This is a genomic window from Paenibacillus sp. MDV22-iso6 (genome assembly GCF_058408365.1).
Map to the genome: position 1 here is coordinate 57,672 of NZ_JBZVDZ010000015.1, position 57,671 is coordinate 115,342.

54 protein-coding genes and 1 tRNA gene (2 of these 55 cut by a window edge) are annotated in these 57,671 nt (G+C 48.2%); 9 read left to right on the top strand and 46 right to left on the bottom strand.

Annotated elements, in window-relative coordinates:
* The 3 genes from AC4PM4_RS29015 to AC4PM4_RS29025 all read right to left on the bottom strand — a co-directional run.
* On the bottom strand, nt 1-79 hold the beginning of the coding sequence (locus AC4PM4_RS29015; RefSeq protein WP_491615176.1) for a S8 family serine peptidase. 4,448 nt of this gene lie to the left of the window's left edge; the window shows 79 of its 4,527 coding nt (coding positions 1-79); its start codon is at nt 77-79; its stop codon lies beyond the left edge, outside the window.
* A gap of 382 nt (nt 80-461) precedes the next feature.
* Nucleotides 462-1,256, bottom strand: coding sequence for a class I SAM-dependent methyltransferase (locus AC4PM4_RS29020; RefSeq protein WP_240321515.1), 795 nt, complete (start codon nt 1,254-1,256; stop codon nt 462-464).
* A 291-nt stretch (nt 1,257-1,547) separates the two neighbouring features.
* Nucleotides 1,548-1,621, bottom strand: a tRNA-Arg gene (locus tag AC4PM4_RS29025).
* A gap of 282 nt (nt 1,622-1,903) precedes the next feature.
* Between AC4PM4_RS29025 and AC4PM4_RS29030 the strand changes: the two genes are divergently transcribed.
* Nucleotides 1,904-2,197 carry a magnetosome magnetite crystal formation protein family gene (locus AC4PM4_RS29030; protein WP_063566709.1) on the top strand — a complete coding sequence of 98 codons (294 nt, stop codon included), beginning with the start codon at nt 1,904-1,906 and terminating at the stop codon, nt 2,195-2,197.
* Nucleotides 2,198-2,275: 78 nt separating this feature from the next.
* Here the strand turns inward: AC4PM4_RS29030 and AC4PM4_RS29035 are convergent, their stop codons facing one another.
* From AC4PM4_RS29035 to AC4PM4_RS29045, 3 genes are all read right to left on the bottom strand, one after another.
* Nucleotides 2,276-2,404 (bottom strand): hypothetical protein, encoded by a 129-nt coding sequence (locus AC4PM4_RS29035; RefSeq protein ID WP_256336669.1) that lies wholly within the window; start codon nt 2,402-2,404, stop codon nt 2,276-2,278.
* Between the two features lie 91 nt (nt 2,405-2,495).
* Nucleotides 2,496-2,852, bottom strand: coding sequence for a hypothetical protein (locus AC4PM4_RS29040; protein WP_063566708.1), 357 nt, complete (start codon nt 2,850-2,852; stop codon nt 2,496-2,498).
* A 25-nt stretch (nt 2,853-2,877) separates the two neighbouring features.
* A complete protein-coding gene (locus tag AC4PM4_RS29045; protein WP_063566707.1) occupies nt 2,878-3,177 on the bottom strand; it encodes a hypothetical protein in 300 nt (99 codons plus the stop codon).
* A 194-nt stretch (nt 3,178-3,371) separates the two neighbouring features.
* Between AC4PM4_RS29045 and asnB the strand changes: the two genes are divergently transcribed.
* A complete protein-coding gene (gene asnB / locus AC4PM4_RS29050) occupies nt 3,372-5,216 on the top strand; it encodes an asparagine synthase (glutamine-hydrolyzing) (protein WP_064635806.1) in 1,845 nt (614 codons plus the stop codon).
* Nucleotides 5,217-5,296: 80 nt separating this feature from the next.
* On the opposite strand, the gene AC4PM4_RS29055 is transcribed toward asnB, so the two are convergent.
* From AC4PM4_RS29055 to AC4PM4_RS29090, 8 genes are all read right to left on the bottom strand, one after another.
* Entirely contained in the window at nt 5,297-6,160 is an 864-nt protein-coding gene (locus tag AC4PM4_RS29055; protein ID WP_491615178.1) for an STM4011 family radical SAM protein, read from the bottom strand.
* Entirely contained in the window at nt 6,157-7,554 is a 1,398-nt protein-coding gene (locus AC4PM4_RS29060; protein ID WP_491615179.1) for an STM4012 family radical SAM protein, read from the bottom strand. Before AC4PM4_RS29060 ends, AC4PM4_RS29055 begins: the two co-directional genes overlap by 4 nt.
* 53 nt (nt 7,555-7,607) lie before the next feature.
* Nucleotides 7,608-8,393: an STM4013/SEN3800 family hydrolase gene (locus AC4PM4_RS29065; RefSeq protein ID WP_072735426.1), complete on the bottom strand. Its 786-nt coding sequence runs from the start codon at nt 8,391-8,393 to the stop codon at nt 7,608-7,610.
* A complete protein-coding gene (locus AC4PM4_RS29070; RefSeq protein ID WP_072735524.1) occupies nt 8,386-9,729 on the bottom strand; it encodes an STM4014 family protein in 1,344 nt (447 codons plus the stop codon). Before AC4PM4_RS29070 ends, AC4PM4_RS29065 begins: the two co-directional genes overlap by 8 nt.
* Before the next feature lie 21 nt (nt 9,730-9,750).
* A complete protein-coding gene (locus AC4PM4_RS29075; RefSeq protein WP_063566702.1) occupies nt 9,751-10,593 on the bottom strand; it encodes an STM4015 family protein in 843 nt (280 codons plus the stop codon).
* A gap of 367 nt (nt 10,594-10,960) precedes the next feature.
* Nucleotides 10,961-11,584 carry an XTP/dITP diphosphatase gene (locus tag AC4PM4_RS29080; RefSeq protein ID WP_491615181.1) on the bottom strand — a complete coding sequence of 208 codons (624 nt, stop codon included), beginning with the start codon at nt 11,582-11,584 and terminating at the stop codon, nt 10,961-10,963.
* A gap of 1 nt (nt 11,585) precedes the next feature.
* On the bottom strand, nt 11,586-12,344 hold the full coding sequence (gene rph, locus AC4PM4_RS29085; protein WP_053783129.1) for a ribonuclease PH: 759 nt from the start codon (nt 12,342-12,344) through the stop codon (nt 11,586-11,588).
* A 145-nt stretch (nt 12,345-12,489) separates the two neighbouring features.
* On the bottom strand, nt 12,490-13,545 hold the full coding sequence (locus AC4PM4_RS29090; protein ID WP_063566699.1) for a GerMN domain-containing protein: 1,056 nt from the start codon (nt 13,543-13,545) through the stop codon (nt 12,490-12,492).
* 214 nt (nt 13,546-13,759) lie between these two features.
* Here AC4PM4_RS29090 and AC4PM4_RS29095 point away from each other — a divergent pair, with 214 nt between their 5' ends.
* The gene (locus AC4PM4_RS29095; RefSeq protein WP_063566698.1) at nt 13,760-14,326 is read left to right on the top strand and encodes a phosphatidylglycerophosphatase A family protein; all 567 of its coding nucleotides are present in this window, start codon (nt 13,760-13,762) and stop codon (nt 14,324-14,326) included.
* A 131-nt stretch (nt 14,327-14,457) separates the two neighbouring features.
* Here the strand turns inward: AC4PM4_RS29095 and AC4PM4_RS29100 are convergent, their stop codons facing one another.
* The 5 genes from AC4PM4_RS29100 to AC4PM4_RS29120 form a co-directional block, all read right to left on the bottom strand.
* Nucleotides 14,458-15,111 carry a ferric reductase-like transmembrane domain-containing protein gene (locus AC4PM4_RS29100; protein ID WP_491615183.1) on the bottom strand — a complete coding sequence of 218 codons (654 nt, stop codon included), beginning with the start codon at nt 15,109-15,111 and terminating at the stop codon, nt 14,458-14,460.
* Nucleotides 15,112-15,144: 33 nt separating this feature from the next.
* Nucleotides 15,145-16,188 (bottom strand): FAD:protein FMN transferase, encoded by a 1,044-nt coding sequence (locus AC4PM4_RS29105; protein ID WP_491615184.1) that lies wholly within the window; start codon nt 16,186-16,188, stop codon nt 15,145-15,147.
* The gene (locus AC4PM4_RS29110; RefSeq protein WP_491615185.1) at nt 16,185-16,580 is read right to left on the bottom strand and encodes a hypothetical protein; all 396 of its coding nucleotides are present in this window, start codon (nt 16,578-16,580) and stop codon (nt 16,185-16,187) included. Before AC4PM4_RS29110 ends, AC4PM4_RS29105 begins: the two co-directional genes overlap by 4 nt.
* Nucleotides 16,581-16,747: 167 nt before the next feature.
* Nucleotides 16,748-17,737 carry an MBL fold metallo-hydrolase gene (locus tag AC4PM4_RS29115; protein ID WP_491615187.1) on the bottom strand — a complete coding sequence of 330 codons (990 nt, stop codon included), beginning with the start codon at nt 17,735-17,737 and terminating at the stop codon, nt 16,748-16,750.
* Nucleotides 17,738-17,755: 18 nt separating this feature from the next.
* On the bottom strand, nt 17,756-18,499 hold the full coding sequence (locus tag AC4PM4_RS29120; RefSeq protein ID WP_063566693.1) for a class I SAM-dependent methyltransferase: 744 nt from the start codon (nt 18,497-18,499) through the stop codon (nt 17,756-17,758).
* 311 nt (nt 18,500-18,810) lie between these two features.
* On the opposite strand from AC4PM4_RS29120, the gene AC4PM4_RS29125 reads away from it, so the two are divergent.
* The gene (locus AC4PM4_RS29125) at nt 18,811-19,686 is read left to right on the top strand and encodes a DUF72 domain-containing protein (protein ID WP_491615189.1); all 876 of its coding nucleotides are present in this window, start codon (nt 18,811-18,813) and stop codon (nt 19,684-19,686) included.
* Nucleotides 19,687-19,812: 126 nt separating this feature from the next.
* Here AC4PM4_RS29125 and AC4PM4_RS29130 read toward each other — a convergent pair whose 3' ends face one another.
* From AC4PM4_RS29130 to AC4PM4_RS29160, 7 genes are all read right to left on the bottom strand, one after another.
* Nucleotides 19,813-22,035 (bottom strand): glycoside hydrolase family 88/105 protein, encoded by a 2,223-nt coding sequence (locus tag AC4PM4_RS29130; RefSeq protein ID WP_491615190.1) that lies wholly within the window; start codon nt 22,033-22,035, stop codon nt 19,813-19,815.
* Between the two features lie 11 nt (nt 22,036-22,046).
* Nucleotides 22,047-22,868: a polysaccharide deacetylase family protein gene (locus AC4PM4_RS29135; protein ID WP_491615192.1), complete on the bottom strand. Its 822-nt coding sequence runs from the start codon at nt 22,866-22,868 to the stop codon at nt 22,047-22,049.
* A 201-nt stretch (nt 22,869-23,069) separates the two neighbouring features.
* Nucleotides 23,070-26,420, bottom strand: a complete 3,351-nt coding sequence (locus AC4PM4_RS29140; protein WP_491615194.1) for a glycosyl hydrolase — start codon at nt 26,418-26,420, stop codon at nt 23,070-23,072.
* Nucleotides 26,421-26,656: 236 nt separating this feature from the next.
* The gene (locus AC4PM4_RS29145) at nt 26,657-28,162 is read right to left on the bottom strand and encodes an extracellular solute-binding protein (RefSeq protein ID WP_072735430.1); all 1,506 of its coding nucleotides are present in this window, start codon (nt 28,160-28,162) and stop codon (nt 26,657-26,659) included.
* Between the two features lie 18 nt (nt 28,163-28,180).
* Nucleotides 28,181-29,068 carry a carbohydrate ABC transporter permease gene (locus AC4PM4_RS29150; RefSeq protein WP_024632531.1) on the bottom strand — a complete coding sequence of 296 codons (888 nt, stop codon included), beginning with the start codon at nt 29,066-29,068 and terminating at the stop codon, nt 28,181-28,183.
* A gap of 39 nt (nt 29,069-29,107) precedes the next feature.
* The gene (locus AC4PM4_RS29155) at nt 29,108-30,037 is read right to left on the bottom strand and encodes an ABC transporter permease (RefSeq protein ID WP_052016746.1); all 930 of its coding nucleotides are present in this window, start codon (nt 30,035-30,037) and stop codon (nt 29,108-29,110) included.
* Nucleotides 30,038-30,368: 331 nt separating this feature from the next.
* Nucleotides 30,369-32,771, bottom strand: coding sequence for an AraC family transcriptional regulator (locus AC4PM4_RS29160; protein WP_488732151.1), 2,403 nt, complete (start codon nt 32,769-32,771; stop codon nt 30,369-30,371).
* Nucleotides 32,772-33,001: 230 nt separating this feature from the next.
* Between AC4PM4_RS29160 and AC4PM4_RS29165 the strand changes: the two genes are divergently transcribed.
* Nucleotides 33,002-34,357, top strand: coding sequence for a dipeptidase (locus AC4PM4_RS29165; protein WP_063566686.1), 1,356 nt, complete (start codon nt 33,002-33,004; stop codon nt 34,355-34,357).
* A gap of 394 nt (nt 34,358-34,751) precedes the next feature.
* Here AC4PM4_RS29165 and AC4PM4_RS29170 read toward each other — a convergent pair whose 3' ends face one another.
* The 4 genes from AC4PM4_RS29170 to AC4PM4_RS29185 form a co-directional block, all read right to left on the bottom strand.
* On the bottom strand, nt 34,752-35,123 hold the full coding sequence (locus AC4PM4_RS29170) for a hypothetical protein (RefSeq protein ID WP_053783145.1): 372 nt from the start codon (nt 35,121-35,123) through the stop codon (nt 34,752-34,754).
* 114 nt (nt 35,124-35,237) lie between these two features.
* A complete protein-coding gene (gene nagA, locus AC4PM4_RS29175; protein WP_244552229.1) occupies nt 35,238-36,452 on the bottom strand; it encodes an N-acetylglucosamine-6-phosphate deacetylase in 1,215 nt (404 codons plus the stop codon).
* Nucleotides 36,449-37,177 (bottom strand): glucosamine-6-phosphate deaminase, encoded by a 729-nt coding sequence (gene nagB / locus AC4PM4_RS29180; protein WP_064635788.1) that lies wholly within the window; start codon nt 37,175-37,177, stop codon nt 36,449-36,451. Before nagB ends, nagA begins: the two co-directional genes overlap by 4 nt.
* A 4-nt stretch (nt 37,178-37,181) precedes the next feature.
* On the bottom strand, nt 37,182-38,045 hold the full coding sequence (locus AC4PM4_RS29185; RefSeq protein WP_063566684.1) for a MurR/RpiR family transcriptional regulator: 864 nt from the start codon (nt 38,043-38,045) through the stop codon (nt 37,182-37,184).
* 244 nt (nt 38,046-38,289) lie between these two features.
* Here AC4PM4_RS29185 and AC4PM4_RS29190 point away from each other — a divergent pair, with 244 nt between their 5' ends.
* On the top strand, nt 38,290-38,643 hold the full coding sequence (locus tag AC4PM4_RS29190; RefSeq protein ID WP_079696622.1) for a hypothetical protein: 354 nt from the start codon (nt 38,290-38,292) through the stop codon (nt 38,641-38,643).
* A gap of 505 nt (nt 38,644-39,148) precedes the next feature.
* On the opposite strand, the gene AC4PM4_RS29195 is transcribed toward AC4PM4_RS29190, so the two are convergent.
* The 6 genes from AC4PM4_RS29195 to AC4PM4_RS29220 form a co-directional block, all read right to left on the bottom strand.
* The gene (locus tag AC4PM4_RS29195) at nt 39,149-39,373 is read right to left on the bottom strand and encodes a helix-turn-helix domain-containing protein (protein ID WP_017692532.1); all 225 of its coding nucleotides are present in this window, start codon (nt 39,371-39,373) and stop codon (nt 39,149-39,151) included.
* Between the two features lie 311 nt (nt 39,374-39,684).
* The gene (locus AC4PM4_RS29200; protein WP_063566682.1) at nt 39,685-40,650 is read right to left on the bottom strand and encodes a YhcN/YlaJ family sporulation lipoprotein; all 966 of its coding nucleotides are present in this window, start codon (nt 40,648-40,650) and stop codon (nt 39,685-39,687) included.
* Nucleotides 40,651-40,876: 226 nt separating this feature from the next.
* Nucleotides 40,877-41,896 (bottom strand): DUF4340 domain-containing protein, encoded by a 1,020-nt coding sequence (locus AC4PM4_RS29205; protein ID WP_491615195.1) that lies wholly within the window; start codon nt 41,894-41,896, stop codon nt 40,877-40,879.
* Complete coding sequence (locus tag AC4PM4_RS29210) at nt 41,893-43,287, bottom strand: GldG family protein (RefSeq protein WP_491615196.1); 1,395 nt, start codon at nt 43,285-43,287, stop codon at nt 41,893-41,895. The genes AC4PM4_RS29205 and AC4PM4_RS29210 overlap by 4 nt, the downstream gene beginning before the upstream one ends.
* A gap of 4 nt (nt 43,288-43,291) precedes the next feature.
* Complete coding sequence (locus AC4PM4_RS29215) at nt 43,292-44,008, bottom strand: ABC transporter permease subunit (protein ID WP_063566679.1); 717 nt, start codon at nt 44,006-44,008, stop codon at nt 43,292-43,294.
* Entirely contained in the window at nt 44,005-45,135 is a 1,131-nt protein-coding gene (locus tag AC4PM4_RS29220) for an ABC transporter ATP-binding protein (RefSeq protein ID WP_179132248.1), read from the bottom strand. The genes AC4PM4_RS29215 and AC4PM4_RS29220 overlap by 4 nt, the downstream gene beginning before the upstream one ends.
* Before the next feature lie 140 nt (nt 45,136-45,275).
* On the opposite strand from AC4PM4_RS29220, the gene AC4PM4_RS29225 reads away from it, so the two are divergent.
* Nucleotides 45,276-46,448 (top strand): glycosyltransferase family 4 protein, encoded by a 1,173-nt coding sequence (locus AC4PM4_RS29225; RefSeq protein WP_491615198.1) that lies wholly within the window; start codon nt 45,276-45,278, stop codon nt 46,446-46,448.
* Between the two features lie 75 nt (nt 46,449-46,523).
* Here the strand turns inward: AC4PM4_RS29225 and AC4PM4_RS29230 are convergent, their stop codons facing one another.
* Together AC4PM4_RS29230 and AC4PM4_RS29235 are read right to left on the bottom strand one after the other, a co-directional pair.
* Nucleotides 46,524-48,011 carry a DHA2 family efflux MFS transporter permease subunit gene (locus AC4PM4_RS29230; RefSeq protein WP_063566677.1) on the bottom strand — a complete coding sequence of 496 codons (1,488 nt, stop codon included), beginning with the start codon at nt 48,009-48,011 and terminating at the stop codon, nt 46,524-46,526.
* A 262-nt stretch (nt 48,012-48,273) separates the two neighbouring features.
* Nucleotides 48,274-48,621, bottom strand: a complete 348-nt coding sequence (locus tag AC4PM4_RS29235) for a hypothetical protein (protein ID WP_491615199.1) — start codon at nt 48,619-48,621, stop codon at nt 48,274-48,276.
* A 187-nt stretch (nt 48,622-48,808) separates the two neighbouring features.
* On the opposite strand from AC4PM4_RS29235, the gene AC4PM4_RS29240 reads away from it, so the two are divergent.
* Nucleotides 48,809-50,047: a glycosyltransferase family 4 protein gene (locus AC4PM4_RS29240; RefSeq protein ID WP_491615200.1), complete on the top strand. Its 1,239-nt coding sequence runs from the start codon at nt 48,809-48,811 to the stop codon at nt 50,045-50,047.
* The gene (locus tag AC4PM4_RS29245; protein ID WP_170867946.1) at nt 50,044-50,217 is read left to right on the top strand and encodes a hypothetical protein; all 174 of its coding nucleotides are present in this window, start codon (nt 50,044-50,046) and stop codon (nt 50,215-50,217) included. Before AC4PM4_RS29240 ends, AC4PM4_RS29245 begins: the two co-directional genes overlap by 4 nt.
* A 135-nt stretch (nt 50,218-50,352) precedes the next feature.
* Here AC4PM4_RS29245 and AC4PM4_RS29250 read toward each other — a convergent pair whose 3' ends face one another.
* From AC4PM4_RS29250 to AC4PM4_RS29285, 8 genes are all read right to left on the bottom strand, one after another.
* Entirely contained in the window at nt 50,353-51,069 is a 717-nt protein-coding gene (locus AC4PM4_RS29250) for a glycosyltransferase (RefSeq protein WP_064635779.1), read from the bottom strand.
* A gap of 231 nt (nt 51,070-51,300) precedes the next feature.
* Nucleotides 51,301-52,017: a glycosyltransferase gene (locus AC4PM4_RS29255; RefSeq protein ID WP_491615202.1), complete on the bottom strand. Its 717-nt coding sequence runs from the start codon at nt 52,015-52,017 to the stop codon at nt 51,301-51,303.
* Nucleotides 52,014-52,955 (bottom strand): NAD-dependent epimerase/dehydratase family protein, encoded by a 942-nt coding sequence (locus tag AC4PM4_RS29260; RefSeq protein WP_090954629.1) that lies wholly within the window; start codon nt 52,953-52,955, stop codon nt 52,014-52,016. The genes AC4PM4_RS29255 and AC4PM4_RS29260 overlap by 4 nt, the downstream gene beginning before the upstream one ends.
* Nucleotides 52,937-53,764, bottom strand: a complete 828-nt coding sequence (locus AC4PM4_RS29265; RefSeq protein ID WP_072735441.1) for a dTDP-4-dehydrorhamnose reductase family protein — start codon at nt 53,762-53,764, stop codon at nt 52,937-52,939. The genes AC4PM4_RS29260 and AC4PM4_RS29265 overlap by 19 nt, the downstream gene beginning before the upstream one ends.
* Nucleotides 53,761-54,747, bottom strand: a complete 987-nt coding sequence (locus AC4PM4_RS29270; RefSeq protein WP_072735442.1) for a polysaccharide biosynthesis protein — start codon at nt 54,745-54,747, stop codon at nt 53,761-53,763. The genes AC4PM4_RS29265 and AC4PM4_RS29270 overlap by 4 nt, the downstream gene beginning before the upstream one ends.
* A complete protein-coding gene (gene wecB / locus AC4PM4_RS29275; protein WP_063566733.1) occupies nt 54,740-55,831 on the bottom strand; it encodes a non-hydrolyzing UDP-N-acetylglucosamine 2-epimerase in 1,092 nt (363 codons plus the stop codon). The genes AC4PM4_RS29270 and wecB overlap by 8 nt, the downstream gene beginning before the upstream one ends.
* A 14-nt stretch (nt 55,832-55,845) precedes the next feature.
* Nucleotides 55,846-57,447 (bottom strand): glycosyltransferase family 4 protein, encoded by a 1,602-nt coding sequence (locus AC4PM4_RS29280; protein WP_491615204.1) that lies wholly within the window; start codon nt 57,445-57,447, stop codon nt 55,846-55,848.
* A gap of 61 nt (nt 57,448-57,508) precedes the next feature.
* Nucleotides 57,509-57,671 carry the final stretch of a CgeB family protein gene (locus AC4PM4_RS29285; protein ID WP_240321512.1) on the bottom strand. 977 nt of this gene lie beyond the right edge of the window, so the window shows 163 of its 1,140 coding nt (coding positions 978-1,140); its start codon lies beyond the right edge, outside the window — the gene reads right to left on this strand; the stop codon is at nt 57,509-57,511.

Consider the following 57,671-nt stretch of genomic DNA (forward strand, 5'->3'; position numbering starts at 1 on the left):
GAGCGGCTCCGGCCGCTGGCATGATGATAGAAAAAGTCATTAGGATACTTAACAATATGGATATCAATCGTTTATTCAAGGCTATGCCCCTCCTTCTCAATATGAAAGTACCTCACCAATCGCTTGGGTCCTGCTATGACAAGTACTGCAATACCTGTGAACAACTCACCGCCCTATCTGCAAGAAGATTGACCCTTGGTAAATTATTCTACTAAAATAACACATTTTCCTTCTAAATAATTACAAATATGATATCAAAATTACTTATATGGTTCTTGAGTAAGAGAAAAGCGTGAAATTGTATTTATTTGTCGATCGAATATTTCAAATTTTAAATAAGGCATAGGAAAAAAGGCCAAGATCCTCTTCATTCTGAAAAGATTCCTAGCCTAATTGTGATCGATGGATTTCATGAAAAACATTCTATTAATTCATTTAACAAAGATACATATTTTGTTTATTTAACTTCCCGGCTTCACTGCTTCAATTCGAAGACGCTTATAATCGGCATAGATTGCATCTTCTTTCCAGAGCTTCGGCACAACGATTTGGTTCGTTTCACTACAGATTTCCTGAATTTGTTCCTGACTCAAACCATCAAAATAGTCCCCTCCAAAATGAGCCAACCAGCCCTCTATACCCTGTTCACCATCCGCCAGTCTAGTAGGACGGTCATAGTGGTAGGCCTGTCGCACCAAAAACCCGCATTGTTCCAAAATGTTGCTATATTGCCCGATCGTCGGGAAATACCAAGGGTTGCGCTCTGATCCAGGAATGCCAGTGTGTCGTTCAAACACTTCCTCTAATGCATCTACAATGATCTGTACATTGCCTTTGCCACCGAACTCCGCTACAAAACGTCCCCCAGGCTTCAAAGACTTCCATATACTATCCACTACAAGTCGCGGACTTCGCATCCAATGTAGAGCTGCATTGGAAAAGACGGCATCATAGAGCTTGTTCGTCGCAAACTGATGTCCGTCCCCCTCCATGAACTCGATATTGGGAAACTTCCCTCTTGCACGACGAATCATGTCGGGTGATGCATCCATGCCGACTACCTCAGCCTGCGCTGCAGTAATTTCGTACGTCAAATCCCCTGTACCGCATCCCAAATCAAGGATATACTCCCCTTTTTGAGGTTGAAGCCATGAGATTAAACTTTTACCATAACCCGATACAAAAGCCAGTTTGTTGTCATACTCATCCGCTTGCCATTGATTAATCGATTGCATGGATACCACCATCGCTTTCATGATTGATATCTTCATTGTGTCACAAGATGGTTTATTAATTAAATATATAAATTCTATACATTTGATAGTTTACACCTATAAACAATTACCAACCTCCTAACCTCGGGGTTCTCATCCCCTGTACGCAAAAAAGCTTCCCGAAGGAAGCCTTTTTCTAACGTCCCAGGAGGGATACTCTCCTTACAGTCGAGACTGCGAAGTAGTGCTCCCGAAGCGGATGCTCCGACGAACCATTGGGGTTCTCATCCCCAGAACGCAAAAAAAGCTTCCCAAAGGAAGCTTTTCTAAATACGTCCCAGGAGGGATTCGAACCCCCGACCGACGGCTTAGAAGGCCGTTGCTCTATCCTGCTGAGCTACTGAGACAAATATGTATAATAAAAATACCGCGCGATTCCTATTATACTCTCATTTCTATATTTTTCAATAGTTTTATAAAAAAATTAATAATTGCATCCTTCCACATGACTTGAACGTATTATTTTCATACTCAACACAGGTACAGAATATGAATGCTTTAAGCAGGCAATATTGAGGATATTAAGCTCAGGCGCATTTATAATGGGCAGACATATTCAGGATGAGACTTGCTGGGTAATCATTTGCATACATACATTCTACTGAACCAAATAAAGGAGAGAAACCGCTATGAGACAACTTTTATCAGCATTATCCTACTTTAGTATCTTCTTCGCCCCGTTCCTGTTTCCCATCATTATTTGGATTGTAGCCAAAGACAACTATATTGAGGGACATGCTAAACGAGCCTTACTCTCACATATATTCCCGTTTCTTGCGGCAATCCCGCTACTTTATTTCTTCGTTACTGCCCACAGTCTAGGTTCCGCTGTCGGATTCGTAATTCTGTTCTTTGTCATTTATGCATTAAGTTTTGTGTACAATATCGTCAAAGGGATTCAAGTACTGCGTGAATATGCCTAACCACAAGCTCCACAACGAAGTTAAAATAAACATTCAAAAACCCGCCCTTCTTTTGAAAGGCGGGTTTCTGCATTCCGGTTACTTGTTTCCCTGACGCCACGGATTTCTCTGGGCAGGACGCTTGCTGTTAATGGCGAGCACTTCCTCGGCAAACTCGGTATGATGCGCATAAAGGTTCCCTTTGTTTTTCTTGAACTTGGAAGCCACTGCTATCACCTCCCCGGAACTTGGATATAGTATGGCTCCGGGTAATTCCGCTTATCCTTTGCAGCTATCGGCATTTGTTGGAACGCCCACCTTAACCTTGCCCCACCAAATAACGCTGAAGCGTCGGTCCCAGTAATCCAAAAGCAAGTAACTCACTCTGAAACCGGGCTTTATCTTCTCCTGCTGTAATGCCTTCACTGTTCTCAAACGCCGTTTCCGTGGCATCTTCAAACGCGTTGTGCATATTGTTATTGTACCAATCCAGGACTGCATCCGAATGATTGCGTACAATTCGAACGACTTCAAGCGAATTCCCTGGCTGGGTAGCCGCAACGTATACAAGCAAAGACGGATCACCCGTATTTCCAGGCTGTACCTCAACTTCTGCACAAGACAATCCATCCACTTCGGTTAATCTGCGTATTTTGGCATCCTGAATGGCATACATTTGTTATCGCGCTCCTTTGTCCATTTCATGTACTTTGTTCGATCTGGTATCGGGTCTCTGGTGTTCCCAAACGGTAAATCTCCCGATACACCTGCTGTAACACAGCTTCATATGCGCGGTTTACAGACTCCTCCGGCGTATCCGGCCAAGGGAATACCATTCCTGGAAAGGCCTCTTCCTCTTTTTCCTGCATCAGATTAAGCAGTCCCAGTAATTGTTCCGCCTCCTGCGGCGTCGCCTGGATCACCCATTCATACGATGTTACGTGCGGGTCCGGAATAACAGAGCGCCCCATGACAGATACATAATAGGTCATACTGTCCATTTGCAAGTTCTCTCCTTCACAGGCATGTTGAGGCCGTTGTCCCTAGATATAGTTTCCGAAGAGGACAGACATTTTATGCCTGCTTTCGGCATATATTTGTTACGACTTCTGACGAAAAAGACAACATTTGCTGGCTGTTAGCAACTAAGCAGCCATACGGATGAATGACTCGACTAAGAAAGGATGAACAAACCATGTGCGGTATAACCGGCTTCATACAGTGGAATCGGGATTTGACCCAGGAATCAGAGCTGCTGGTCCGGATGACGGACAGCTTGTCGAACCGGGGGCCCGACGCTTCAGGTACATGGATCTCCAATCCTTGTGCGTTCGGACATCGGCGTCTCAGTGTTATGGACCCGGAGAACGGGGCACAGCCCATGCATGCGTTACAGGGAGACACCTCCTATACCGTCGTGTATAACGGAGAACTATACAATGCACCCGAGTTGAAAAAGGAATTGCTCCAGCGCGGACACCATTTCCGCACACAATGTGATACGGAAGTGCTGCTCGCCTCTTATATTGAGTGGGGACCGGCCTGCGTTGACCGGTTTAACGGAATTTTTGCTTTCGCCATTTGGGATGGCGGACGCGAACAGGTTTTTATCGCCCGTGATCGGTTGGGTGTCAAACCCCTGTTCTACAGTCATGCAAAGGATGCACTCGTATTTGGCTCAGAACCCAAAGCACTGCTCATCCACCCGGATGTAGAAGCTGCAGTAGGCCCTGAAGGTTTGGCAGAAGTATTTATTGTCGGTCCTGCCCGGACACCTGGACACGGCGTATACTCCTCCCTTAACGAGCTCAAACCTGCGCATGCGCTTATCTACAACCGAAACGGTATTAAAACCTATGCTTACTGGAAGCTGGAAAGTCAGAATCACGAACATAATTTGGAAGAGACAGCTGCCGAAGTACGCAGACTGTTGCAGGATACATTAGAACGCCAATTAGCTTCTGACGTTCCGGTCTGCTCTCTTTTGTCGGGGGGACTGGATTCAAGCGCTCTATCTGCGTTAGCGGTAGATTATTATAACCGTACAGGTCAAGGCCAGGTCAGCACGTATTCTGTTGACTATGTGGATAATGCAAAGCATTTTCAGGCCCATTCCTTCCAGCCTGGTGCAGATGGACCCTGGATTAAGCGTATGGTGGATGAACTGAAGACAGATCATCACTGGATTGAGATTGAAAATGGGGAGTTGGTTCATGCACTGACCCAGGCGATGCTTGTGCGGGATTTGCCAGGTATGGCGGATGTAGATTCTTCTCTCTATCTGTTCTGTAAAGAAATCAAAAAAGGAGCCACCGTTGCCATTTCGGGCGAAGCAGCGGATGAAGTATTTGGCGGTTATCCTTGGTTCCACCGGGAAGAGATGCTCAACTCCGGTACATTCCCATGGTCTGTTGCGCCTGATATGCGAGCAGGATTATTATCCCCGGACATTCGGGAATGGATCAGGCCACTCGACTATCTCGCGGACCGCTACTCGGATGCTGTGGCTGAAGTACCTTTACTCGATGGGGAGACCGGTAAAGCAGCCCAAATGCGAGTAATGTCCTATCTGAACATCACCCGCTTCATGCCTACACTACTGGATCGGAAAGATCGGATGAGTATGGGAGCGGGCCTTGAGGTTCGGGTACCTTACTGTGATCACCGTTTGATTCAATATGTATTTAACGTGCCTTGGGACATGAAAATGACAGGCGGACGGGAAAAAGGCATTCTGCGTAAAGCGCTGGAAGGTGTACTGCCTGACGATGTGTTGTACCGGAAAAAGAGTCCTTATCCGAAAACACATAATCCGCAGTATCTTGCTGCCGTTAAACAGCAGGTGCTTGATATTCTGGATGACGCAAGCTCACCGATCTTGCCTTTAATCGACAAAGCTCAAATTCGTAAATTGGCCTCTTCACCGGATGCTTCATCGAACCTGCCCTGGTTTGGACAGTTAATGTCGGGTCCACAGCTATTTGCATATCTGACACAGATCAACTCGTGGTTGCGTACGTACAAAGTGGCCATTCGATAAAAAAAGCTATCTTTTCATTCTTAAAAGGGGTGCCGATGAGCAGCATAATAGCTGTTCATCAAGCACCCCTTTACCGATATCTATGGATTGATCAGTACCGGATTACGTTCAAGCAATCCACTTCCAAAGATGTCTCTGAACGGAGAATCCTCCATATGAATATAACCGATGTAACAGCCACACTTCTTCATGCCACACGGCCGATCTGCGGCCAAAGCCTGCAAACCATCGCGGTAGAGATGCCCAATAATTCGACGATCCTTGTAACACCTTTTTACATGCCCTGACCCTTGCACATAAAATACCTCCGAACCAGCGGAACAGCGCTTGCCCAGACTCTCATAATCCCGCAGGTTCCCATCAAACAGCGGATCAACGGATCGTAAAAAGTCGACCTCTTCCACGCTGTAATAATTGGGTCGATCTTTAAATGCATTGATCCACATATACACGTCATCGGGTAACGCCTGCCTCATCGATTCAATAGCAGGAAATGCGCTGCGCAATCCAACCGTCCCCACACTGAAAGCAAGTCCCATCTCACGTAAAGTCAAACATTGTTTGACGAAGGAAGACTCCTTCGTTTCACGCGGGTGATAGGTTGCCCAGAATGCCGCTTTATCCCGGTTCATTTCGCGCGCCCAGTCCAGTTTGACAGACAGATTGGTTTGGACTGCAGTTTTATCCACATGTGGCATATGCGATAGTTCAATCATCGCTTCCCGATACCAACGCCTTACCAGAGCTTCTCCATACGGGTTAAAGAAAATCGAAAATTGATGTCCAGCACTCTCCTGATCCCTCACCCAATTCACAAATTGACGCAGTTGTTGTTCATCCACTTCCAACGTCTCCTTGGAATCTACCGTTTTGCTAAACGGGCAGTATGGACAGTCGTAATTACAGGACGACAGCTTCCCCCGATAATACAAGGTTGCTCTCATGAGAACACAAACCCTTCCATTTGTTCACGAACCTCAGCGGATATGAGCCAATCTCCAATGGCATCCGAGTAGCCTAGTCCCTCTTCTGTCAGACGCAGTACCCGGTTACCCTTATCGTCCTGCTCAAGCTCAGCCATGCCCTCAGACAACAGTTCACTCAACCATCCGTAGTCTGACAGGACTTCCGTCCCGAATCGTTGATCATAATCCGACAGCGCCAAACCTTCCCGATGCAGCAGGGCTTTCAGAATAAAGCGGCGCTTCTGCTCCTCCCGGCTGAGTACAATGCCGTAATCGGCCACATCATAACGCTCGGTTGCCACATAATCGGCGATGATGCTCTGTGTGGTCTTATAACTAACACCATACTTGGAAGCATAGTGTACTTCACTGGTATAAGAGCGTGCACCGCAACCCAGACCAACCATGCCTTCCTCCTGACAGCTGTAGGGTAGATGCTCTTTGCTTCCAGAAGATGATTGTTCTTTGGCAAATCTGCGCATGGAATACTGGACATAGCCTCTGCTTTTTAAAGTCTCACGCGCAGCCTTATACAGCTCCATCCGAATATCCGGTCCCTGACGTTGTATATCATCCGGTTTCACAATGGTATTCTCGCGGGTGTACAGTGGGTAAATGAAAATCTCACCCGGTTCATATGAAAGGACACGTTCCAGCGAATACAGCCATGATTCCACCGTTTGTCCTGGCAGACCATAGATTAGGTCCAGATTCAACAGAGGGAATTCATACCGTGTAAGCTTCTCAAGCGCGCGTTCCACTTCCTGTGGTTTTTGCGGACGGTAAATGGCCGAGGCTTCGGCTTCGATAAAACTTTGGATGCCCATACTTACCCGGTCCACACTTCGCTCCTTCATGATCGCCAATTTGGCTTCCGTCACGGTATCCGGTGATGTTTCTACCGAGATCGAAGCTTGCGTTGGATCGAGCCCCATCACCTGTTCCGCAATATCGAACAAGCGGTTCAATTGAATTTCATTTAATAATGTGGGCGTCCCACCACCGATGGCAAACCTCGAATAGGGTCTCCGTGATGTGAGTGGTGCCCACTGTTTGGCTTGCCGTTCCAGCGCATCCACATAACGCACATGGGTGTCATCACGACGATCCGGCAACGTGAACAGGTTGCAGAATCCGCAACGAGCGGCACAAAACGGAATGTGCATATATAAAAAATACGTATCGGTATTCTCACGTTCCCACAATGGACCGAGCGGTAAAGGTGGGTTCAACTCCCGATATGCGGTCTTGTGGGGATACGAATATAAATAAGAGCGATAGGGGGAAGCAAGCACTTCTCTGAGACCTGTAGCTGTATTGGATCCGGACTGTGCGGAATGACCTGCTGTCGTATGTTGAGATTGATCGTCCATCGGTTTCCTCCCTGTATCCGGTTTGTAGTTGTTGATGATATGAATCATTAGTTCTATAAAATAAATTCACGGTAAGGCACATTCCAGACAACATCATGCGCAAGCCTGTGCCCCTGATAGCCATCCTCCCCATACGCCGTTCCATGATCGGAAAAAGCTAAACAAAACGTAGGCCGTGAACGCTGCCTCATTGCATCAAACAATGGCCCAAGGGCCTCGTCCACATACCGAAGCGCTGCACGCTGTGTTTCTACCGAGTCCTCTCTTGCACCCTCCACAAAATAGCGATTGGGACCATGGATAGCAGACACATTCAGGAACAAAAACAACCTCTCATCCGGTGCGCTTTGCTCCAGCAGCTTCAAGGCATGCTGAACCTGATGCTCAGTTGATTTAGGATTGGTTACCCCAAAATTCATCCGCCAATAGCTTTGCTGAAAATAACCCGGCAGCACTTTGGCAAGTGGATTTTTCTTGGTGAAGAAAATGACCCCGCCAATACAAATCGTACGGTATCCTTCAGCCGCTAACCCGGATACGATATCCGGTGTGTCAAACAGCCACGTATGCGGATGCGTCTTTAATCCGGTATTTCGGGAATGAAAAAGTCGTACGTGGGAGGCTTTGTCCGTATTGGCAGGTGTAGGCATGAAGCCACCAAAAAAAGCATGATGTGCCGCATAGGTAAAACTTCCCGGAGTATGGCGCTTCTCCCAAGGACCCGTACCGCACAGGTTGGGGCAATTCTGTTCCTCCAGCTTAGCCACGTCATACCTTAACGTGTCCAGCGTAACCATTAATAGATCATGGGAGCCTACGATGGTGTTCATATCAGTCATGGTTGTAAGGCTCCTTTCGCAAAAGTTCCATTTGCCATTCATAGGTTCCAAGTCCGTTATGCTGCACTCTGTACAACAAATCTCCGAACGGATTCACATCCAGAATATAGGCACGCGGCTCAGTACCTCCACTGAGCATCACATCAATCCCGGCAGACCATGAGTTGGGGAAGGCAGCCATTGCTGCTTTCGCTGCTGTCTGAACTCTATCCATCCGCTGTTCATCCAGCCCTGCTTCTGCAGGCAGCAACCGCTCATTACGCAAATGCAAATTGGTGATTGGTGTCTGACTTAGCCGTACGATGGCATGACCTGCTTGTCCACCTGCCACAAGCTGGCGAATATCAAATACGCTTGAACCCAGGGATGCTTTTGCCATCCAACGTTCAATCTGGGCACCCTCAGAACACAGCCAATCCATCAGCGCAGAAATCTCTGAAGTATGTGTGTACCTGCGCAACCGGCCTTCATTATAAAAAATGACCTTTCCCTGAACCCGTTCCATTCCCACAGTGGTTATAGCGATTTCGGCACCCGTTCGCGGATTAATTTGATAGGCAACAACGCCTGAAGCCCCGGAGCCACATGCAAGTTTCACGAAAACGCGATTCATACCGGCTGTTGTAATCGCTGTACGCAGGTCCGCATAATTGCGGATCGGTTCCGAAGATTGGAGCGTTGGGGGAACGTGAACGCCATGGACAGATAGATGCTGCTGGCATTTCCTTTTATCAAACATAATCGCAATGTCATGAGGATCATTCATGAACCGGGCATTAGGCCAATATTCCAGAGCTTCATGGCGAATTCGTTCCAAACAGGCCTTCCAGCCACGAAACCATTGGTTGGGCGCGTAGATCCGTCCCCACTCCTGTTCAAGAGTGAGTGTCTGTTCTGCCGGAATCATTCCCGCAGAAAGGCCATCGATTAACGGAGATACATCATTCACAGCTCCAAGAAAGAGCAGCTCACGCTCTACTTCCCATTCCTCACCAGGGGCATCCAGTCGAATAAGAGGTACACTATTCACTCCATGAACTAAATCATGATTCGCATATAATATCGATGCTGGTGAAGATATCCACGGCTCTCCCTTAACGTGTGTAGTCCCTCGCCCTTCCAGACATTGCTGTACGGCATCCGCCATGGTTCCGCCCCGTCTCCAAGTCTTTAGCAACCGGGCATAAGGCAGCACAAGTGCAGGTTGTAAGCCAATACGCTGTCTTGCCTCCTGTAATCCAAGGGTTCGGCGATTATTCGGGTTTCCAATTAACAATAACGGCTGCTCCAGCGTCATATCCGAATCCTTAACTGGGCTTTGCAAATTTTCTTCCATTTCTGTCATGCCTGACATCATTTATTCCGTTAACGACGGGTAACGCCAGTCATCTTCATCACTCTGTTGTTGCTCGCTAACATCTACGTGTATACCTGAACGTTTCCAGCGAATGAGCATGTCGTCTGTCATGTAGTGGTAACTAAGATTGAGATGTTTCAGTTTTTTGATCTTATCACTAGCGAGCAGCGCCTCTGCCCCTTCATCAGACAACGTGCCCTCTGACAGATCCAGGATTTCAAGTTGATCCAGAATGGGTGCCTCAGCCGCAGCTTTCGCAATCTCATCCTGAATTTCACTGTCTTTCAGACCCAGGTATACGAGCTTTGGAAATAAGCCCTGTTCCAAAAGTGGAAGTACATCTTGAAGTGAACCGTCGAATCCATAATCATCCACGCCCAGATACAGCTCAAGCTTACGCAATTCAGGCAACTTAGCCCGGGCAATTGAAGCTAACACGCTTTTGGGAAGACCACCGCAAATAATGATTAATTCTTCAAGTTTGGCATGTTCGATGGGTTCCAGACTTAGTCCGCTGCTGCCCTTCACTGAGAATGACTTTAATTCAGGAAAAGCAGCCAATAGTGGTGTGAGATCCGTCTGAATAATCCATGATACTTCGCATTCTTCAAAGCCCATATCTCCGATGAACAGTTTCTTCAAAGAAGGAAAGCTGGGAGCCAGCTCGATGAGCGTGCCCATAAATTCATCCGGCGAATTTTCATAAGCCTGCCCCCAGTCTCCAATAATCAGACTCTCCAGCGAACCAGCCTCCGGTTTGGCAGCCAGTTCCCTAATCAACGTTTCCATACGAATACCGTTCTCATAATCATCATAAGACACCGTAAGCTTCACTTCTTGCATAAGCAAATCCCCTCCGTTTGAGTTCATTGATGATTCGTTAACTTGAATGTTAACCCATACTGTACAAGACTTGCAACTTCTTCCAACCCCGGTCCTAATGCGCTGCTCAAACGTGAAATATCCGTATTTTTTATATAGGTACAAGAACGTACGTTCCGATATTTTCACTAAAAAAAGCGGGATTTATTTTGGGTCCCACGTATTGGCTTTAAACGAATCTGCTCCACTCATAAAAATAAAAAAACGTTAATGGTCGGTGAAGCATTCCACAGGAATGACTCTTACCTTCCACTAACGCTTTGATATTTAAGCAAGGCCATAATTCACCTTATACATTCATATTCATATGAGCTGATTCGTTTGAATCTCAGCCTTTCAGGCTGGATACGAGCGCTCTCAGGGCATGGCCCCGGTGACTAATCGCCTGCTTTTGCTCCAGCGTAAGCTCGGCCATCGTCATCTCATATTCAGGCACATAGAAGAGTGGGTCATATCCAAAACCGCCACCACCGGCTGCCTCAGCTGTGATCCAGCCTTCCACCATGCCTTCTGATTCATACTTGTCTCCGGTTGCCGGATCATACAGCACCAATGCACAGACGAATCTTGCTGGACTCAAAAGCGGTTGCTCCGTATCCTCACCGGATTTGAGCGATTCCAGCGCTTCAAGCAGTTTGGCATTGTTCTTCTCATCGTTTGCACCCTCGCCTGCATACCTCGCAGAATACACTCCCGGGTCACCGTCCAGCAGATCCACGCACAATCCCGAATCGTCAGCTAGGACAGGCAAACCAAGAGCATCGCCCACCGTTTTGGCTTTCTTCCAGGCATTATCTGCAAAGGTTACGCCATCCTCAACAACATCCGGCAGCTCCGGATAGTCGAACATGCTTTTGACCTCTTTGCCCAGTGGAGCGAATGCATGAGCGAATTCACGTACTTTCCCTGCATTACGGGTTGCGACAATGATAATTGGGCTATCCAGACTCATGTTAGGCTTCTCCTAATCCACGAGCACCGATCTTGAGTGCAATGGGTCCGAGAACTTCTTTTTGACGCTCAATCATCTCCAGAATGCCCTGCTCACCCAGCTCCAGCATCGCGTTCAGCTCACGACGGTCAAATGGTGCTTCTTCACCTGTTCCCTGAAGCTCCACATATTTCCCGCCGCCTGTCATCACGAGGTTCATATCTACCTTGGCTTTGGAATCTTCATCATAGTTCAGATCCAGCACAGGCTGTTCTCCAACTACACCCACACTTACCGCTGCAATGAAATCCGTAATCGGGAATACTTGCAATTTATGCTGTTGGGCAATTTTGTTCACCGCGAGTGCCAGAGCTACAAACGAACCAGTAATGGACGTTGTGCGTGTACCTCCGTCTGCTTGAATTACATCACAGTCCAGTGTAATCGTACGTTCACCAAGCGCCTGCAAGTTAACGACCGAGCGCAGTGCCCGGCCAATTAGACGCTGAATTTCCATGGTGCGTCCAGTCAATTTGCCGCGGTTCGCTTCACGTTGATTACGGGTATGTGTTGCACGTGGCAGCATGGAGTATTCAGCTGTTACCCAGCCTTTACCCTGCCCTTTCATAAAGGGAGGAACACGTTCCTCCACCGTAGCTGTACAAATAACCTTGGTATCTCCCACTTCAATCAGTACAGAACCTTCGGCGTATTTATTCGTGTTAATTGTTAAATTCATCGGGCGCAGCTGGTCGCTGGTTCGTCCGTTAGATCTCATCATTTCTGCCTCCTACGACTTAAGCATCCTGTAATGTCGAGCTTGTTCACACTTTTACTAATCCCTTCTATATTACCAAAGAGTTCACTTAAAAGCATCCTGTCCCCCAAAGAGTTCTACCAACAGTAGGCTAAAACGCCTTTGTGACTTAAATTGGAATTTCATTGATATATTCAGGCTTCGATACTGGGGCACTGTAATCCCGATTATCATCACTCATGACTGTCTTTTGCCCATTCCATTCGATCTGGACTTTAGCTTCCTTGCCAGCTGTATTCTCGGCCGTAGTCAATACAACGGATTGCAGCAGTTCACTTGGCACGACATCTCCCTCAGTGAACATATCATCTTTGAGTGCAACCGTTACGGTTCCATCCTCAGACGTTTTGACCGATTGCAGCTGCGTTCCGCCCGTCATAACCTCTTCCAGCTCGCCGCCTTTGGCTGGCCCCTTGATCAGTTCATTCAACGCCGCCTGCACCCGGTCTCCACCTGGTGTCACTAGACGTGTAACCGGGACGTAATATTGAATGCCTGCTGGCGAAGCGGCTGAGAAATAAACCGTTACCGGACTGCTGTTGGTCGTGAATGTATCACCCAAATCAAGATTAATGCCTACCGCCCGATTCAGCGGTTCCGGCAGCGGTGTGCTGTTTACTGGCATTTGCGTTAACTTTTTGCCGTCTACCCAAATCTGTACATTCTGCACATCTGGTGTGCCGGTGAGAGTCCAGGTGACAGCCTCCAGCATTTTGCGCTCGTTCTTGGCATCATACTTGGCAAAATTGCCGGAGAACTCCACGACTGCCAGTTTATCATCCGAATGAATCGTTACGTTCTGAACAACGGTACCCTGCGGGAGAACGCCCTGAAATCCTTCAGGCAACATCCCAGCATATGGACCACCCGTCACAAGTGTATCCAGAGCGGTCTTGGGACTGCTGACGTCCGTGCCCGACGGAAGTGTCATGGATACTGGAGCCAATAAACCTTGCTGGTCCTGCAGATACACGGTTGTAAGTGGCAGCTTGGCAAGTGATCCGTTGCCTTCGGCCGCCTGAATCATGGCCGCTTCCTGAATCGGCGGCGGTGGATCAATAGCCTCGGAGGACTGTGCCCCAAACATACCACATCCGGATAACACCACAGGAATACTCAACAGTGCAGCTGCAGAAGCTGTACGCAAATAACGGATCTTACTCATGATCACGTTCCCCCTCATCATTTTTACAGTTTGTACTACCATGTATACGAGCCTTTGCCCAAAAAATAACTACTTTTTAAACAAGCTCATCATGCATAAAACTGAAAACAGGCTTTCCATCCCCATCGAGGGATAGCAAAGAAACCCAAAACGGTTAATAACGTATTAGGATACAAGTGTAGGGACAATGCTAACTTCAGAGGAGGAATCGCCCATGGAACATCCGGAGCAAGAAAAAATCCCTTACAGCCTGAATAGCCGTAAAGTGGCAGAGGCAACGAGGGAATGGCTGCACAAGCGGGGCGTTACGATCCCTGAGATCGCAGAACTGGTCATGATGCTGCAAAATAAGTATTACCCAGGTCTAACGATGGAAGAATGTATCGACAATGTGGAGAAAGTATTACGCAAACGTGAGGTGCAGAACGCAGTCCTGACAGGTATTCAACTGGACTTGCTGGCAGAGCAAGGCTTACTCATTTCTCCTTTGCAGGAGATGATTGAGAATGATGAAGGGTTATATGGCGTGGATGAGATTCTCGCATTCTCCATCGTCAACGTATACGGAAGTATCGGATTTACGAACTACGGTTATGTAGACAAGCTAAAACCCGGTGTGCTTGAACGTTTAAACGACAAGAGTCTCGGGCCTGTGCATACGTTTCTGGATGATATCGTGGGGGCCATTGCCTCAGCGGCCAGCAGCCGGATTGCGCATCGCAAACAATCGGAGCTTGAAGAAGCTTTGGGAGAAAAACCTGTCAGCGATGATATCGTATAATTTGCATGTGTAATAGGAGTTGGAAATGAACGAACCAAGTAAATTCAACAATCAGACTTCTTCTGATCATGACAAAAAGGCGGCCACGAAGGCCGCTTCTTTTGTGTTGATTCACTTATTTTTGTAATACGCTATTTCAGATGCTCCTGTCTTCCCGCTCCCGCCAAACGATACACCTCAGCCCATTTCTGTTCCGCTGCTGGCTTAGGCTGTACACGACTGGGTCCAATTGTAATTTCCGGGCCTTTGCGTTCTCTCAGCATGCCACGAAGTACCGTAATACCAAGAATGCTCAAGCCAGTAAACACATACATCAGACGCATAAGCACATTGCCTGAATCAGAGCCGGTAACCATGCCATGGAACAATAAACCGATGAATACGGGATAAGACAACATATGGAACATAAACCACCATTTGCGGCCAAGCTTGTTACGCAGATCACTGGATAGCAGAACGATCACCAAACCATAAAAGGATAACGTGCCCAGTCCGCTGCCTATCGGATGTACTGAAGCCGTAAACGGAATGAACAGTTCACTCCAGGTGAATGGACTATAGTGATCAATATATAGGGTTAACGAATGCACGAGCCCAAGTCCAAAGGCGAGCCAGGTCGTTCGGGTATGCCATTTAAACATGGCCGCTTTAGGTTTGCCTTTAGCCATGGGCATGCCTTGAGCAATTCCCAGAAATACCCCCGCAAAGAGCAGCAAATAAGCGGCGATCCCACTAATTCGAATGATATTCCACGTCGGCAGGTAATCTACAATCCATTGCGCCATAACCGGCTCCCCCATATCTGATAGACTTGTCGTTTATATAAGACTGAAGCGGTGATCCGGATCGAAACCAGGCCAGCGTTCAGCGAGCGTATCGGTATTTCCTCTAAAATAAGTGCTCCCATCCCGGGTCATCCACAGGACGTCATGACGATCGTAATGACGGTTTAACCAACCTACTGCATCGGCACTTCCCAAAATACAAACGGTCTTGGCAATAATCTCACATTGCGAAGTATGCTGGCCCAGAACGGTACACTGTAGCACATCCGTATCTGCTGGCTCCATCGTCCGGGGATCAATTAAGTGATGTGAAAGGCTTCCGTCCGTATTCTGCCACTGTCTTCGTACCACTCCTGAAGTAGCAATTGCACCTTTCCTCAATTGAATATTCCCTATCAGATTACGCTCCTCCTGATAAGGATCGGTGACTTGCACGGACCACATCGGATGAAGTGTTGTCCCCCATGCCTGAATATCTCCACCTGCATTGATTAATCCGGCCGAAATATGAAGTGTACGTTGCAGCCAATCGGCGATACGCTCAACGGCCCACCCCTTAACAATGCCCCCAAGGTCCAGCTCAGTCCCGGGGTCCTTATGAACCATTCGGCTGCCTTCCCTTTGAATCCAACGTGGGCGGCTATAGTCATATTCGTCTCTCAGCATATCTGTTATATCCAATTGTCGAATGTCCAATCTGCGTTCAGTTCCAGATTGCTGAAGCTCTCTTTGTTGCAGCTGCTCGAAGCTGACATCGTAACCAGAAGCCCGTAGAGCCTGAGAAATACCTGGCTGAAAAATCCCTTCCGTCTGTCCAATATATCCGTATGCCAAACTTAACACTTCATCCATTGCTGCGGAGATGGGCATCCATCCTGTGCAACGATTCAGACGATTCAATTCACTGTCTGCCACAAATCGGCTGAAACGCTGTTCCTGCGCTCCGAACCAATTCTTCACCAAGGCTGCCGCATGCTCAGCTTCTTCCCGTCCTGCGGCTAACTGAACTTCCACGTCCGTGTTCATCGCCCGGAAGCGGAACTTAAGAAGACGGGAGACTTGCTCCGTGCGGCTCATGATGCACCCGTGCGTGACTGATAATTGCCACGGCTGTATCCGGAGTCTGTATCCTGATTGCTGCTCTGATCTGTTATCCAACCGCCCGAAGACCTGCCTTGATTCGAACCGATGGCATTGCTTCCATCGGTCGTTCCCTCATCCAGCCTATAGCCCTCATTGGACGATGCATCGGAATTGCCATCTGTGTTGTTCGTCCATTCGTCCATGACATCATCCTGAGCATCTATCTGAGTAGAAGCTGTACTGCTTATATCGGTACCATTAGCCGCCGCATAAGCGACATCAAAGGCATCAGAAGTTCTTACATATTGAAAGAGTGCAGCCACGGTCAACGTTGCTGCCGCTGAGGCTTGCCATTTTCTCCATTGATTTCGTTTTTTCCTAGTCATCGCTCTTCCCTGCTTTCTCTGGCGAAGTTCATGCATTTATCATAGAAGTGCTGGCTTAAAAGAAGATGAATGGACGGTTAAGAGAGACTAAAGCTTTCATTTATTGGAGTCGTTACACGCAAAAAAGACTCTGAACAGGCAGTTCTCCTGGTCAAAGTCTTGTAATTCTAAGTATTTTCGATAAAAAAGAACACTCCGTCGGGCTGCTGCTCCTGTACTATACGCTCCCGCCGGATCAATTCCTGCAGATGCGCCAAAGTCTCGCTCATCGCAAAACGAAGCTGATGTGTTCCCAATCGGTCACCAAACATAAACACACAGATATCATACGCATTCGTCGGTGCTTCCCGGATTCGCTCCATCATCTTCTGAAGGCGCTCTTCATGATGAGTAAGCAGATGAACCGTTCGATCGCCAAAATGGCCAAACGGATTCCGATGCCCTGGATATGCCACTTCTACATCCAAAGCCCCCAGTCGATGCAGCCCTTCCATATAAGACAATAAAGGCTGATCGTCACTTCCCGGCTGCAGGCTAATATTCGGTGAGATCTGCGGCAATACGGCATCTCCACACAAGATCTCCCTAGATTCTGGCGCATAGAAGGATAGATGTCCTGGCGCGTGACCACCTGTTTCTACAGCACGCCACTTTTTCCCGCCCATAACCAACCATTCGCCATCTTCAATCGGTGTCACTACGGGAAGTGGCGTAATCTGTGAGATGAATCCCTCCATATGTTCACGGATCTGCTGCGTCTTGTCTTCCGGCATTCCATGGTGACTATAATATTCAGGCAAAACTGTATTTATAGTTGCCTCCGTTCCCCACATGTAATCCGCTTCCTGGCGGGATCGTATGGACATTCGAACAGGCACACCCGTTTGCTGCTGTATCCAGCCGGACAACCCCAGATGATCGGGGTGATGGTGGGTCAGTACAATCTGACTGATATCCTGAAAAGTTAAATCTAAATCTGCGAGTGCTTCGTGCCACTCCTGTTCCGTCTCAGCACTGCGTGGTCCCGGGTCAACAATCGTTATTGTTCCATCCGGTTCATGAAGCACATAGCTGTTCACCCATCGCAGTGGAAAAGCCATAGTAATCTTGACCCGATGCATGCCTGCTGGCATGGGAATGGATTCCGTTCGCTTCATTAATATTCTCCTCCAACTCTACTGCTCCGGCCGATGACCGACAAAAATCATCCGCGGCGATGTCTGCTCATCGTACTTCTCTTCATCATAACCGCCATGTACTTGATCCACCACGAGTCCTGCCTCGTGAAGCAGATCACGTAGTTGTTCGCGAGTGTACAGCTTGACGCGTTCCTGATAGATTCGTGGTTTTTGGCCCGATTCGGTATCGGTAATGTGAATTTCTTTTTGCACAAATCCATCCTGGATCTTGCGAAATTCCTCAATATTCTGTCCTTCGCTTTCACGTGTTGAATGCTGCACCAGATGACGAGTCACATAAGCCGTGTTCATGAAATCAATAATATAGCTGCCCCCCGGCTTCAGCATCCGATGAATGGCGCGTAACACTCTTAGTTGCTCTCCATCCTCTCGGAAATAGCCAAATGAGGTAAATAGATTGACCACGGCGTCAAATCCGCCCTTCAGTGGAAGCTCGCGCATATCGGCGTGATACCACTCTACACGATGTTCGGTATCCATGCTGCGTGCTTCACGCAGAAGCACATCAGACAGGTCGATTCCGGTCACCTGAAAACCAGCATCTGCAAGGGCCAGAGAATGTCGGCCCATACCACAGCACAGGTCAAGTACCTTGGACTTTGGCTGAAGCTTTAACCAATTGATCATTTTATGTACTTCCTGATATGCACCTTGCACATCCCGATGTTTGTACACAAGAAGGTAGTCTTCTCCAAAACTCTTTTCATACCATTCCGTCATTACGTATCGCCCTCCACATGGTCACTGGCCCAACTATCCGTAATACGCTGTTATATCAGCCGGATCATATCTCTATAGCTTTTAGCCATTGTACCGTCTTTATCCTTCAAACTCAAAAATTTCCAAGCTTCGCCCACATTGAACGGCCGGAAACCACACGATATAATGTTAAACATAGTCAGGCCCACGCGAATCGGTTAACTATACATAGAAGATTGATATATAACTACTATGGCATCTTCACTTCATGAACGCCATTAGACGACTAAAATATAACGCGACATCAGAAGAAGCAGCGGGAGGTGTTATTTATGATTCGGATTGGACTTACGGGCTGGGGAGATCAGGAAGGTTTGTACCCGAACCGTACCAAAGCGAAAGACAAGCTCCGTCTGTATGGACAATATTTTACGACCGTGGAGGTAGACAGTTCCTTCTACGCCGTTCAGCCTCGGGATCGGATGGCACGCTGGGCAGCGGAGACGCCGGAGTCCTTTGCTTTTATCGTCAAAGCCTATCAAGGGATGACAGGACATCTGCGGGGAAAACCCTATTTCACAAGCACCTCGGAGATGTATAAGGCTTTTCGCGAATCCCTGGAGCCTGTCATGGAAGCAGGCAAGATGCAAGCGGCCTTGTTCCAGTACCCGCCGTGGTTTGAATGCAATCGGGACAATGTCAATGAACTGCGTGAAGTAAAACTGAGAATGGAAGGCATCCCGTGTGCCCTCGAATTTCGTCATCGCAGCTGGTATGAAGAGGGCATGCGCGAACGAACGCTTGCATTTCTGAAGGAACAAGGCTGGATTCACAGCGTCTGTGATGAACCTCAGGCGGGGCCAGGATCTATCCCTATTGTACCCGAAGCTACCGATGCCGAGATGACGCTGGTACGTATGCATGGGCGCAATGTATCAGGCTGGCATCAGAATGGTGCACCCAATTGGCGCGAGACCCGTTATCTGTATCGCTACAACCAGGGAGAGCTGCTGGAGTGGAAAGGTTATTTGGAGCAATTGCAAGAGCAGAGCAAAGATGTCTATGTGATTTTCAACAACAACTCGGGCGGTGACGCAGCTGCCAATGCACAGATGATGATGGAGCTGCTGGAGCAGCCCGTGAAGCCCTTTCCTGACCGTACGGAGCGGGAGGAGGAAGAGGGGCCGGAGCAATTGGAACTGTTTTAACAACACGTTTAATTTGGAATCTGAATAGAATATTTCCATTCATAACGAAAAAAGCGGTAAGCCCTTAAGGCTGTGCCGCTTTTTTTTGTCGTTAGGCTATAAACAGATGAACTCATGATTGCTGTACTAGCGTTGTCCAGCTGTAACCGAAGGGTCGAGCGAAATCTGGCTCAGCTGCTGGTTCATTTTATACGCCTCAATCCCGGCCAGAAGCACAATGCCGATACCGTGCGTATCGTTCAGAATCCATCCCAGATCTTCCCGGTAATAGAGTGCGGTAAAGGAGTAACCAGAACCCCGACATACACCGTAGACGTTGCCTTTATAATCAATGGACAGATGGGTCATGCCCTCCCATCCTTTGCGCACCGCATCCAGGTAGGCCTCTGGCTGCTCCAGCCAGCCTTCACGAATACCGCGGGCATAAGCGTAGATGAACATCGACGTGCAGGAGGTTTCCTCATACGAATCCGGGCGGTTCAGCACCTGATGCCAGAGTCCATTTTCACCTTGCAGCGCCAGATACCCCTGACATAAATCCCGGTAGAAGCTCAGCAGTTCTGGCCGTTTGACGTGATCACTTGGCAGAATCGACAGTAGTTCGGTTAGCGAAAACAGAACCCATCCATTTCCGCGTCCCCATGGTATGCCCGTCGCCCGTCCACGCACAAAATCATACACATGGGACATGATCTGTTGCTCGGGAATATACAGATATTTGCGGAACATCAGGAACTGGTTGATTGCATCCTCCCAATAAGAAGTATCTCCCGTCAACTGGCCGTAACGCATCAGAAAAGGTGTGCTCATATACAGATCATCACACCACATCGTTTCCTGGCGCATCTCCCCGCTGCCACGAACACGGTAAAAGGCCCCGTCTTCCAGACGTTCCTGTTCATCCGTAATATAGCCCGCAATACGATCTGCGGTATCTTTACCTCCACGAATGTCGCCGAGTTCCATCGCTGCGAGCAGCGTAGATCCAAATGAACCGCAATCATCCAGACTGTCGATTGCAGACAACTGATTATTAATTCCCGCGGCGCCGTACCCTTCCCGATCCCACAGACCATAACGGTCAAACGACGTACTCAGGCCGATATGGTCCCGCACATACTGAACATAGTCGTCACGTCCCAACTCCTGTCCAATCTGAAGAAGTCCAAGGAGGGTGACACCGAGTGGATAATTCCATTTGCCATAATGGGTATTTTCCAAATAGGGACGGACACTCGTTTCAGGAAGATCTACATGCCAGTACACGCCATGGGCTCCATCATCAAATACGGTATCTGTGACCACGATGTCTTGGGGAGATGGTTCAGAGCCTGGGGAAAATGCACCCGTATACAGCCACGCATCGGGACATCCTGCAACCGGATGAGGTGGTCTTAATCTCCATCCTTTTGCAGTGGAATCCTTCGCATCTTCCAGTGTGAATCCCCACAACTCGCTCCCAGCCTTGATTTCACCCTTTGCTACCAGATCAGATGGACCGTAGCGGCAAGGCAGTTCAATGCGGTAATTGCCGCTTTGCCCAGCGGAATATATCTCCTTACCATCAACGTACAGGGTGAGAGCACCTTCATGTTTTCCTTGCAAAAGAACAGGTGACGATCCCGGTTGGATGACATCCAGTTTGGACCATGCGTACGCAACAGCAGGCTGCTCTGTCCCAAAGATTCTGGCGAAAGCACCAGCGTTCTGTTCCCCTTCTGTCCAGTCCCTGCGCGGATACCAGGACAGGCCCGTTTCTTCTTCAGTCATGCCATCACGAGGGAGTGATGATAAAGGTTCATCGACGGGTTCCGAGTACAGCCAGCCCTCCTGTCCTTGGCGGTTCACACCAGGTGTGAGGAAGTGAAGCGGAAAGTTTTTAAATGAGGCCGTTCCGTAGATCCCGCCGAACCCCACCTCTGTTTTTACAAAACAAAGCAACACATCGTTCCAGCCATATTTCACGGAAATCGGAATCTGGGTTCTGCGCTCGGGAAATAACTCCTGCAATAGCTCAGATTTGAAAATCTCTTCTCCGTTCACATAGACCGTCACCGGACTATAACAGTTCAGTCCCGTATTTAACGTAGCCTCCTGCTGGCTCCACAACTTGCCCCATACGTATACGTACTGTCCTGCACGAGCCTCTTTCCACTTGGCATCCAGATTCAGATCATAACGATAATCCCCAAGTCTGCGGAAGCCTCCACGATGGTACGCTCGGAACAGAAAGGAGTGTTTCGGATGGTCCCCAATATAACGCTGTGCCACGGTAGTCAAAATATCCGGAATTGAATCATACACCTTGCCTGCAATCGCCTCGTTCTCATGAAAATAACGAATGATCATCAGCTCCCTTCCTATACCTTGATTCGTTTGGTTAGTCGCAATGTCTCGCCAGCCTTCACTTCAACCACCTGCTGATCCGCCGTAAACCAGACGGTGATCGCGGACGGATTGTGGATGATGGACCTATCTGCTGAACACTCCAGGCGTTTGACCGCTTTCCAGTAAGCAATCACTTCGATGTTCGTTGCGTACCAGATACCATCCCGGCCACCAATCTGCTCAGCAAACTGCTCTATAATCTGCCAATTGTCGTTATCATTGAATTCATAGCTGTGACCCCATACATATAACAAGAGTGGCGTACCTGTCTTCGTATGCTGGATAAATCGTTCGGCATGGGCCGCCAAATTATGGTTATGGTGGCAGGTTGGATGCCATTCAAGCGGCCGCTCAGGCAGTGTGTACCTGCCATGGGATTCAACCGTGCGTGCATAATCGATGCCAAGCCATTCGAGCTTGGTGCTGAGTGAACGGTCATAACCTCCATTCGGATAGGCCATACCTCTTACCGGATAACCGACAAGCTGTTCCAGCGATCTCCGATCTTCCATGATCTCTTCGGTCAGCAGCTCATCCGGGACATAGGGCAATGTGGGATGGGTGACCGTATGTACAGCCACTTCATGCCCGGCATATAACTTCGCAACTTCTGTCGTCTCAATTCGGCCAGGCTTGCTCAGGGTACCGGAATTCAGATTGAATGTGCCCCGCAGCCCATGTTGATTGAAAATTCCCACCAGTCTGCGATCATGCACCACACCATCGTCATAACTGAACGTCAAGGCCTTCATCACGCCACCTGGGTAGCGGTCAAACTGGATACGATGTCCCATCTTATTCCTCCTCCCACTTCAATTGCTTTTTTGAGGCTTTTCATTTTCCTTTCTGTATAACAGCAGATCAACGATCCAACCACTGCTTCGCTAGTACTGTATAAAAAAAACCGCTCTTCCACCTGTTACTACAAGCACATAACTCTATTTAGCTCATGTGCTATCTCTCCTTTGGGAATAAATCCGTTTATCTTGGGAGGTTTATTCTTCAGCTGATACATGACCGGCTTCCTGCAAACTGTGGCTGCCCGAGTCAAAATACGTACCTTCCAGCAGTCCGATTAATGTATTGGTAACGCGTACTTCAATATCGTTCTCCCCTGCTCGCAGCCACGAGGCTTCTCCCGTCCAGCGATATGGAGACCAGCATCGAACGCCCAGACTGTAACCATTCACCCGTACTTCTACCACATCCTGCACCTGCCAGTTACTGAATTCCAGTTCAAAAGACGCGACCTCTTCAGCAGGCTGATCCACCCAGAAGCTTCGTTTGTAACTCATCTCTCCTGCAAAATGGGGATACAACGGCTGTGGCTCAGGCCCAATTCGGATCGACGTATCCGGCTCACGAACGAGAGAGACCATGCCTTCATGATGGAATTCCACGCCAAACCGCCCTTGCAGATACAGCGGATCAACGATACCTTCTTCATCCCTCGTGACCTCTAAGGTAACGATCATTTCATTCAGGCCACTGCGCAACAACTCAGTTATATTGCAGCCAATATTATGGTGATCGGTAATTTCAATTGGCTCAAATAGATCAGGTCCGATCGGTTGACCGTTGATTTCCATGGTCCAGTCACCTGATATCGCTGCCCTGTCCATGAATAACAGACATTCTTCCAATGCCGTTCTCAGCTCAAATGTAGTTGTATACTTGCACTGGATTGGATAGGCAACGGATGCTTTCTTCGGTGTACCAAATACCTGATTAAACTGGAGCGGCAGATGATGGTTCTCCGACAATTCAGCCGCCTGATCAATAAAGGGCTTGACTGTAACATGATTACGTTCAAAAATTACACCGTTGTCATTGGAAGCTGTTACGTTGAACTGCCCCATCCGAAGTGTGTTGGACTGCACCGTTTCCAGTCGCCATGGCCCCTCCGCAGGAAGCTGAATCGTATAGGGTGCGTTCTCAATCTCAGTAACTAAACGATCCGCTCCAGACTTCGTCCCTGTTTGGTTCAGAGCAAAAGAATTCTCCTCTGATGCCTCTTGAGCATGTTGTAAAGTAAGCCTCACCACATGTGCTTCATAGGGAGCAAGCTTTAACGAAATGCACCATTCACCACCACTGCTGGTAAACGGCAATGATTCACGCTGTCCTGTCTCCAAATCGAGCCGTTCCGCCAGCAGACGTGTACCCGTCGAAAAATCCACATCCGTCCATAACCGCTTGGCTACCATTTTCAATTGCCCTTCAAGTTGTTGTCCTTCCTGGTTGGACAAAAAGATCATAAACTCTCCGTCCGATAATTGACGGGTCTGCATAAGCAGCGACGCACTTTCTTCTTCCATGATCCAACAGATCGGTTCGGGCAGTACCTGATCCAGCAGCAGGGAGATCAGTTCCAAGGAGAAGTCATCCCCGCGACCTGTTCCAGCAGGTAGAAAATAGGCATTTCCCTGTCCCTGCAGCCACATCAATTCGCTGCTGTAATGACCTGTTTCGTCTGTATTGCCCCAATATGCCTCGTGCGGCTGGTTGCCTGCTCCAAAGAACTGAGCGGCCTCATTTCCTGCAGGGCTTCCTGGCTGGATGGCTACATGCGGAGGCATGCCTACCGATATGACCGTTCCCCCCTGTTCTACGAACTGCATAACCTGCTGCCAGGCTGCTGCCTCCAGGTTCAGCATCGGTGGAAGAATCAGCACTTCATAACGTGCAACACCAATCTGAATTGTGCCCTCGGCCAGCACAGCTTCCGCTAACAGCTCGGGGTCCAGATGATCATAGTCACGTCTGTTTTCGAGCAGATGCGAGGTGATCCGCATCCAATCGTTCGTGAGACGATCCAGCTTCGCCCGTTCTGCTTCGTCTTCTCCGCCATATTCGAACCCGTGTAACGGATTGCCCATCAGGCTCCAGAACGTGGTCGTTGGATCAAGCACGGCAATACGAATATCCGCAGTCCCGGTGCTCATCAGATAGCTTAAACGTCCTGTGTAATCTCCCAACTGCCGGAAGTGACGCCAATACGGGTTCTGTAAAAACTGGGACGGCGGTGCATCATGCTTGGCGAGTCCGCCGATGGTATAGAAAAAGGCGTGGAAATTAAAAAAGTTGGTGCCCATGGCTGCCATTCGGTCAATCATCCATTTGGCATCCTGTAAAGTCATCGACCAGCCCACACTGTGAAAACACTCAATCAGATTGCGGCTTCGGCCAAGCTGTCTGGCAAGCGAGCTGACCATCTTCGGATTGTCGCGCATCTTCTTGCCATACCGTTCCAGAATCCAGGATAAGGGGCGTCCGATTTTCTCATGTGCTGAATCTCCACCTGGCATATGACTGAACAACTGCGTGGTCATCCGTACCCCGGGCACTTCTGCCGCATACTGAATCCCTGCCTCTTCACACCAGTCATGTACCTGTTTGTGATACGACTCCCTGAGCAGCAGATGTAGCGACTGATAATAGTCATACCTGATACGTTCCGCGTCTGGGACATCGCCATGCAGCAGAGCAGGTAGGGACTCAATCAGACTGTAACCGCAGCGTTCACTGAAATAGCCGGGAAGCTGTGGAGACCAGGGGATACGCCCAAGCGGCGCAATTTCATCGGAGAACATGCCTTTGATTACGCTTTCAAACTGTTCTCCAATTGCTTCCTTATACCGTTCGTGGGTCAGTTCAATAAAACGGCTCATCGCTTCCTTGTGACACGGGTCTACAAAGTTGCCGTAATATTTGAAATCATCCATCTCTTCTTCCTGAAATATAATCACGTCCCATTCCCCAGCGGGAGCTTTCCATGACAGGCGGAAAGCCGTTCGGTATGTAAAAAACCGCTTGCGATTATACGACGTGAGCCCTGTCTCCTGATAGACCTGATCCGTCTGGATATTGCCGATGTTATTGCGCAAATCAATGGATTCATGCCACAATCGTTTGCCCTGCGCATCCTTGGGTATTGCCTTCGCCACTAGAATTCGACCCCACGGCAACTCATGATCCACTGTATCTCCGCCATGAACACGAATCTGCTGATGCACAAGCTGGCGCTGCTTCGCCTCGGGAAAATCAAGTGTCACCTCACCGCCAGCCATCCCACTTGGATAGGGATACTCGTCATATAACCATACCTGCATACCGCAGGCAGCCGCCGCTTCCACTGCAATCCGTACCTTGTCAAACCATGCTTCGGACAGATAGGGAATCTCCAGCCCCTGACGTGGACAGATGAAAAAACCACCTACGCCCTGTGCAGACATTTCGGCTATTTGTCGTTTGATTTGCCCTTCTTCCATATCCCCATTCCAAAACCAAAAGGGATGAACCCGGTACTGCGCCTCGGGATTTTCAAATGCATCCCCGTTCCACATGTCGCTTCCTCCCTGTATGAAGAGTGGTCGTCCATCTACCGATAACGTTCATTTAAGTTCAAATAGGTTTGTTTTGCATTGATTATACATCAAAATCTAAATACTGGAAGCTATAATTCACAAAAAAAGAGATGAAGATCGTTTTTTAAATAGCCTGAACTAACTAGGGATACACGGAAATGCCCGGCTGCCACCTTTGCACTACAAGAAAGGCTGCCGGGCTCTGGAACATCAATCTACTTCAGTGCAGCGTACAGCTCATTCACTTCTTTGACATAATCGTCGCCACCACTGCTTTTCCACAGTGCTACAGCATCCTGGAAACCTTTTTCATCAATTTGCCCCACGATGAATTTGATACGGGCATCATTAATGATGTTATCCAGCTGTGGTCCTTTCTGGGCATACACATCGGAAATCAGCGGTTCGCCAGGATTAGCAATGACGATTTCCTCATTGGCTTTCTGCACTTGTGCAACCTTTTCGCGAACAGGTGTCTGTTGCACACGAAGCGTTTTGTCCTCTGGAATAAACATAAGGATCTGATTCAGACCCTGTACATCTCGCAGCGCCAGTTTGTCAGTTGTCGGAATGATGTAACCCTCTTTTTTCTCATACTGCTTGCCTTCCAGACCGTTCCCCAGCAGCGCCTGCAATTCAGGTTCATTCAGCTGATCCAGGAAACTCAGTACCTTTTTCAAGTCTTCTTCCGTTTTGACACTGCTTTTGGAAATGGCAATCATGCCGGAATAGCCGGATGTTGGCATGTCACGCAAACCGTTCGGCCCCTCCATTGCCTGAAGCACATCCACATGCCCAGTTGCTGACGGATCTTTCTCCAGAATCTTCTGATCCATGCGCTGTGCGTTATCTGCTACATCCACCATTACGCCTGCTTGCCCGTTCACAAACGGATCGGACAACTTGGTTGCATCCATCACGGCAAAGTCCTTGTTGACCAGACCTTCGCTATAGATTTGACGGAAAAATTTCAAAGCTTCCATATATTCTGGAGTCTCGTGTGCCGGCATCAAACCTCCGTTACCATCCTCGCCCCACTTGTTGGGTGCACCAAACCAAATCTGCATATTATCCCAAGGACCTGTGAATTTGCTCGCCACCAGACCGTAGGTATCGTCTTTACCGTTGCCGTCTGGATCATCCTTCGTGAACGCTTTCAATACATTGTAGAACTCGTCAATGGTCTTTGGCTCTTCCAGACCAAGCTTCTCCAGCCAATCCTTGCGGATCGTGACACCGTTACGTCCGAGAGCACGTGCGCGGTAGATGCCATAGGTTTTGCCATCGATAGAAGCATTGTTAGTGATAATTTCATTCATCTTGCTGAGGTTCGGATAGTCTTTCAAATAAGGTCCAAGCTCCCAGAAAGCTCCAGTACGAGCCGCATTAATGAAACTTGGGGACTTACCAAGCACAACCATAACATCGGGCAGCTTGCCCGAAGCCAGTGTGATATTGAATTTATCCTCATAGGAGCTACTCGGTACCCATTGCAGATTCACATCCATCTTCGTCAATTCCTCAAGCTTCTGAATCACAGGACTGTTATCCGGCGGATTCTCCGCTTCAAAGTTCGGAAGCATAATCGTGATCTGATCCGTGCCACCCGCAGCTGTTCCTGAACCTGCTTTGTCCGTGGAGCAAGCTCCCAGAATCGTACTCAATACCAATGATGCAGAGAGTAGCAATGCGCCTTTTTTGAATCCCGTCTTTTGTCCCATACGTTCTCCCCCTTGACTTTAGCCTTTAATTGAACCTAACATGACACCCTTGGCAAAATGCTTCTGCAAAAACGGATACACCAGCAAAATCGGGATGGTACCAACCACAATGACCGCCATTTTAATGGACTGCTCCGGTGGCTGTACAAAATTGGGGTCCATGTTCGCCATATCTCCGACACTGGCCTGTGAGAGCAGAACGATCTGTCTCAGCATGACTTGCAATGGCCATTTGTCACTGTCGGAAATGTACAGGAGTGCCGAGAAAAAGTTGTTCCAGTGCCCTACGGCGTAGAATAACGCAAAGGTGGCAATCACCGGTTTGGACAATGGCAGAACAATTCGCCACAGTACCCCAAGATCCGAACAGCCGTCGATGCGGGCCGCTTCCTCCAGCCCTGGCGGCATTTGTTGAAAAAAGTTTTTGACAACAATTAAGTTAAAAGCGCTGATCGCGCCAGGAAGCATGAGGGCCCAGTAGGAATCCAGAAGTCCAAGTCCACGAATGACGAGATAGGTCGGGATCATCCCGCCGCCGAACAACATGGAGAAAATCACCATGTTCATCATGACATTTCGGCCCCAGAAGTCACTTCGGGACAGTGGGTAAGCCATCGTCAGTGTGAAGAAGAGATTGACCAATGTACCTGCAACCGTAACAAATATCGAAACCCCTATACTGCGGAAGATGGTGGACGAGGAAAAAATATACTCATACGCACTGAACGAAAACACCTTCGGAATAAGGAAAAAACTGCGTTCGGTAATCTCGGCTTCGGTCGCGAATGAATTTCCTATAATATACAGGAAAGGAAGGACGGTTAATATGCCCAGAATCCCCAGCATGACGTAATTGAAAATATCAAATACTCTGCCGGCAGGGCTGTTGTATAGACGGCTGTTCATGGGCGATTTCCTCCTTATCAATGGATGACGAACATGCTCTTAATAGATTCCGGGATGTCCGAATTTCTTGGCCAGTTTGTTGCTGCCCAGCACCAGAATAATGCCGACCACCGACTTGAATAACCCAACCGCGGTACTGTAACTGAATGCACCTTGCGTAATCCCGACGGTGTATACATACGTATCAAATACATCTGCCACATCACGATTCAGAGAGTTGGTCATCAGATATATTTGTTCAAAACCGGTATCCAGGAAGTTCCCCAGCCTGAGAATGAGCAAGATAACAATGGTCGTGCGGATCGCTGGAAGCGTGATGTGCCACATGCGCCGTAATCGACCTGCACCATCCACAATTGAAGCCTCATACTGCTCTGTATCCACACCTGCAAGTGCTGCGAGGAAGATAATCGTTCCCCAGCCCATCTCTTTCCACATCATCTGAACAATAATGAGCGGACGGAATGACCCCGGACTTGCCAATACATCGATCGGTTTGCCTGTGATCCAGGAAATCAGGTCATAGAGTACCCCGCCTTGCGGAGTCAGGAATACATAAGTGATACTCGCGATAATGACCATGGAAACAAAGTGAGGTACATAGACCAGCGTCTGAATCGTTCTTTTGAAGAAAGCGACCCGGATTTCATTAAGTAACAAAGCGATGATAATCGGTGCCGGGAAAAAGAATATAAGATCATATAGGGCAAGGACGAGCGTATTCCTCAGCAATCGGAAGAAATCCGGATTGGAGAAGAAATTCGTAAAGTTCTCCATGCCCACCCATTGACTGTCGCGAATGCCCAGAAAAGGCTGATAGTCCTGGAAGGCAATAACAATCCCCCACATGGGCAAGTATTTAAAAATGACAAAGTACAAAAATCCGGGAAGCACAAGTACGTACAGCCATTTATTTCGTTTGATCTGCCTCTTCCAGTTGGACTCCCGCTTCATCGGCAATGCGGCCATATCCACTTGAGCTGCTGTAGCGCCATTTCCATTCCAGTCCGTCTTCCCGTTCATAATGTCTCCCCTCCCCATTTATGTAAGCGTTATCAATCGACCTGTTATTCAGACTATACAGCTGCCTTGTTTCCGGCAACCTTCATTTTTTGCATGGTTGCGCAAAGTGGCCCGAAAGCCCGCTATAACGCCATTCCTTCTTCAATTTGGATATACTTTGGCAAAGGTTATTGCACATTTTTGCAGCATTATCCTTCTTTGTTTCCGAGGTGAAACATGAAAAACCGGAGTCCCATGAAGCGGGATTCCGGTCAATGATGAAGTCTTATGAACAGGTTTATTTACCTAGCCATTGATCCCGATACTGGCTCGGGGTTAAACCTTCCTGTTTCTTGAAAATCCGATTAAAGTAACTGTGCTGGTATCCAACAGCGCCTGCGATATCATTGATTTTCATCGTGGTCTCACGCAGCAATTGCTTCGCCGCATCCATTCGTACCCGTGTTAAATAATCAATGAAATTCATGCCCGATACTTGCTTGAATGCCTTGCTTAATGCATAAGGGGTCATCTGCTCCGCATCTGCACAGCCTTCCAGGGAAAGTTCGTTTCTATAATTCTCATCAATAAACAACATCGTACGTTCCACTACCTGCTTCAGCGGCTCCTGGGAACGCATCTCGATCTCCTGAACATATGGCAGCAATACTTCTCCGATCATCCATTTCATCATTTGTGCAGGTTCGCGAATCGTGGACAAGCGCTCATACATGTTGCAGCCACCAAACAGCTTGTAAGGCGTTACCCCGGTCTGCAGCATCATATGCTGAATACTTCCCAGCAATTGAAGCATCATCTGCTGCACCTGGAATTCGGAACTGCCCGCTTGGGTGATCTCGGTCACAAATTGCTCCAGTACACGCTCAGACTCATCCTTCTTCCCAAGCCTGATCGCCTGAAGGATCTCACGTTCCAGCCCCAGTGGATACGAGGCTTCTTCCGTTCTGCGGAAACATTGCTCATCCTCCAAATCGAGAATCTGGCTCCCGTCCTCCACGCTGCGATAAGCAACCGCCTGCTCCATCTCCATGAATAATCCCGGCAATTCCTGCGGGGAAGCAGCAGGACGACTTACGATCACCGTCACGTTCATTTTCAAAGTCTGACCTATGACCTCCACCAACTCTTGTCCCCATAATAACGCTTGTGATTTCACAGGCTCGTCGTTGGGAGCAATCACAAGCATGGCTGAAGACAGGTCGTGAAAGTTCATTACACTAATTTGACTGAAAACATTTTTGGCAACTTCTTCAATGATATTAACTGCTGCAAAGGTAACCAGCCCTGTATCCTGGCTCCCAAATCGACCCTGTAACTGGGCATAGCCCGTAAAATACATCTGAAGCAGCAAAAACTGCTGGTCTTCCACCTCAAATCCAAGATTCCTCATCCGCTGCTGAAGATCCTGCTCGTTATAGGCATACAGATGCCCCTGCACCAGTTGTAATACAAAACTGTCCCGCAAATGGGGAAGCTGCTCCTGTAATTGTCGATGGGCGGTCAGACTCTGCGAAGTCAATTCGTTCCACTGTTGTTCCAGCAGCTGGAATTCATCTAGCCTGGTATCTGTTGTCGTTTCACTCCTGCCCGGCGTCAATAAATGGAGCATCCTTGCTACGGGAGAGTATATTCTGCGTGAAGCAAACCAGGATAATACCAACCCCAGGATAAGACTGCCAGCACTCGCAATGACGATGATTTTGGATACGAGCTTCACCGGTGAGGTCACCGATGTCAGCGGAGCTGCGGAGACATACGTCCAGTCCGAATCAATCCGACTCAGTGATCCATAGGACACGGAATAGGTTTCGTCCTCATATTTGAACAGGAATGAATGGTTGTCTGCATGCAGGGCTACTTCTTCTTTTAGCTGCTGCTCAAAAGCAAGATCGGTCTTCCCTGCTACCGGATTACCGGTAACCAGTGTATTACCCTGTTTATCCATGAGGAACGTTAACCCTTCATCATAAGGAGTAAGCGTTTTCAACAAGCTGGCGACTTTCTCATTATCCAGCGTAATGATCAGCGCACCAAATGGATTAATGCTTTCACCCGGAATCTTATGTACAAGAACCAGTGCATTACCCGGATCGGTATGCAGTATACTATCATTCGTTTGAGATGCTTTATCACTACTCTGGCTCGCAATCCAGTCTGTCCAATACACATGGTTGCCCATCGTCAGATAGCGGTTGTAGGCCTGTATTTTTGCATCATCCTTCAATTCGTTATAATCCCGGTTAAACAAAATCGGTTTCGGTTCCTGCAAATATAGCTGCGCGGATTTGATGAGCGGATGAGAGCCTTGCAACACGTATAGTGTGGTGACGATCTCCTGTGTTTCGTTGAAATAATACACAAAATCCAGTGTTCGCAGCGCATTGCCAAACCTGGGTTCAAAAGCCCAATGGGACAAGGTCATCTCCAAATAAGCGAGTTGGTCGTCCACGTTGCGCGCCCGGTTCTCAATCTGGCTTTGGTGCATCTGATTAAATTCATTTTCCATCCGGCCAACGACCAACTGATACATCACGATTCCTGTAATCAGTCCGGGAATGCTGGCAATGAGCAAAATAAGCATCAGGCTGTTTCGATAAAAACGCCCTTTATGTCGTCCTGTGGTTAACCCTGGCCAACGCGTGAGTCTGCCGGAGGATCTTACCTTCCTAACTGGTTCCATCAGTGCTCACCTGCTTGCTTGCGTATGCTCTGACTGTCATGGGAACTCCCTCAACTCCCCTGCTGAATGGTTTACATGAGAATATATGGATGAAATCCGTTTCTTGTATTATACGCATAATTTCCGGGGGAATGAAACGGTATGTAGCAGATCATTTTTTAACCAATGTTTTATTAACGCATCAAAATGGATTACAATAGGATAAAGCAAAACATGAAGGAGGCCTTTTAATGAAGGAACAAACTTATTTTCAAGAAAATAGAGAGAAACACCTGGCGGAATTGAACGAATGGTTGTCCATTCCGAGTATTTCAGCCATTTCGGCACATAAAGAGGATATTAACCGTGCGGCACAATGGGCTGCAGATGCACTCACTCGTGCAGGTATGGAAAATGTAGAGGTAATTCCAACAGCGGGACATCCGATTGTATATGCAGATCACCTGCATGCACCCGGCAAACCAACCGCACTGATCTATGGACACTATGATGTTCAGCCTGTCGATCCGCTTAACCTGTGGGAAACACCTCCATTCGAACCTACCGTTCGTGATGGCAAACTGTTTGCACGTGGTGCTACGGATGATAAAGGACAAATCTTCATACATATCAAGGCGGTTGAAGCTCTGCTTGCCGAAAACAAGGAACTTCCTGTTAATGTGAAATTCTGCATCGAAGGTGAAGAGGAAATCTCCAGCCCGAACCTGCCGATCTACCTGAACGACAATACAGACAAGCTGCGTGCAGATATGGTACTAATCTCGGATACGTCCCTGCTCGAAAAAGGAAAACCGGCGATCTCTACGGGTCTGCGTGGTCTTTGCTCGCTCGAAGTGGATCTGAATACAGCCAACACGGACCTGCACTCCGGTTCATTTGGAGGCGGTGTACCGAACGCACTGCACGCACTCGTATCCCTGCTCGCTTCGCTGCATGATGAGCAAGGTCGCGTGAGCGTAGATGGTTTCTATGATGGCGTTCTGCCGCTCTCTCCTGAGATGAGAGAAGAGTTCGTGAAGCAAGGCTTCAATGAAGAACAGCTTCGTCAAGACCTCGGATTGGAGCAATTGTACGGGGAAGAAGGCTACTCGTTCGTAGAGCGTATTGGCGCACGTCCAACGCTGGAACTGAATGGCGTATGGGGCGGATTCCAAGGTGAAGGCACCAAAACCGTTATTCCGAAGGAAGCTCATGCCAAAATTACATGCCGCCTTGTTGCGGATCAAGATCCACAGCAGGTGCTGGACCGTATCGAAGCACATCTGCGCGCGCACGTTCAACCTGGCGCAACGCTGCATGTGAAACAGATCGAGAAAGCCTTTGCGTTCAATACTGATCCTTCCGATCCGGTACTGCAAAAAGCAGCTGATGCCTATGAGCAAGTGTACGGCGTTCGTGCCCTGTTTACGAAAGATGGCGGCTCCATTCCGATCGTGGAGAAACTTTCACGCGTGCTTGGTATTCCGGCTGTTATGATGGGCTTCGGTTTGCCAGATGAGAACCTGCATGCACCGAATGAGCATTTCAACCTGGAGAACTTTGATAAAGGGTTGTTGACGATTGTTCAGTTTTTAAAAAGTTTGTAAAGTATAGTTCATGTGAAAAATAAGTATTGGAAAGCGTGCTGGGTTGACGTTCCGGTGCCGAATCGTTCTTTCGATCGCTGTTATCCCCGGATTTCTTTGATTCCTTTTGACAAAGGTGAAATCCGGGGATAAAGGCGAACGCTTCGCTTCTTCAGAATCGATTTCGTCTCCTTCACTACTTTGCAGCTTTTCCATGACTTATTTTAAGATTGAACCTACTTTACAAATGAAGGATAGTAGGTAGATATATAGATAGATAAAAGGGGTGTGCCGTCTATATTCATGACGGCACGCCCCTTTTATAATTGGTGCGACAGATTCGTTAGCGTTGTGACTAGAAGAAGTATACAAACTTCCGGAGACATCCTCTAGATTTTAATCCTGTATCCTCCACTTATGAGCGGAAGGTTGTGAAATTTAACATATGCACAAGCTGCATCATGTGCGTGATTTCCTGCTGGACTTCGGAGGTGTCTGTACCAGCCATCGCCAGATTGGCCCGCAGCGTTCTACGGGTGTTCAGCATACCGTCGATTAACTTCATGACCGTGTTGCGTCCACGATGATCCACAATCATATACTTTTTGCGTGCATCCAGCTCCACCCATACGATATTGCTGAATGAGGTGAACAGGTGTCTACGGTACTGCTCCATATCGGTCTCATTGTAGTGCTCGCCATAAAAGGCATAATATCCGTGTACGTGCAGCTTTTCCGCCAGCTCTGTGATGAACGGGTCGAATTCGAGCATAGCGTTACGTTCCATGTTTCACGCCTCCGTAATGCGTGATCCGCAGATCCCGGCTTTTTTGAGATCTATTTTAACACATTACGCAAGCTATTGCCTGTTGAGGCACACGACAACACTACAAATGTAGAATTAACCGCCGATTCGTCTTCCCTTCACCCACACTTCCTCAATTTTCAAATCACCATTCAGCAAAACGACGTCCGCCTGTTTGCCTTTAGCAAAGGAACCCGTGCGGTGATCAATGCCGAGCAGACGTGCCGGCGTCAGGCTGGCTGCGCGTGAAGCTGCATTCAGACTCAAGCCTACTTCCTGTACCAGATAGCGGAAACCACGAATCATCGTGAGCGTGCTTCCTGCCAGTGCGCCTCCGTCTTTCAAACGTGCCACACCTTCCGTAACAATCACAGGCAGATCGCCAATTTTGTATTCACCATCATCCAGCCCGGCAGCAGACATCGCGTCTGTGATTAACACAAGCTGATCTGCTTGTTCTTTCAGTTGAGCCAAAATAGACATCGCCGCCGGATGCACATGGATACCGTCTGCAATGATCTCTGCACTGATGCGGGAATCACTAAGCACTGCGCCGGCAGCTCCGGGATTCCGGTGATGGAGCGGTGTCATCGCATTGAATGTATGCACGGCATGGTGCAGCCCGGCCTCGACCGCAAGCTGTACTTCTTCATAGGTCGCATCCGTATGTCCTAATGCTGCCGTAATTCGCTGCTCGCGCAGCCATGAAATGACTTCGAGCGCCCCCTCACGTTCCGGCGCCAGGGTGACTTGACGAATCAGGCCGGGATATTGTTTTTCCCACGCGTCCAGCCAGGACACATTAGGCAATACAATATGATCCGGGTTTTGTGCGCCGGGCCACTTCGGACTGAAAAAAGGACCCTCCAGATGTACACCTTCCAGCTGTGCATAAGGCATGTCACCGGAACGGTAGCTGTCCACTTCAGCCAATACCCGGTCCAGACTATCTTTGGGCGCTGTCATAGACGTTGCCAGCATGGCAGTGGTCCCCTGTGTGCTGTGGAATGAAGTGATTTTATCCATCACATCCTTACTCGCGTCCATAAAGTCTTCGCCATTGCCACCATGTACGTGGATATCTATAAATCCAGGCACAATGACGCCATGCTTGGAAACAGGCACAGATACGGCTTCACGGCGAATCTGTTCAGATAATCCCTCGGGTGCGCCAGCATAAAGGATCTTCCCATCCGTCCAGACCAGTACACCATCCTCCATTACACCATCGGGCAGTACGATTTTACCTCGAAGAAGTGAAATGGTTTTTTCACTCTCTTGCTCCTGGTTTTCCATAGCTTCTACGTTCATTTCACCAGCCTCCCAGCCGCACGGTCCAGTAACACGACCACATTAGGATGACATTGCAGCAGCGAAGCGGGACATTGTGTCGTAATCGGCCCCATAAAGGCTTCACGAATAATTTCGGCTTTCTCCTCACCACGGGCGATCAGCAGAATTTGTTTGGCTTTCAGAATTGTACCTACCCCCATCGTAATGGCCTGAGTTGGAACTTCATCAATATGATTAAAAAAGCGGGCGTTTGCTTTTCTTGTCTCTTCTTTGAGATCCACCACATGTGTCCGTCCTGTAAGCTCGGTTCCGGGTTCATTGAAGCCAATGTGGCCATTATGTCCGATACCCAACAATTGCAGATCTACTGGTCCACGATCATCAATCCGTTGTTCATAGGAAACACACTCCTCATTTAAATCCGAAGCCTGTCCATTCGGCACCTGGGTTCTGGCGAGATCGATATCAATATGCGAAAACAGTTGCTCATTCATAAAGCTTCGGTAGCTTTCGCGATGTTCTACAGGAAGACCGACATATTCATCCAGATTGAAGGAAGAGGCCTGCGCAAAGCTGACCAAACCTTTCTGATACATAGCAATAAGCTGTTTATAGATACCTACAGGAGAACTTCCAGTCGCAAGTCCCAGTACAGCCCGGGGTTTTGTCTGTAGCAAACTGGCAATAACACCTGCACCCGTTGCGTTCAAATCTTCTTCATTTTCAAAAATACGTATATTCATCTTCTTAGGCACCTCCGTTATGTTGAACTCGATAAGACTGTACATTGTGATACGATTGTTCCAATTTGGGGATAAAACGGTCAAAGTCGGCACTAACCATGCCCGTGAATAGAATATCGACGACATGCAGCAGTGCAATACGTGAAGCCATATCCCCCCGTCTCATGCCTTCTTCCAACGAAGACGTAAAGAGCGGAATATCAGACACCCCCGCAAGTTTGTTATTTCCATAGGATGTCAGTGAAATGGTAGAGGCTCCCGCCTGTTTGGCACAATGCAAAGCATCAATTGTCTCCGGCGTTTCACCCGAATAAGATACCGCCATCGCCACATCTCCCTCACCCAGTGAAGAAGCCGACGTAATTTGCATATGTGAATCCGAGAAGGCAGTACAGCTTTTGCCGATCCGTACAAGTTTCTGATAGAAATCCTGCGTAACAATGGAAGAGGTTGCAACACCGTAGAGATCAATACGACGGGCATGGCATAGTAACTGAACTGCATGCTCCAGCCTTCCTAGATCCAGCAAACGGGTGGTGTCCGCAATGGATGCAAGATGATTGGCTTCGATGGCTTCCACAATTTTGGATAAAGGATTACCTGCCACGATATCCTGATATGCTGTTTCATTGGTGGAATGCGACAATTCTGCGGCCAGCTTCATTTTGAAATCAGGAAAACCTTTGAAATGGAATGATTTGCAAAAGCGGGTTACCGTAGCCGCACTTGTTCCGCTTTGCTGTGCAAGATGGTTAATGGTCCAGCCAGGAATATCAGATGGGGACTGTAAAATCACCTCTGCGATTCGTCGTTCCTGAGACGGAAGTTCATTCAGCTCTTGCTGCAACGCATGTAGTATGGCTGCCATGAGTTCTCCTTTTATGAAAATTATTTTTATTAATTCATTATAAATAAAGAAAATTATTTTTATATTTTCATTTTAATCAATACGTTGTTGCAAATCAAGAGGATTTTAACCATGTATTCGCGGTATGTATGATGAAATTTTTAAAAAGGTATCTTCTTGATTAAGGAATGGGATTCCGCTTATATTGGAGATAAACCTTGAAGTGAATGTGGACATTTTCACTTCAAAGGAAGGAGTACACTCGATGAATCAACGACAACGTCAAAAAATGATTCCTTCCACCTGGATTATTGCCATAAAACAGACCGAAGCTCGTAAATACTTTGCCCTCTATGCCATCGACTGGAAGCGCGGAGCGCGACTGAGCTGGGAAGGTTGGAATAGCCTCGCAGACTTGCTGCAGTTTCATATTCCAATCAAACGTAAAACTGGCGGTACAAAATCTTCCTCCCAACCTGCTGCCAAAATTGCGAAAAAAGCACTCTATCTGCACCTAGATGAAACACAATACAGGGAATTGGAGCAGCTCTTCTATCAGCCTTTTTCAAAGAAACAATGGAGATCCTTTATTGAGGAACATTCCAATAACCATATGTAGGTGAACCCTTATGCCATATACGATTACGATTTCCATCACGCTCTGCCCGTAGCAATCTATACCCTTGGAATTTCTGCGGGCTGAGCCTTTTCCCAAGGGAGCGTGATGATCCATGAAATCTCAGCAAAGAAATCAAGCCTACTACAGGCACCACAGAAAGCGTGTTATTCAACGAAAAAAACAGCTCGCTATTCGGTACGGTTGGTCCTACAAGTTCGAAGGGATCTTTGCCAAAGGAAAAATTCATTGTTCCTGCTGGTGGTGCTGCGAAAAGACAAAGCGGCTAGGCTATCCTAAATCCGAGCTAAGCAGAATAGCGGACTGCACTCAGCAGCTTCTGAATTCAGACTTCTGAGAATGACTATTTAAAACAAGCGATTCCTTCATTTTAGGAATTCGCTTGTTTTTGCTTTCCAACCTAAAACAAAAAAGTCTTTCCCCATTCTTCATGATGAAGAATAGAAAAAGACTTTCATGCTGCTTCAATCAGCTGTGCAGTATCGCGTCAGATCTTCAGTTCTCCGAGCTTAATCAGCTCTACAACTGCTTGCGAACGACCCTTAACATTGAGTTTTTGCATCACATTCGAAATATGGTTGCGCACCGTTTTCTCGCTGATGAATAACTGCCCTGCGATGTCACGCGTCGTTTTGTCCTGAACCAGTAATTCGAATACTTCGCGTTCACGGTGGGTCAACAGAAATTTGCTTTTATGATCGATACCCTTCAATGTTCACCCCTCCTTGCCTGGGTTGTGTTGGTGTAACAAGGTTAAGGGGATACAGTCAACTCATCTTATGTAAGGTCAAGGGCGTTGGTTCAGTTTTATCAAAAAAATGGGCAGTGAATTGTAATTTGAACGAATAATCGCTATGTAGGTACAAACGTAGTAATCCAAAATCGTCAATTTGGACTAAGTATTATATGAGCATACTATGTATCATCCTTCTTAATCGTTATTTTCAATAACCCTTAAAAAACAAACATGCCCCTGCAACTAATGTTGACCATCAGCGCAAAGGCATACTTGTTCAACTTAAATTACCGATTCATGCGGTTCATCATGCCATCGTTGTTGTTACGATTCATGATGCCATCATCAAGCACGCCGTCACGGTGATTTGTGTTCATCGCATTCGTTGGGAAAATACGTTCAACCATCGATTGGAACGTGTTAATCATGCCGCTAACCGGTTTGCCGTTACGGATATCTGTGGCATAGCTCTCCACATGTTGAACAAATTCCGGGTTAGCCGATACATATACGTTCTCGACGTTAGGTGCAAATTGTTTGATTTTCGCCGAGATTTTGGATTTAATCTCTTCGGATGTGTTGTCATCCGTGCTGTCAATACGCGATGTTTCACTCTTCATCCCGTAGTGACCTTCGGTCATTGTACGTGCATTGCCATTGCCACTGTTAGTTAGACCACGCATCATGCCATAAGATCCGGTACCCATTGTGCCATAGATACTGCGATCATTGCCCATGTGGCTGCGATCCGTAGCTGCATTGGTGTTTAGTCCCGGAGCAATGCCACTGGTGCTGTATGGAGACATGGTTCCATTACCACCATTTACACGCAAACCGCCCATATCCTGACCCATGCTTTCTGTACGCATAGTGCCATTTGCCCGGTTACGCAAAGATTTGCTTTCCAATTTGCCAGTGTGACCATCTGTCAAACGGACTGCAACATACGCGTTACGATCGGTCAACATGACATGTGCTGACTTCACTTCTTTCATTTCCGTAATGCGTTTAGCCAGCTCGTCACTTGATTTCAGGTCGGTGACGTTATGCGTCCGATAACTTTTCGCACGAATGCCATCCATCCCATTGGATTCAACACCATAACGGTTAATGCCTTTCACTTCATGACGAACACTTTGGGTGTGCAGATTGTTATCTTTTGTACTTGTTCCACAACCCGTCAATCCGGCCATTACGAAGATTGCAGTAGACAAAGATAAGCTGATTGCTGTCGCCTTTTTGGCTGCTGGCATGTCTCATCCTCCAATTATGTTGGTTTTGGTCACAAGGATAGGATGCTCTTCTGTACGGAGCGATATGCTGAAAGGATATGGAACATTAGCCTCCTTTATCTGGGCTCAATGGGTTCTGTTCCACATAAAAAAGCGATGCTTGCACAAAGTGCAGCACCGCTCTTTATAACCGCGTATTTCCTGTTCAAGTGAGAACCTTCATTATTATGTTGAAGGAGCCATTCCCTTACTTGGATGTGGATGAGGAATTCGCATCAGCATCTTCTCCACTCGAAGAAGATGTTGCATCTGATTCTGATTTTTTGATCGAATTCGGAAATTGCTCTGCTTCCTTCAGACTAGCCGCATCCATCAGATAGGCCCACTGACCGTCCGGAGTGACTACCCATATCTGATCCGGTTCTGATGGAATAGTAAGACCACGGTACACATCCGTAACAGCTTCTCCATTAACCGTCTGCTCAACAGATAAAGTAAAGCGTGGCACGGTGCCTTTCAGTTCAGAAGCTTTGCGCACATCGTCAGCTGTGGACAGGTTTTTAATTTTGCCAATCAGCGATACAGCATCGGTAGCTTCAACCGCATCACCATTAAGCTTCCACGTCTGCTCTGCTGCACCTTCCTCGGAGGAAGATTTGAGCATCCAGGTGGCTGCTTCGCCTTCCCATTCCAGCGTAGTGACATTGGTTTCATCCAGATTAAACGGAGTTGTATCCAGCAGATCCTGCCGTGATTTTTCTATATTACTTATGGATTCCGTTTGTACTGCTACGACAGGTCCAGAGTCTACTCGCACATAACGAGCGTCATCTGCTGGCAGCTGACCACCGATGCTCAGTTTGATCTCACGGTTATCCTTCAGTTGGATATCCAGCAACGTTGCATCTGAACCCAATCCATATTTGGCGAGATCCTTCGGCTCTTCCTCCACAACCAGTTCCTGATCTGCACCACTTAAGGCATCAAGCCAGCTGCTAACCGTATACCCATTCAGAGGATATGCCTTGGGTTCCACCATACTCCACACGCCATTTTTTAGTTCCAATTGTGAAGATGAGGGTTTTGAAGCACCTGATGTGTCTGTATTGTTATCATGAATCGTGATGGACTGTATATCGGCAGACTTAATACCAAGTAACTTGACCTTCTCCGCTTCCTCTTCACGAAAATAATTCTGACTGGCCGCATAGACCCACCCGATAATCAAGACCAATAAGACTAGAATCGTTGGGACCCATTTTTTCATACGCGTCTGCGCCTCCACCATAAGAGTACACCTATCATAACAAAGATGAGCGGGAATGCGACAATCGCCACGAAGAAAATGGTTCTGGCTTGTTTACCATCCAGGTACGCCGTTTGATAACCGGATTGCACCCGAGGCCGGATCGTTAATCCATCTTCTTTTTCACTTAAATAATTGACGGTATTCAGAATAAAATCTCGGTTCCCACCGTTCACTATTTCCGAGTCCTGCATGAAAATAGATGAACCCAGAATTACAGCCTTCGGTTTGCCATCTGTTGTATCCGCCGCATATCCAAGCTCAACAGGACCTTGTACATCCTGATCCGGATCGTTGGTTGTTTCGTTTTGCAATAAACCTGCAATGTTCGTCTCGCCATAACTGTCATCCGATGAATGAATGAGCGGCGACAAGGTGTATTTATCCTGCTCTTTGCTCGTCAAAGCAATGGACAAAGATAACATCGGGTAAAGTTTGCTTTCTGATAGTTTATCCATGATGGCATGTGTGCCATACTCCGGCACAACCCACAGTGGGCCCATTGTGCTGGCTTGCTGATTATCCACCATGACTGCATGCTCATCAACCACGCCATAATCCGTCATGAGTGCATCGATATTTTTCCAAGTCAACTTCATGTCTTCATGAAAACCGAGGGATAACAGCAATTTTCCTCCGTTACTTAGATAAGTCCGAATAGCCTTCAATTCTGTATCACTAATATCCCGCTGTGGTCCAATAATCGCGAGTACATCCGCATCTTCCGGAACCTGACCTGCCTGATTCAGCTGAAGTTCTTCAGTCGTGATATTATTCTGTTCCAGAGATGAGCGCAGTGTAGTCAGTTGATCCAGGCCGAGCTCTTCATGTCCTGTCAGGAAAACCATCTTGTGCATCTCCGTGGAAGACAGATTCATTAGAGCTTGTGTCAGCTTTTCCTCACCTGTGAACTGGTACGATCCATCGCTTCCATCCCCGACAGCCGTGAATAGACTGGCAATATCAATGACTTTATGCTGATCGCCCTGCTCTAATACAATGGAGCTGCCTGTGATGCCATATTTGGAGGCCAGTGTAGGCTCCTGCGTCAGATTGTATTGCTTCATCGTCAGTTTGCTGTTGCGTTTCGTATATTCTTGAACCATATCCGATACTTCGCGGTTCAAGACCGTATTATTCGCATTTTCGACGGTTAATACCAGAATGTTGACGTCTTCTTTTACATTTTTGATCGCGGTAAGAGACTGGTCTGACAAGGTATATTGTTTATTCGAGGTCAGATCCAGTTGGAAGCCGCCAAGCGAATTCAGAAACAGGGTCAGCAAAATAAAGATGCCAATCACCGCTACAGACAGCACGGTACTGTTGGTATGACTCAACCATTTTTTCATCTTCTCACCTCCACCGCTTCCGTTCCACAATTTGAATGCTTAATAGCAGAAACACACCTGAGAGCGTCACGTAATACAATATATCTGGGCCACTAAGTACACCCTTCGTGAAGCTGTCAAACCGGTTCGTCAGCGCAAATGGATCCAGCCATTGCTGTAACGTAGATCCGGAATTGCCTGCAAATGAATCAAGCATCCACAATACGAGCAAAATAATAAAACCGGCTACCGCAGATACCATCTGGTGCTGAGATAACGTGGAAGCAAACAGTCCAATCGCCATCATGCTTCCGCCCAGGAAAAAGAGACCCAGTGCAGACAACCATACGGATGTCAGATCTAATTCACCAAAGAAGGACATAATAAACGGATAAACGAGACTGCACAGGATAAGTACAACAAGAATGGCGAGTGACGCCAAATATTTACCGAAAATAATCTCGGTCACCCGTGCAGGTGAAGTCAATAACAGTTCGTCCGTTCCCTGCCGGAATTCCTCTGCCACCAGTCGCATCGTCAGCAACGGCACCACAAACAGCAGCATGGATAACGTGTCTCCGAGCACCAGGCGATAATCCACAATGCTTGGCTGGTAATACACAAAGCTGGAATAGAACAGCAAACTTGTCATCAGTACATATACGGCAAAAGCGAAATACGACGTCGGTGACAGGAAGTATGCCTGCAGTTCTTTATTGCAAACCGCCATCATTCGTCTCATTTGGAACCCTCCCCTGTGTGGGAATCAGATGAAGCGCTCTCGGACCCAGTCGATTGCTTCAGATCTGACGTCGTGCTCAAATTGGCCTCTTCATCCGTCACCTCATTGGCGAGCTGCACTTTATCAGTTTCAGTCTCTTGTGTTGCCAGTTCCACTTCGGATTCCGTTTCCGTTGTGGTCAGCTTCAGGAAAATCTGTTCCAGACTGAGATTTTCTTTCTTCATCTCCAGGATCGGCAAGCCTGCACCAGACAAAAGGTAGAACAGTTCTTCTCGGTAATCCTCGGAAGATTCACCGGTAAGCAGCATTTTGACCGTATCAGTAGAACCAGTGGATGTCTGTCCATCTGCTGCTTGAATGACTTCACTTCGTACCTTCTCCCATGGTGTCAGCACATTATGTAATTGCTGCTCTGTTGCCTTCACTTCAATGGACACCTTGAACTGATCCCCCATCGCTGAGCCAAAATGCTGCGGTGAACCGTCCAATACGAGCTGTCCCTGATTAATAATCAACATGCGATTACACAGCGCGCTCACTTCCGGCAAAATATGTGTACTGAGCAGCACTGTATGATTCTCACCCAGTTCACGGATCAGATCTCGTATCTCCATAATCTGATTTGGATCAAGACCTGAAGTTGGCTCATCCAGCACGAGCAGATCCGGTTTATGAATAATGGCTCCAGCCAGACCCAGACGCTGCTTGTACCCTTTGGACAGCCCGCGAACCAATTGCTTCTCACGACCTTGAAGACCCAGCCTGCTCACCATTTCACTGATTCGCAATTTCACTTCACGTGTCGGGACATCCCTCAGATTAGCGACGAACTTCAGATACGACTGTACCGTCATATCTGGATAAAGCGGCGGTGTCTCCGGCAGATAACCGATCTTGGAACGGACGCTCCTGCCCTGATCGTGCACTGAGATGCCATCCACTGCAATGGAGCCTGCCGTTGGATGTAAATAGCCTGTAATCATTCGCATCGTGGTGGTTTTCCCGGCACCATTCGGTCCCAAAAATCCAACAATCTCACCGCGCTCCATTGTGAAATCCAGTTGATGCACGCCGCGCCGTCCATCAAATACTTTGCTTACCTGTTTCACTTCGAGCACATCATTCATCCTTTCCCGTTAAAATACCCGTGTGCCATCATCGCTTTCTTCTGATGGTCAACACGGGAAGTTCCTTGTATCTTACGTGTTGTATCCTAAATGCAGCTTAAAGTCACTTAAAAGAGAGCTTAAAAATATGTGTCTAAAATGTGAACAACACTTCATTCACCCACACCCTGCACTCTGGGGCAACGTACCTTAAAGTACAGGAGCATGAGCACCTGCACAAAAGTCAGAGGGTGAACCGTGTGAAAGTACTATTCACATTTTTTGTTCCAAGCGGCGGTGTGGATACTTTAAATCGATTGCGCACAGCCGTTCTGCAACGCCATGGCATCGAAGCGCATGCATTGTATCTGTACCCTGGCTCGGGAATGCAGAACAATACCAGCACGCCGGTCTTCACCGCTTCCAGTGATGAGGAAATTCACAGTTTGATTCATCATCATCGTTATGATGCCATTATTGTTACCTCCGATATTGCCATGCCGGGCAGATTAAGAGCCCTCGGGTATAAAGGACGCATTATCTATGAAGCACAGGGACTTGGGACACGTGAGCAAGCTATGGAAACCATTCAGATGGGAGTACCTTATCTGCAAGCCCACTGTAATGCTGCGCTCATTCCTCCAACCGATCATTTACTGGAGCTGTTCATCCATATGTGCCCATGGCTTCACCGGTTTGTCATTCCCAATATGCTGGATACCAATACCTTTGCCCCAATTTCGGTGGATACCCCTCCCTATCCAGTAATTGCATGGGTAGGAAGGCTCGAACACAACAAAAACTGGCGGGAATATTTGATGATATCCAGTGAAATCATTAAAAAAATTCCAAAAGCCAGACTATGGTTGTTCCACGATCCGACCTTGGCTAATCCCGAGGACGAGGTCATGTTCCGACACATGCTTGCGGAGTACGGGCTTGAAGATCGGATTGGCATCTTTATCAACGTGCCCCATTCCCAGATGCCTACATTCTACTCCATGGTTGCAGCTTCCGGGGGTATCATGCTATCCACATCGCTGCTTGAAGGCTTTGGATACGCCGTTGCTGAAGCCATCAGCTGCGGCTGTCCGGTACTCAGTACCGATTCGGATGGCGTAAGGTCCTTTATTACACATAACCGAACGGGTAAATTCTATCCGATTGGCAACGTGAATACGGCTGTATCCGAAGCTGCAGACCTTATGCGCAACAAAAAGCTGCGGGAGTATATACGTATTCAGGGCAGACAGCATATGGCCATCTCCTTCTCCCCTGATCGTTACGCCACTTCATTTCGAGAAATGATGACAGCCTTGAGCATTTTCTTTTAAACAAAACAAAAAAGGCAGTTCAGAAGGATGCTCTGAACTGCCTTAATTTATTTTCTTAAGATCGGCTTATAAAAATTAGTGTCCCATCATCATTGCAGGATCAGGTTGATCCCCTGTTTGAAGGGTATCTTCCTCCATCCGTTTTGGTTTGCGCAGAATCAGACTGAGCAGGCATCCAAACAAGGCAATACACGCGGCCAGGAAGAAGGTGTCGTTAAAACCAGCCACTAATCCATTCACCATACCTGTAGCGTCAGTAGCTCCAGCTGTATTGCTTGCAATATGGGAGGTCAGGAATCCAGTCAGGCCAGCAACTGCAAAGGACACAACCACTTGTTGTGCAGCAGCAGTAAGCGGGGTAACCCGACCTACCAGCTTACGTGGAGCAGCATTCAGTACATGCGTATTGAGTGGCATCATGGAGAAGCCCATACCCAATCCCATCATGACAAGGCTAAGAATGATCAGACCAAGGCCCGTTTCCGCCGTAATCGAAGACAGAATGAACAGTGCACCCGAGATGATACCCAGACCCACGAAAGCAAGTGGTCTTGCACCAATTTTATCAAACAAACGTCCACCAAGTGGCATACCCACACCCGAAGCCAGCGCCTGCGGGAGCAGAATGAGTCCTGTTTCCAATGCAGTGTAGCCTTTGATTTGTTGCAGATAAAGTGGGATCAAAATCATCGCCCCAAACAAAGCGACTTGTGATACCCATGCCAGAATAATACCCCGTGTGAAATCAGATGATTTGAACACCCGAAGTTCCAACAGCGGATTTTTGTGACGAAGTTCCACGATAACGAACAGGATCAGCGCCACGCCTCCGACAATCACACCTGTCAGTGTTGTTGCAGACGTCCAGCTTGTTCCGCCTTCACTTACACCGTATGCGAGCATCGAGAATGCGATTGGTGCCAGAATCATACCGAGCAGATCAAGCGCAGGCGTGCGTCCACGATCCGTATCCGGCAGGAATTTGATACATAGAATAAAAGCGGCAATACCAATCGGCAGATTGATCAGGAAGATCCAGTGCCAGCTGAATGATTCAATGAACCAGCCCGATAATACCGGACCCAGTGCAGGAGCCAACAGCATCGGAATCCCGAGCATACCCATGATAGAACCTCTTCTTTCAGGAGGAGCCAGGCGGAATACCATCGCCATACCAATCGGAGCAACCATGCCTCCGCCAAGTCCCTGAATGATACGGTAAATAATTAATTGTTCAGGCGATTGCGCGATCGAACATAAGACCGAACCCAGAGTAAACATCGCAATCGTGAACAGAAATACTCTTTTGGCACCGAATCGGTCGGTCAACCATCCCGCCAGCGGAATGACGGCTGACAAGGCCAACGTGTAACCTGTAACCGTCCATTGAATGGTCTTCAGATCGGTCTCAAAATATTGAACCAGATTCGGAATCGCCACGTTAACCACCGTGCTGTCCAAGATGACCATAATCATCCCGACGATAATAGCCAGTAGCGGCAGAATAATCGTTTTAATCGAGAATTCCGCCGGGTCCTGGGGTACTGCTGTTTGTTGTTTCAATCTCTCCACTCTCTTTTCCGGCCTGGAGGCATTATCTTTGTATGTGCCTCTCCATTGGCCTTATATTCACGACGTTTCAAACTTTTGTTTTAAACCGTCGTTTTAAACTCTTGTTTGAGCATAGGTTAATTCTAATGAAAATACCTTTGCTGTCAAGCTATTTTTTATTGGATAACGGATCACGTATGTATGCCAAAAAATGGACCAGGTCTTCTCCTGCTCCACCCATTTGGTTAATCGATGCTCATTATGGTGATCTTTGCTAATCTGCCAATTTGATCATCTGATGCTCCGAAAGTATACCCAGGGTCTGGCCTTGGTCACTTCTGCAGTACATGCGAATAACCAGATGACTTGGTGTAGAACTGTTGCTAATGATGCGTAGTTCGGATGGGTCGGATGAGACCGCAAGATTATGAATAATGTGATTTCCCGTATCCGCCCCAATCCGACAAAGATAGCGATACAACTCTCCATGGGTGTGACTGATTCCTCCGACAAAGATATCCACATCGTCATTCCCCACAAATGACAATTCAATGTCCATATATCTCACCGGAACAACGGTTTGCAGCAAGTTTTCGTGAATCTCCAGCACATATGCGGCCACGGTATATCCCTCCTGTAGAGCAGAGTTGAACCTTTCTCTAGATATGGTATGCCTGCTCTCGTCCATTGCTATTTGCAATCACCCATTTTAATCAATTCCACGGAAATGCCCACCCTTTCGTCTGCTCTTTTTCATAGACTAACAGGATAGAAGATCGGCCTGTGCAGGCCGTGACAAGGAGGTACCTATGAGAGTTCTGCTCGTGACCTATTGGGAGCTTACACAGATGGGTGGAATATGGACATATGTGAAACAGCTAGCTGACAGGCTGATGGCTCTTGGCGTAGAGGTGGATATTATGGGCACCAACGGAGCCAAAAATGAAGTATACATTCGCAATCTCAATCGTTCCTTCTCCAAAGATAAAGTATGGCCCATGCTTCAAGCCAAACTTAATCCGACAGATTTGCCTGAATTCACTGCCGATTCTCTCGTGGCTTATTATGAATTGAACAGGTATGCCTTTGAAATGGGAGCCGCCTATCTCGGCGTTGATCATTACGATGTCATCCATGCGCAGGACCCGGTAGCAGCGGTCGCGATGAGACGTATATTAAACCGCAATACACCCATGGTAACGAGTTATCACGGAGCGCTTGCGCGCGAAGCCTTTTACGATGCTCAAAACTCTAACGCGAAGCTCACGCTTCCCGAATATTTGCAATCCACACGAGGACGTTACTTCCTGTCACTGGAAGAGCGAAGCGCTGAGCAATCCCAGCTTATTCTGGTCTCCAGCCATTGGATTAAGAGCACCCTTACGGATCTCCATGTTCCCGAGTCCAAATTTCGAATTATTCCTTATGCTGTGGATATTCCAGCCTACCGTGCCCAAGCAGCAGTCAAGTTCCGTCAGAGGAAGCCAGCGGGCAAAAAAGTGATCGCATTTACGGGCAGACTGGAGCACATCAAAGGGGTTCATATTCTGGTTAAAGCGCTCTCCAGCCTGAAGAAGAATCGCTCGGATTGGATCTGCTGGATTGCTGGGGAAGGCAATCTGATGGAGGATTTGCGCTCCCTAGCCAATGATCTTGGAGTAGGTGCTGACATCGTTTTCTGGGGTAAACTAGACAACATCCCTTCATTCTTACGCCATGCTGACATTTATGTACAGCCCAGCTTGCAGGATACGCAGCCTTTCTCGGTTACAGAGGCTCAGCTCGCCGGATTGCCTGTCATTGTAAGCGGTACGGCAGGTATGCCTGAGATGGTGCAGCCTGAACATACTGGTTGGGTCGTGCCACCACAGGATGTCGAAGCTCTTAGCGCACTGTTAAATGCCCTTCTGCAGGATGGTGCCACCCGTGCTAAGGTAGGAGCAACAGCTAAAGCATGGGCTGAACAACATCGATCACTGGACGAGATGGGATTGCGCACGCTGCATGTCTACCAGGAAGCCATTCAGTTGGGAGGTCAGAGGATATGACATTGCTCGTCCCCAGTGATTTGTATAATCGTTGGTTCTCCACCCCTGTGTCGACGACACATATTGAAGTAGATTACGCTGTAATGAACGAATTAATGAGGAAGCTGCCCAAAGGGTACGTTTTCCCTGATCCGGCAACCATGCACATTCTCACATCCGAGAAAAATTAGAATCAAGTACTTTACAAACAGGAACAAATAAGAGGATATTCGTTCGTGCCGCAATCACTATACGGCAACCGAATACCCTCTTTATTGCGGTGCGGTTCATGTATCTAGCATTCGTGATTCCAAGACTTCTAGCCTCTACTTCCAGTAACCGCCAACCTGCAGCAGATTAAGTAAAACGGGCCGATGCTTCGCTTGAACAAGTTCCATCTCGGCTTTTAATGCCTCGAAGTGCTTCTTGGTTCCCATCGATTCATGAACCCGATAACACATCAGTGGCTCATTGTAATAGAACAGCTCATAGAGCGGAAACAGTCTCAGCCACATCTCATAGTCATGCGTGTAGCGAAAATCGGTGTCAAATACGCCGAACTTTCGAAATGCATCCATCTCAAGCATTACAGTGCAACCGTTGATTGGGCAACCTTCGGTCAGTACCTGAAGCATCTCCAGACGACTCCCTACTTCTGGTCTCACCGTGTCCATCCATACGCTGTTCGCATCAACATAATGATAAGCCCCGTGACAGAACGAAGCCTTAACGTCAAGCATGAACTTCAATTGTTTCTCTACCCGGTCCAGCAACATTACATCATCGGAGCTGAGCCAGACAAAGTAATCACCTGTCGCCTGCTTAATTCCCTCGTTTAACGCGGTTGCTGTTCCACCATTCTTTTTTCGAATATAGCGAATGCGATCCATGAATGGTTGCAGCCGCTCCACATGCTTCGTAGAGCCGTCATCCACCACAATGACCTCAATATGCGGATACGTCTGGTGAATGGCGCTGTGAACAGCCTGCTCGATGTACGCGCAATTATAAAAAGGAATGACAATTGATACTTTCGGCTCCATTCGGTCCTCCCCTTTCCCCGCGTGAATAATACCATTCTCCCTATTATATGTAGATAGGTCCGTTAGGTATCAGGCATCTGTTGCATAGCGACGTATAAATTACGCACATGGAGCATTTTGCATCAATCCAAAGAGCGGCTTTCCATCATTAAGATATAGATCGAAATGCATATAAATAAAGAGGGCGTTATTCGGCCAGCTCACGGCCTCCATAACCCCCACCAAAGTTCTTTATCCTCCCATGGCAGCAATGCGCTGCAACAAAGGCTCCCGATATCTGGACCATACCATAGAGGCCTCTCGGCCGATGGCATCCGCGTGACGTACCGTCCCCATTCCCCCGTGCCGACGATATGCCGTAAGCGATTCATTCAGATATGGAAAACGATGGCCGTTCAGCAGAATACGCATCCATAGATCCAAATCATGCGTATAAGGCAATAGTTCATCGAACAGACCCACCCCACTAAACAGATCCCTGCGGATCATCACGGTACAGCCATTCACCGGATTGCCGTTTACGAAGAGGCGCAGCCAATCCGGTTCGGCCATCGCTTGAGCTCCACCGTTCAGCTTGGTCACTGTAGAGTGCTCATTAATGTAATTAAAGTTGGTATGTGAGATGAGCGCATTCTCTCGTTGCATAAATTCAACCTGATGACGAATCTTATCTGGATATAAGAGGTCATCTGAACTCAGCCAGGCGATATAGTCCCCGGAAGCATGACGAATGCCGTGATTCAGAGCCGAAGCTGTACCGCCGTTGCTTTTGCCAAGAACATACATGTAGGGAAGATACGGCTGAAGCAGTTCTTCATTCCGGGTAGAGCCATCGTTGACGATAATGATCTCCACATCGGTATATGTCTGGTTCAGTGCACTCTGGATCGCTTGAGGTACATAAGGATCATTGTAAAACGGAATGACAATGGACACGCTCGGATTCATGTAGTCGCCCTCCCCTGCTGAGTACGAACATCGCTCAGAATGTCCTGAAGAGATTGGGTAAATGGAATCAGCGGCTGCCAGCCCAACTTGCGCAGTGCCGAGAACTCCTCCTGATCTCCCGCCCCGTCCGGCCCGGAAGAAGCTCCGTCCCAGCGTACCGGCACCTCCGCTTCGGTCATGGTTAGCAGCGTATCCGCAATCTCTCCGAGGCTGCGCTCGGTGCCCGATACAACCGGATATACGTTGCCCGTTGTGCCTTGAACAAGCAAGGTTGCATAGGCCCGGACTGCGTCCCGCACATCTAGAAAATCACGGGTATTATCCCGGCCGGATAGACGAAAGGCCTCCGTCTTACCTTCCTGTTCACAGGCAACAATATGACGTGCCAGCAGCGAACATATGCCCGTTGAAGGGCCTGCCCCGATCAGATTTCCCGGCTCGGCCAGCATAATCTGCTGTCCAAAAAGAGACATCCATGATAGAGATACCATTTCCTCTAATGCTTTGCTGAGACTATACGGGTGCGGAGGCTGCGGTGGCCGACCGGGTTCAGGAGTATACTTTAATCGGGAGCCCACAATAACGGTCCGTGCCGCCGGACAGCTTCTTAGTGCATCCAGCAAATAGAGAACAGCCATCACATTAGTCTCTAGCACCAGCAGCGGATTGGACCACGAATCGGGCACGGAATTTTTACCTGCAAGATGCAGCACATAATCCGGCTTCACCTCTTCAATCAGAAGACGGACTTGCTGCTTATCGTTAAGATCACAGACATGTACAGCCACACCATCGCCAAACGAATGTATACCTGCCCGCCTGACCACTGCTGCGACCGCCGTACCGGCTGACTTGAAATAAGCAACCGCATGCCGTCCAGTAAAGCCAGAAGCACCCGTAATCAGTACCTTTTTGCCAGTTAGCTCTGCTCCATCCATAATGCCAGCTCCTTCAGCATCGTAGAATAATCCGGAAGGTCTGTCTTCACATCCTCACGTGTGGAAACTAACGTGCGGTCCTGCACAACGCTATCATCGGGTAAGATAACAACATCCTGTTTATCCCATATCTGCTTGAACAGCACAAGCAGGTCATGCTTGCTGACAGGCACCGGATGAGCCAGATGGATTAGACCACTGACCGGAGATGCCAGATAATGATCTACCCATTTGGCCAGTTCAAGGGTGGTCACCCCATTCCAGAAGACGCGTGTATATCCGCCAACCTCACCTGTGCAGGACATGAACCAATGCATCAGACCAATGCCGCCTTTCCGAATTTCAGGTCCTATAATGGACGTACGTATCGTCAGATGACCCGCATCCTGAACTTCACCCAGTGCTTTCGTGATTGCATAGGCAGATGTTCCATCGGTAACATCATCCTCCCGGTACGCCCCCCGGTCCCCACTAAACACACAATCTGTACTGATGTGGATCAGACGTGCACCGATCGTGTCAGCGATCCGCCGCAAACGATGCGGCAGAAATCCATTAATATGATAAGCGGTAATTTTGTCTTCATCTGCAAAACTGTTCAAAACACCCACCGCGTTAACGATGACATCCGGGTGCACCACCTCCACCAGACGGTCGACCATAAAGCAGTCATTTACATCCAACAGAAGACCATTAGGGTCCGATACATCTCGGGTCGTATAGAAGACGCTGTGGACGCCTTGACGGCGGAAATAGTCGACCATAATATGGCCGGCCATTCCGTTCCCCCCAAGTATCAACAACTTCATGACAGGAACCCTCCGCGTTGCAGAATGTCACGAATCTCCTGTTTGGTCATTAGCTGATGCTCGGAACTGAAGCTGCTGAAGGATACCGGAGGACAGTTCGTATAATGCTCTTTCAACCCCGGTATGCCGAGTGTAGGCAAGATCACCAAGTATTGCTCATCGTATACCACTGTGGTCATGCTCTCGAATTCACTCATCAGAATCTCGTGAATCTTCTCACCTGGCCGAGTACCACGCTCCACAATGGAGACATTCTCCACACCTGAATCCTCAATCAGAACTTCTGCCAGATCTACGATTTTGCACGTTGGCATCGTCATGACAAAAATCTCACCACCGACACTTTCCACCGAAGCTTTGAACAGCAAAGTGATCGCATCTTTCAGCGTGAGAAAAAATCGAGTCATTTTCATATCCGTGATGGAAACTTGACCTTTGGATCGAATCTGATTTTTGAATAAGTGCACGACACTGCCGTTCGTTCCAAGTACATTGCCACCACGTACGGTGACAAACCGCGTATTGCTGTGAAGCAGATTGGCATATACGATCAACTTCTCACCGATCGCCTTTGTCATGCCGTAGAAATTGGATGGATTAGCGGCCTTGTCGGTCGAGATGTAAATGACTTTTTCCACATTATTTTCAATCGCAGCTTCGATAACATTTTGTGTGCCGATCACATTGGTTTTGAGTGCTTCATAAGGTTGGTCTTCACACACCGGTACATGCTTGAGTGCTGCGAGATGAAATACATAATCCACATGTTGACATGCAACGGTTAAAGCATCCTTGTCTCGAATATCACCAATACGAAAATGAAGACGCGGGTCTTCGAATTCACGACTCATCGCCACTTGGCTGGACTCATTCCGGGAGTAAACGATAATCTCCTTGGGCTGCTGGGGCAGCAGTTGAGCCACAAGTTCATAACCCCATGATCCCGTACCGCCAGTCACGAGTATACGCTTATTTTCAAACATGCAATTTCCCTCCAAGCAGAAATTTGACCACTTTACTGGATACATCGGTTGCTTTGTAGCCTTGTGGACAATCCCAGTCGTTTGACATTTCGGTCATTACTTTCACACAACCCGCAATACGCTCCGCATCCAGACCTGAGACCACATTGCTGCCGCAATCCACCGTCTCCGGTCTTTCTGTCGTGCGACGCATGGTTACCGTTGGCACACCCATGATGCAGCACTCCTCCTGTACGGTACCACTATCCGTAAGTGCACAGCGAGCATGTCGCTCCAGCATCACGAAGTCGAAAAAACCGAATGGTTCGTGAAATTCCACCAGCGGGTGCATCTCCAGTTGCAGATGCTCGGCGATTCGAATAGCCGTTCGAGGGTGAATGCTGCATATGACTCGCATGGCATGTTCTTCAGCAACCTGGTTCAAACCTTTCATAATCTCCAGCAAATGAGGAGGGTGATCCACATTCTCCGCCCGGTGGGCCGTAACCAAAAAATATTGCCCGGACTTCAGCTTCAATTTCTTCAGTATTTTGCTGGAACTTACCTGTGCGTCGTAGTGACGCATCACTTCATAGATCGGGTTCCCTGTCAGCACAATTCGGCGACTAGGTACCCCTTCACTAATCAGATGTTTCTTACTCTGTTCGGTATACGGCATATTAATGGTGGAAATGGCGTCGATAACCCTGCGATTTTTCTCTTCGGGCACATCCAGGTCAAAGCATCGATTGCCTGCTTCCATATGAATGACGGGTATGCCCATCCGTTCAGCCAGAACAGCACATAATGCACTGTTCGTATCGCCGAGCAGCAGCACTTTGTCCGGTTTCTCCTGATTTAATAAATCTTCCATTTGCGTAAACATCGAGGATAACTGTCGACCCAACGAGGCCGCTTCATCCTGAAGGACGTAGTCCGGCGCACGCAAGCCCATTTCCTTGAAGAAAAGACCGCTGAGACTTTCCGTGAAGTTCTGTCCCGTGTGTACCAGAATATGTTTGGACGCGTACTGGTCCAGCTTGGAAATGATCAGGCTGAGCCGTATAATTTCAGGTCGCGTACCCAGCACCGTCATGATCTTCATCGTAATCCCTGCCTTCATCGTCTATTGGATAATCTCCGGCGAACCCGGCTTCGTTTGGCTTTGCCAGGCGCACGTTTGCGAACAGTCGGTTGCACCACGCGCACACGTTGTTTCCTCTTTTTGCTTGCCTTCAGCTTCCTCCTGCCTGTTCCCGTTCCTCGTTTCATTCGGTCACGGATCCTGCTGCGGTGGGTTGAATGCGGGTAACGACTTCGTCCTGATCTATGGCTTGAGCGAGGTTCTGTATCTTCATGAACAGGCTGACCTATGGCAAGCGGAGGCAAGGGCGAGAGTGGCAACGCCTGAATCACAGTCAATGGGAACAATCGTGCCCGAACCGAAGCCGGTTCCAGAATCAGCACGGTTCGCAAACGGCCCTCCCCCCATGCGTACACTGGACCATTCGGTGGCTGAATGTACGGAAACCATCCGGGAAAACGCATCAACCACTGTGTCACCATCGTATGCAGCTTTGCCCTGTAGGTTTCAATACCGTACAGCTTTTCCGCTTCTGTCCGATTACGCCAACCGGTGTCGGAGGCCAGTTCAGGATCATTCAGCAAAGTTGTTGCCAGAGTAGTAAGTGCCTGGGAATCCCCGGCCGGGGCCAAAAATGCACCGCTGCCTACCGATTCCAACAATTCCTTGAGTCCGCCCTGGGCAAAAGCGATAACCGGTTTGGCGAAATAAAGCCCCTCCAGCGCGGTCATGCCAAATCCTTCTTTGACCATGCTCGGAATGACCACCATGTCCATGGCCGTATAGGCTAGAGATACATTCTCTTCAAACGGCGTAAAGGTAAATCTGCGATAATAACCGGATTTTTTCACCCGTGATACACATTCGTCATAGTACTTTTTGTCCGCTGATGTACCAATAATCCAGAAACGGCAGCGCGGATGGGTTTCACACAATTGCAAAGCCATATCCACAAAAGGTTTCAGACCTTTGGCATCATATATGAAGGAAGAGATGTAACCGATACAGATCTGTGATGGCTTAAAACCAAGCTCTTTGCGTTTACGTTCCCTCAAGTGAACCCATCGCTCCGGGTCCGGTAAGGCCGGGTCCCAGGTTGGGGAGATCACGGTTAATTTGGCACTCATGCCGGCTTGTCTGAATGGTGCTACTGCACTTTCGGATATGCCTATGATCCAATCGGAGTAACGCTCAATCATCTGTACAGCTTCGTTTGTATGTTCATTCAACGCAATAATCTCGGTAATCTTCCAGATCACCGGAATTTGCAGAGACTTCGCTGCTACGGCAGGCATCACATTGACACAGGTATTCGTTAACACCAGATCAGGTGCAGTCTCCCTGATGAGGGAGACCACGTCCTGATAAGCTGGTTTATGGCGAAGCTGTTCTGCATCCGTTGCAATCCCCCGGTAAGGTGTGTACACACCGTGAAGCATCGGCAGGAAGCATACTTTGACCTGGATATCGAATCTCCGTGCAAGTCCGGCAAGCTTTCCTTCCTGAGGAACCACGAGTACACAATCAAAGATGGAACCCATCTCCCTCATAAAATGAAGCAACAGCTTCTCCGCACCCGTAATGCTGCGGGTGTTGCACACATGGGAAAACAACATGAGTTTGGGTTTAGTCGCCATGGCCGCACGGACCCTGAATACGAATATGCAGGGTTCTGTGCACACCTCCTTCCGGACAAGATTAAGGGAATATAATGCTCAATATTTCGTTGATTCTTTTGCCATACGTGTGATCCTTCAATGTCCGTTCCAGCCCTCGAAGTGCAATTTCACGGCGCTCTTTCTCATGAGTGAGGTAGTATTCAACCTTATCGAGCAACTCCTGAGGGGAAGAGTAGGTCTCG

Excerpts from the sequence above, each read along its gene's own strand:
- AC4PM4_RS29100 (WP_491615183.1), bottom strand. The coding sequence starts at position 15,111 with ATGGCGCAATGGATTGTAGATTACCTGCCGACGTGGAATATCATTCGA.
- AC4PM4_RS29255 (WP_491615202.1), bottom strand. The coding sequence starts at position 52,017 with ATGAATCCGAGCGTGTCCATTGTCATTCCGTTTTACAATGATCCTTAT.
- nagB (WP_064635788.1), bottom strand. The coding sequence starts at position 37,177 with ATGAATATACGTATTTTTGAAAATGAAGAAGATTTGAACGCAACGGGT.
- AC4PM4_RS29205 (WP_491615195.1), bottom strand. The coding sequence starts at position 41,896 with ATGAAAAAATGGGTCCCAACGATTCTAGTCTTATTGGTCTTGATTATC.
- AC4PM4_RS29170 (WP_053783145.1), bottom strand. The coding sequence starts at position 35,123 with ATGGAACGTAACGCTATGCTCGAATTCGACCCGTTCATCACAGAGCTG.
- AC4PM4_RS29125 (WP_491615189.1), top strand. The coding sequence starts at position 18,811 with ATGATTCGGATTGGACTTACGGGCTGGGGAGATCAGGAAGGTTTGTAC.
- AC4PM4_RS29185 (WP_063566684.1), bottom strand. The coding sequence starts at position 38,045 with ATGGCAGCCATACTACATGCGTTGCAGCAAGAGCTGAATGAACTTCCG.
- AC4PM4_RS29130 (WP_491615190.1), bottom strand. The coding sequence starts at position 22,035 with ATGATCATTCGTTATTTTCATGAGAACGAGGCGATTGCAGGCAAGGTG.
- AC4PM4_RS29150 (WP_024632531.1), bottom strand. The coding sequence starts at position 29,068 with ATGAACAGCCGTCTATACAACAGCCCTGCCGGCAGAGTATTTGATATT.
- AC4PM4_RS29140 (WP_491615194.1), bottom strand. The coding sequence starts at position 26,420 with ATGTGGAACGGGGATGCATTTGAAAATCCCGAGGCGCAGTACCGGGTT.
- AC4PM4_RS29110 (WP_491615185.1), bottom strand. The coding sequence starts at position 16,580 with ATGACTAGGAAAAAACGAAATCAATGGAGAAAATGGCAAGCCTCAGCG.
- AC4PM4_RS29265 (WP_072735441.1), bottom strand. The coding sequence starts at position 53,764 with ATGAAGTTGTTGATACTTGGGGGGAACGGAATGGCCGGCCATATTATG.
- AC4PM4_RS29245 (WP_170867946.1), top strand. The coding sequence starts at position 50,044 with ATGACATTGCTCGTCCCCAGTGATTTGTATAATCGTTGGTTCTCCACC.
- AC4PM4_RS29165 (WP_063566686.1), top strand. The coding sequence starts at position 33,002 with ATGAAGGAACAAACTTATTTTCAAGAAAATAGAGAGAAACACCTGGCG.
- AC4PM4_RS29115 (WP_491615187.1), bottom strand. The coding sequence starts at position 17,737 with ATGAAGCGAACGGAATCCATTCCCATGCCAGCAGGCATGCATCGGGTC.
- AC4PM4_RS29280 (WP_491615204.1), bottom strand. The coding sequence starts at position 57,447 with ATGGCGACTAAACCCAAACTCATGTTGTTTTCCCATGTGTGCAACACC.
- AC4PM4_RS29030 (WP_063566709.1), top strand. The coding sequence starts at position 1,904 with ATGAGACAACTTTTATCAGCATTATCCTACTTTAGTATCTTCTTCGCC.
- AC4PM4_RS29220 (WP_179132248.1), bottom strand. The coding sequence starts at position 45,135 with ATGAATGATGTGCTCGAAGTGAAACAGGTAAGCAAAGTATTTGATGGA.
- AC4PM4_RS29160 (WP_488732151.1), bottom strand. The coding sequence starts at position 32,771 with ATGGAACCAGTTAGGAAGGTAAGATCCTCCGGCAGACTCACGCGTTGG.
- AC4PM4_RS29215 (WP_063566679.1), bottom strand. The coding sequence starts at position 44,008 with ATGAGACGAATGATGGCGGTTTGCAATAAAGAACTGCAGGCATACTTC.
- AC4PM4_RS29270 (WP_072735442.1), bottom strand. The coding sequence starts at position 54,747 with ATGTTTGAAAATAAGCGTATACTCGTGACTGGCGGTACGGGATCATGG.
- AC4PM4_RS29145 (WP_072735430.1), bottom strand. The coding sequence starts at position 28,162 with ATGGGACAAAAGACGGGATTCAAAAAAGGCGCATTGCTACTCTCTGCA.
- AC4PM4_RS29080 (WP_491615181.1), bottom strand. The coding sequence starts at position 11,584 with ATGAGTCTGGATAGCCCAATTATCATTGTCGCAACCCGTAATGCAGGG.
- AC4PM4_RS29060 (WP_491615179.1), bottom strand. The coding sequence starts at position 7,554 with ATGGACGATCAATCTCAACATACGACAGCAGGTCATTCCGCACAGTCC.
- AC4PM4_RS29200 (WP_063566682.1), bottom strand. The coding sequence starts at position 40,650 with ATGCCAGCAGCCAAAAAGGCGACAGCAATCAGCTTATCTTTGTCTACT.
- AC4PM4_RS29065 (WP_072735426.1), bottom strand. The coding sequence starts at position 8,393 with ATGACTGATATGAACACCATCGTAGGCTCCCATGATCTATTAATGGTT.
- AC4PM4_RS29210 (WP_491615196.1), bottom strand. The coding sequence starts at position 43,287 with ATGAAAAAATGGTTGAGTCATACCAACAGTACCGTGCTGTCTGTAGCG.
- rph (WP_053783129.1), bottom strand. The coding sequence starts at position 12,344 with ATGATGAGATCTAACGGACGAACCAGCGACCAGCTGCGCCCGATGAAT.
- AC4PM4_RS29075 (WP_063566702.1), bottom strand. The coding sequence starts at position 10,593 with ATGCAAGAAGTGAAGCTTACGGTGTCTTATGATGATTATGAGAACGGT.
- AC4PM4_RS29135 (WP_491615192.1), bottom strand. The coding sequence starts at position 22,868 with ATGGGACATCGTATCCAGTTTGACCGCTACCCAGGTGGCGTGATGAAG.
- AC4PM4_RS29020 (WP_240321515.1), bottom strand. The coding sequence starts at position 1,256 with ATGAAAGCGATGGTGGTATCCATGCAATCGATTAATCAATGGCAAGCG.
- AC4PM4_RS29120 (WP_063566693.1), bottom strand. The coding sequence starts at position 18,499 with ATGACGGAATGGTATGAAAAGAGTTTTGGAGAAGACTACCTTCTTGTG.
- AC4PM4_RS29090 (WP_063566699.1), bottom strand. The coding sequence starts at position 13,545 with ATGAGTAAGATCCGTTATTTGCGTACAGCTTCTGCAGCTGCACTGTTG.
- AC4PM4_RS29070 (WP_072735524.1), bottom strand. The coding sequence starts at position 9,729 with ATGGAAGAAAATTTGCAAAGCCCAGTTAAGGATTCGGATATGACGCTG.
- AC4PM4_RS29105 (WP_491615184.1), bottom strand. The coding sequence starts at position 16,188 with ATGAGCCGCACGGAGCAAGTCTCCCGTCTTCTTAAGTTCCGCTTCCGG.
- asnB (WP_064635806.1), top strand. The coding sequence starts at position 3,372 with ATGTGCGGTATAACCGGCTTCATACAGTGGAATCGGGATTTGACCCAG.
- AC4PM4_RS29155 (WP_052016746.1), bottom strand. The coding sequence starts at position 30,037 with ATGGCCGCATTGCCGATGAAGCGGGAGTCCAACTGGAAGAGGCAGATC.
- wecB (WP_063566733.1), bottom strand. The coding sequence starts at position 55,831 with ATGAAGATCATGACGGTGCTGGGTACGCGACCTGAAATTATACGGCTC.
- AC4PM4_RS29260 (WP_090954629.1), bottom strand. The coding sequence starts at position 52,955 with ATGGATGGAGCAGAGCTAACTGGCAAAAAGGTACTGATTACGGGTGCT.
- AC4PM4_RS29095 (WP_063566698.1), top strand. The coding sequence starts at position 13,760 with ATGGAACATCCGGAGCAAGAAAAAATCCCTTACAGCCTGAATAGCCGT.
- AC4PM4_RS29045 (WP_063566707.1), bottom strand. The coding sequence starts at position 3,177 with ATGGACAGTATGACCTATTATGTATCTGTCATGGGGCGCTCTGTTATT.
- AC4PM4_RS29250 (WP_064635779.1), bottom strand. The coding sequence starts at position 51,069 with ATGGAGCCGAAAGTATCAATTGTCATTCCTTTTTATAATTGCGCGTAC.
- AC4PM4_RS29055 (WP_491615178.1), bottom strand. The coding sequence starts at position 6,160 with ATGAGAGCAACCTTGTATTATCGGGGGAAGCTGTCGTCCTGTAATTAC.
- AC4PM4_RS29190 (WP_079696622.1), top strand. The coding sequence starts at position 38,290 with ATGAATCAACGACAACGTCAAAAAATGATTCCTTCCACCTGGATTATT.
- AC4PM4_RS29240 (WP_491615200.1), top strand. The coding sequence starts at position 48,809 with ATGAGAGTTCTGCTCGTGACCTATTGGGAGCTTACACAGATGGGTGGA.
- AC4PM4_RS29040 (WP_063566708.1), bottom strand. The coding sequence starts at position 2,852 with ATGTATGCCATTCAGGATGCCAAAATACGCAGATTAACCGAAGTGGAT.
- nagA (WP_244552229.1), bottom strand. The coding sequence starts at position 36,452 with ATGAACGTAGAAGCTATGGAAAACCAGGAGCAAGAGAGTGAAAAAACC.